51 protein-coding genes (1 of these 51 only partly in view) are annotated in these 46,672 nt (G+C 68.3%); 12 read left to right on the top strand and 39 right to left on the bottom strand.

The features are described from left to right. From mltG to fabD, 5 genes are all read right to left on the bottom strand, one after another. A partial coding sequence (gene mltG, locus CS1GBM4_RS04935) for an endolytic transglycosylase MltG (protein WP_186417555.1) occupies positions 1-1,090 on the bottom strand: 1,090 nt, incomplete at its 3' end. A gap of 246 nt (positions 1,091-1,336) precedes the next feature. Further along, entirely contained in the window at positions 1,337-2,602 is a 1,266-nt protein-coding gene (gene fabF, locus CS1GBM4_RS04930) for a beta-ketoacyl-ACP synthase II (RefSeq protein ID WP_186417554.1), read from the bottom strand. Positions 2,603-2,657: 55 nt separating this feature from the next. Continuing rightward, the gene (locus CS1GBM4_RS04925; RefSeq protein WP_043236751.1) at positions 2,658-2,891 is read right to left on the bottom strand and encodes an acyl carrier protein; all 234 of its coding nucleotides are present in this window, start codon (positions 2,889-2,891) and stop codon (positions 2,658-2,660) included. 254 nt (positions 2,892-3,145) lie between these two features. After that, on the bottom strand, positions 3,146-3,883 hold the full coding sequence (gene fabG, locus CS1GBM4_RS04920) for a 3-oxoacyl-[acyl-carrier-protein] reductase (protein ID WP_186417553.1): 738 nt from the start codon (positions 3,881-3,883) through the stop codon (positions 3,146-3,148). 140 nt (positions 3,884-4,023) lie between these two features. Next, positions 4,024-4,968 carry an ACP S-malonyltransferase gene (gene fabD / locus CS1GBM4_RS04915; protein WP_186417552.1) on the bottom strand — a complete coding sequence of 315 codons (945 nt, stop codon included), beginning with the start codon at positions 4,966-4,968 and terminating at the stop codon, positions 4,024-4,026. A gap of 344 nt (positions 4,969-5,312) precedes the next feature. Between fabD and rpsF the strand changes: the two genes are divergently transcribed. The 10 genes from rpsF (at position 5,313) to CS1GBM4_RS04865 (ending at position 15,327) form a co-directional block, all read left to right on the top strand. Further along, positions 5,313-5,756: a 30S ribosomal protein S6 gene (gene rpsF / locus CS1GBM4_RS04910; RefSeq protein WP_186417586.1), complete on the top strand. Its 444-nt coding sequence runs from the start codon at positions 5,313-5,315 to the stop codon at positions 5,754-5,756. Positions 5,757-5,758: 2 nt separating this feature from the next. Further along, entirely contained in the window at positions 5,759-6,004 is a 246-nt protein-coding gene (gene rpsR / locus CS1GBM4_RS04905; RefSeq protein WP_038367644.1) for a 30S ribosomal protein S18, read from the top strand. A 179-nt stretch (positions 6,005-6,183) separates the two neighbouring features. After that, entirely contained in the window at positions 6,184-7,128 is a 945-nt protein-coding gene (locus CS1GBM4_RS04900) for a DUF2232 domain-containing protein (protein ID WP_186417551.1), read from the top strand. Positions 7,129-7,162: 34 nt separating this feature from the next. Next, entirely contained in the window at positions 7,163-7,726 is a 564-nt protein-coding gene (gene rplI / locus CS1GBM4_RS04895; RefSeq protein ID WP_186417550.1) for a 50S ribosomal protein L9, read from the top strand. Between the two features lie 153 nt (positions 7,727-7,879). Then, positions 7,880-9,370: a replicative DNA helicase gene (locus CS1GBM4_RS04890; protein ID WP_186417549.1), complete on the top strand. Its 1,491-nt coding sequence runs from the start codon at positions 7,880-7,882 to the stop codon at positions 9,368-9,370. Next, positions 9,367-10,497: an alanine racemase gene (gene alr / locus CS1GBM4_RS04885; protein ID WP_186417548.1), complete on the top strand. Its 1,131-nt coding sequence runs from the start codon at positions 9,367-9,369 to the stop codon at positions 10,495-10,497. Before CS1GBM4_RS04890 ends, alr begins: the two co-directional genes overlap by 4 nt. Positions 10,498-10,680: 183 nt before the next feature. Further along, positions 10,681-12,075, top strand: coding sequence for a DNA repair protein RadA (gene radA, locus CS1GBM4_RS04880; RefSeq protein WP_186417547.1), 1,395 nt, complete (start codon positions 10,681-10,683; stop codon positions 12,073-12,075). A gap of 158 nt (positions 12,076-12,233) precedes the next feature. Next, complete coding sequence (locus tag CS1GBM4_RS04875) at positions 12,234-12,953, top strand: CvpA family protein (protein WP_186417546.1); 720 nt, start codon at positions 12,234-12,236, stop codon at positions 12,951-12,953. Between the two features lie 141 nt (positions 12,954-13,094). After that, complete coding sequence (gene purF / locus CS1GBM4_RS04870) at positions 13,095-14,567, top strand: amidophosphoribosyltransferase (RefSeq protein ID WP_244607051.1); 1,473 nt, start codon at positions 13,095-13,097, stop codon at positions 14,565-14,567. Positions 14,568-14,586: 19 nt separating this feature from the next. Further along, entirely contained in the window at positions 14,587-15,327 is a 741-nt protein-coding gene (locus CS1GBM4_RS04865; RefSeq protein ID WP_186417544.1) for an SDR family NAD(P)-dependent oxidoreductase, read from the top strand. A 120-nt stretch (positions 15,328-15,447) separates the two neighbouring features. Here the strand turns inward: CS1GBM4_RS04865 and CS1GBM4_RS04860 are convergent, their stop codons facing one another. From CS1GBM4_RS04860 to CS1GBM4_RS04715, 30 genes are all read right to left on the bottom strand, one after another. Beyond that, positions 15,448-15,858 carry an NUDIX hydrolase gene (locus CS1GBM4_RS04860; protein ID WP_186417543.1) on the bottom strand — a complete coding sequence of 137 codons (411 nt, stop codon included), beginning with the start codon at positions 15,856-15,858 and terminating at the stop codon, positions 15,448-15,450. Next, positions 15,858-17,249: a ribosome biogenesis GTPase Der gene (der, locus tag CS1GBM4_RS04855; protein WP_186417585.1), complete on the bottom strand. Its 1,392-nt coding sequence runs from the start codon at positions 17,247-17,249 to the stop codon at positions 15,858-15,860. Before der ends, CS1GBM4_RS04860 begins: the two co-directional genes overlap by 1 nt. A gap of 49 nt (positions 17,250-17,298) precedes the next feature. Next, positions 17,299-17,961: a tetratricopeptide repeat protein gene (locus CS1GBM4_RS04850; RefSeq protein ID WP_186417542.1), complete on the bottom strand. Its 663-nt coding sequence runs from the start codon at positions 17,959-17,961 to the stop codon at positions 17,299-17,301. 138 nt (positions 17,962-18,099) lie between these two features. After that, positions 18,100-19,194, bottom strand: a complete 1,095-nt coding sequence (gene queA, locus CS1GBM4_RS04845; protein ID WP_186417541.1) for a tRNA preQ1(34) S-adenosylmethionine ribosyltransferase-isomerase QueA — start codon at positions 19,192-19,194, stop codon at positions 18,100-18,102. Positions 19,195-19,307: 113 nt separating this feature from the next. Continuing rightward, positions 19,308-19,775: a peptidylprolyl isomerase gene (locus CS1GBM4_RS04840; RefSeq protein ID WP_186417540.1), complete on the bottom strand. Its 468-nt coding sequence runs from the start codon at positions 19,773-19,775 to the stop codon at positions 19,308-19,310. Then, positions 19,775-20,404 carry a hypothetical protein gene (locus tag CS1GBM4_RS04835; RefSeq protein WP_186417539.1) on the bottom strand — a complete coding sequence of 210 codons (630 nt, stop codon included), beginning with the start codon at positions 20,402-20,404 and terminating at the stop codon, positions 19,775-19,777. Before CS1GBM4_RS04835 ends, CS1GBM4_RS04840 begins: the two co-directional genes overlap by 1 nt. Positions 20,405-20,408: 4 nt before the next feature. Next, the gene (locus tag CS1GBM4_RS04830) at positions 20,409-20,981 is read right to left on the bottom strand and encodes a peptidylprolyl isomerase (RefSeq protein ID WP_186417538.1); all 573 of its coding nucleotides are present in this window, start codon (positions 20,979-20,981) and stop codon (positions 20,409-20,411) included. A gap of 394 nt (positions 20,982-21,375) precedes the next feature. Then, on the bottom strand, positions 21,376-21,606 hold the full coding sequence (locus CS1GBM4_RS04825) for a DUF1467 family protein (RefSeq protein ID WP_186417537.1): 231 nt from the start codon (positions 21,604-21,606) through the stop codon (positions 21,376-21,378). Next, a complete protein-coding gene (locus CS1GBM4_RS04820; RefSeq protein ID WP_186417536.1) occupies positions 21,603-22,004 on the bottom strand; it encodes a RidA family protein in 402 nt (133 codons plus the stop codon). Before CS1GBM4_RS04820 ends, CS1GBM4_RS04825 begins: the two co-directional genes overlap by 4 nt. Before the next feature lie 3 nt (positions 22,005-22,007). After that, positions 22,008-22,412 (bottom strand): methylmalonyl-CoA epimerase, encoded by a 405-nt coding sequence (gene mce, locus CS1GBM4_RS04815; protein WP_186417535.1) that lies wholly within the window; start codon positions 22,410-22,412, stop codon positions 22,008-22,010. 40 nt (positions 22,413-22,452) lie between these two features. Next, on the bottom strand, positions 22,453-24,123 hold the full coding sequence (locus tag CS1GBM4_RS04810) for a ribonuclease J (RefSeq protein ID WP_186417534.1): 1,671 nt from the start codon (positions 24,121-24,123) through the stop codon (positions 22,453-22,455). A gap of 265 nt (positions 24,124-24,388) precedes the next feature. Continuing rightward, positions 24,389-25,168, bottom strand: a complete 780-nt coding sequence (locus CS1GBM4_RS04805) for a biotin--[acetyl-CoA-carboxylase] ligase (RefSeq protein ID WP_186417533.1) — start codon at positions 25,166-25,168, stop codon at positions 24,389-24,391. 228 nt (positions 25,169-25,396) lie between these two features. Next, the gene (gene nuoN / locus CS1GBM4_RS04800; protein WP_186417532.1) at positions 25,397-26,824 is read right to left on the bottom strand and encodes an NADH-quinone oxidoreductase subunit NuoN; all 1,428 of its coding nucleotides are present in this window, start codon (positions 26,822-26,824) and stop codon (positions 25,397-25,399) included. An 11-nt stretch (positions 26,825-26,835) separates the two neighbouring features. After that, positions 26,836-28,350, bottom strand: coding sequence for an NADH-quinone oxidoreductase subunit M (locus tag CS1GBM4_RS04795; RefSeq protein WP_186417531.1), 1,515 nt, complete (start codon positions 28,348-28,350; stop codon positions 26,836-26,838). 4 nt (positions 28,351-28,354) lie between these two features. Then, complete coding sequence (nuoL, locus tag CS1GBM4_RS04790) at positions 28,355-30,382, bottom strand: NADH-quinone oxidoreductase subunit L (protein WP_186417530.1); 2,028 nt, start codon at positions 30,380-30,382, stop codon at positions 28,355-28,357. A 26-nt stretch (positions 30,383-30,408) separates the two neighbouring features. Beyond that, positions 30,409-30,717, bottom strand: coding sequence for an NADH-quinone oxidoreductase subunit NuoK (nuoK, locus tag CS1GBM4_RS04785; protein ID WP_056713315.1), 309 nt, complete (start codon positions 30,715-30,717; stop codon positions 30,409-30,411). Further along, a complete protein-coding gene (locus CS1GBM4_RS04780; protein ID WP_186417529.1) occupies positions 30,714-30,899 on the bottom strand; it encodes a hypothetical protein in 186 nt (61 codons plus the stop codon). Before CS1GBM4_RS04780 ends, nuoK begins: the two co-directional genes overlap by 4 nt. After that, complete coding sequence (locus CS1GBM4_RS04775) at positions 30,899-31,522, bottom strand: NADH-quinone oxidoreductase subunit J (RefSeq protein WP_186417528.1); 624 nt, start codon at positions 31,520-31,522, stop codon at positions 30,899-30,901. Before CS1GBM4_RS04775 ends, CS1GBM4_RS04780 begins: the two co-directional genes overlap by 1 nt. A gap of 128 nt (positions 31,523-31,650) precedes the next feature. After that, the gene (nuoI, locus tag CS1GBM4_RS04770) at positions 31,651-32,139 is read right to left on the bottom strand and encodes an NADH-quinone oxidoreductase subunit NuoI (RefSeq protein WP_186417527.1); all 489 of its coding nucleotides are present in this window, start codon (positions 32,137-32,139) and stop codon (positions 31,651-31,653) included. Between the two features lie 20 nt (positions 32,140-32,159). Further along, complete coding sequence (locus CS1GBM4_RS04765) at positions 32,160-32,399, bottom strand: hypothetical protein (RefSeq protein ID WP_186417526.1); 240 nt, start codon at positions 32,397-32,399, stop codon at positions 32,160-32,162. Beyond that, complete coding sequence (gene nuoH / locus CS1GBM4_RS04760) at positions 32,399-33,418, bottom strand: NADH-quinone oxidoreductase subunit NuoH (protein WP_186417525.1); 1,020 nt, start codon at positions 33,416-33,418, stop codon at positions 32,399-32,401. The genes CS1GBM4_RS04765 and nuoH overlap by 1 nt, the downstream gene beginning before the upstream one ends. A 6-nt stretch (positions 33,419-33,424) precedes the next feature. Further along, the gene (gene nuoG, locus CS1GBM4_RS04755) at positions 33,425-35,488 is read right to left on the bottom strand and encodes an NADH-quinone oxidoreductase subunit NuoG (protein ID WP_186417524.1); all 2,064 of its coding nucleotides are present in this window, start codon (positions 35,486-35,488) and stop codon (positions 33,425-33,427) included. Between the two features lie 4 nt (positions 35,489-35,492). Then, complete coding sequence (nuoF, locus tag CS1GBM4_RS04750; RefSeq protein ID WP_186417523.1) at positions 35,493-36,797, bottom strand: NADH-quinone oxidoreductase subunit NuoF; 1,305 nt, start codon at positions 36,795-36,797, stop codon at positions 35,493-35,495. 11 nt (positions 36,798-36,808) lie between these two features. After that, the gene (gene nuoE / locus CS1GBM4_RS04745; RefSeq protein ID WP_186417522.1) at positions 36,809-37,753 is read right to left on the bottom strand and encodes an NADH-quinone oxidoreductase subunit NuoE; all 945 of its coding nucleotides are present in this window, start codon (positions 37,751-37,753) and stop codon (positions 36,809-36,811) included. A 9-nt stretch (positions 37,754-37,762) separates the two neighbouring features. Then, positions 37,763-38,029, bottom strand: a complete 267-nt coding sequence (locus CS1GBM4_RS04740; RefSeq protein ID WP_186417521.1) for a hypothetical protein — start codon at positions 38,027-38,029, stop codon at positions 37,763-37,765. A 14-nt stretch (positions 38,030-38,043) separates the two neighbouring features. Beyond that, entirely contained in the window at positions 38,044-39,234 is a 1,191-nt protein-coding gene (locus tag CS1GBM4_RS04735) for an NADH-quinone oxidoreductase subunit D (protein ID WP_186417520.1), read from the bottom strand. A gap of 2 nt (positions 39,235-39,236) precedes the next feature. After that, complete coding sequence (locus CS1GBM4_RS04730) at positions 39,237-39,674, bottom strand: GFA family protein (RefSeq protein ID WP_186417519.1); 438 nt, start codon at positions 39,672-39,674, stop codon at positions 39,237-39,239. Positions 39,675-39,678: 4 nt separating this feature from the next. Then, a complete protein-coding gene (locus tag CS1GBM4_RS04725) occupies positions 39,679-40,284 on the bottom strand; it encodes an NADH-quinone oxidoreductase subunit C (RefSeq protein ID WP_186417518.1) in 606 nt (201 codons plus the stop codon). A 142-nt stretch (positions 40,285-40,426) separates the two neighbouring features. After that, positions 40,427-41,005, bottom strand: a complete 579-nt coding sequence (locus tag CS1GBM4_RS04720) for an NADH-quinone oxidoreductase subunit B (protein ID WP_186417584.1) — start codon at positions 41,003-41,005, stop codon at positions 40,427-40,429. 79 nt (positions 41,006-41,084) lie between these two features. Beyond that, positions 41,085-41,450 (bottom strand): NADH-quinone oxidoreductase subunit A, encoded by a 366-nt coding sequence (locus tag CS1GBM4_RS04715; RefSeq protein WP_186417583.1) that lies wholly within the window; start codon positions 41,448-41,450, stop codon positions 41,085-41,087. Between the two features lie 401 nt (positions 41,451-41,851). Between CS1GBM4_RS04715 and CS1GBM4_RS04710 the strand changes: the two genes are divergently transcribed. After that, a complete protein-coding gene (locus CS1GBM4_RS04710; RefSeq protein ID WP_186417517.1) occupies positions 41,852-42,466 on the top strand; it encodes a D-Ala-D-Ala carboxypeptidase family metallohydrolase in 615 nt (204 codons plus the stop codon). Between the two features lie 36 nt (positions 42,467-42,502). Here the strand turns inward: CS1GBM4_RS04710 and CS1GBM4_RS04705 are convergent, their stop codons facing one another. Beyond that, positions 42,503-43,816 (bottom strand): aspartate aminotransferase family protein, encoded by a 1,314-nt coding sequence (locus tag CS1GBM4_RS04705; RefSeq protein ID WP_244607050.1) that lies wholly within the window; start codon positions 43,814-43,816, stop codon positions 42,503-42,505. A 133-nt stretch (positions 43,817-43,949) separates the two neighbouring features. Here CS1GBM4_RS04705 and CS1GBM4_RS04700 point away from each other — a divergent pair, with 133 nt between their 5' ends. After that, complete coding sequence (locus tag CS1GBM4_RS04700) at positions 43,950-44,753, top strand: IclR family transcriptional regulator (protein ID WP_186417516.1); 804 nt, start codon at positions 43,950-43,952, stop codon at positions 44,751-44,753. 5 nt (positions 44,754-44,758) lie between these two features. Here CS1GBM4_RS04700 and CS1GBM4_RS04695 read toward each other — a convergent pair whose 3' ends face one another. The 3 genes in view from CS1GBM4_RS04695 to CS1GBM4_RS04685 are tightly spaced (at most 34 nt apart) and all read right to left on the bottom strand, a layout consistent with a single transcriptional unit that may run on beyond the window. Further along, positions 44,759-45,706: an ABC transporter permease gene (locus CS1GBM4_RS04695; RefSeq protein WP_186417515.1), complete on the bottom strand. Its 948-nt coding sequence runs from the start codon at positions 45,704-45,706 to the stop codon at positions 44,759-44,761. After that, a complete protein-coding gene (locus CS1GBM4_RS04690; RefSeq protein ID WP_186417514.1) occupies positions 45,703-46,581 on the bottom strand; it encodes an ABC transporter permease in 879 nt (292 codons plus the stop codon). The genes CS1GBM4_RS04695 and CS1GBM4_RS04690 overlap by 4 nt, the downstream gene beginning before the upstream one ends. A gap of 34 nt (positions 46,582-46,615) precedes the next feature. Beyond that, positions 46,616-46,672, bottom strand: the end of a protein-coding gene (locus CS1GBM4_RS04685) for an ABC transporter substrate-binding protein (RefSeq protein WP_186417513.1). Its footprint extends 1,455 nt past the window's final position; only the last 57 of its 1,512 coding nucleotides appear in the window; its start codon lies off the right edge, out of view — the gene reads right to left on this strand; it ends in the stop codon at positions 46,616-46,618.

The raw sequence follows: 46,672 nt of genomic DNA, 5'->3' as shown, positions 1-46,672 counted from the left end.
CCGCCTCGCGGCGCGCCGATTCGACCTGGCGCCAGCGCGCGACATTGCGGTTGTGCTGCTCCAGCGTCTCGGCGAAGGCATGGCCGCCGCTGCCGTCCGCGACGAAATAGAGCTCCTTCGTCCGCGAATGGTTGACCACCGCCTCGAGCGCGGCCCGGCCCGGATTGGCGATCGGCCCGGGCGGCAGCCCGTCGATCACATAGGTGTTGTAAGGCGTCGCCTGGTTGATCTCGGGGCGCGTGATCCCGCGTCCGAGCGTGCCCTTGCCGCCGACCAGCCCGTAGACGATGGTCGGGTCGGATTGCAGCTTCATCTTGCGGTTCAGGCGGTTGATGAAGACGCCGGCGACGCGCGGCCGCTCGTCGGCGCGGCCGGTCTCCTTCTCGACGATCGAGGCGAGGATCACCAGCTCCTGCGGCGTCTTGATCGGCAGGTCGGCGGGACGCTTGGCCCAGACCTCGTTGAGGATGCGGCGCTGGTCGCGCGTCATCCGATCGACGATGGCCTGGCGCGTCGAGCCGCGCTGGAACTTGTAGGTGTCCGGCAGGATCGCGCCCTCGCGCGGTATCTGGATGATCTCGCCGGCGAGGAGACCGTTCTGCTGCAGGCGGGCGATGATCTGCTCGCTGGTCAGCCCCTCGGGAATGGTGATCGAATGCTCGACCGCCTTGCCCTCGGCGATGACGTCGAGGATCTCCTTCTGGCTGGCGCGGGCCTTGAACAGGTATTCGCCGGCCTTCAGGCTGGCCGCCTTGCCGGAGGTCCAGGCCGCGACCTTGAAGGCCCAGGGGTGCTCGATCAGGCCCTCGCGTTGCAGCAGCTCGGCGATTTCCGTCACCCCGCTCTCCTTCGGGATGATCAGCACGCGATCGTTGGCGAGCGGCCCCGGCGCCTTGCTGCGGCTGTCGAGATAGGCGATGCCGCCGCCGAGCGCGCCGGCCAGCACGAGGGCGGCGGTGAACAAGCCGCTGAGCAGGGCAATGAAGGGCGAGCGCCTGCGCCTGCGCAGCTTCGGCGGCGGGGCCGGCGGCGCGACAGGCTTCAGGGCTTCGTTCGGGCTCCTCGGCGCGACGCGAGGCGGCTGGCTCATGATGCTTTCGCCTGATTTCCTGACATCACGACCGGCGGTACCGGCGTCGATCCGATCTGCTCACGACATCGTCGGCGTTCCTGCGCGACGGCGGCGACAGGCTAACGCGGTTTCCCTCCTGCTGGAAACAGCCGGACGAGACGAATTCGCGCGAGATCAACAAGCTGGGCATAGTCCCCCTGCAAAAGTGAGGTTCACTTTCGCGCACTATGCCTAGCGAAAATTGTGGCGAAAGCGCGCTTCTCCTCAGTCGGCGAAGCGGCGCATCACCAGAGAGGCGTTGGTCCCGCCGAAACCGAAGGAATTCGACAGGGCGATGTCGACCTTCCGCTGCTTGGCCTTGTGCGGCACGAGGTCGAGCTCGGTCTCGACCGACGGGTTGTCGAGATTGATCGTCGGCGGCACCATCTGGTCGCGGATCGCCAGCACCGAGAAGATCGCCTCGATCGCGCCGGCGGCGCCGAGCAGATGGCCGGTCGCCGATTTGGTCGAGGACATGGCCGGCCGGCTCGGCGCGTTGGCGAGCAGGCGCTCGACGGCGCGCAGCTCGATCTCGTCGCCGACCTGGGTCGATGTCCCGTGCGCGTTGATGTAGTCGACATCGGAGGCGCGCAGGCCGGCGCGCTTCAACGCGGCCTGCATGCAGCGATAGGCGCCGTCACCATCCTCGGATGGTGAGGTGATGTGATAGGCGTCGCCCGACATGCCGTAGCCGACGATCTCGGCGTAGATGCGTGCCCCCCGCGCCCTGGCGTGGTCGAGCTCCTCGAGCACGACGACGCCGGCGCCCTCGCCCATGACGAAGCCGTCGCGGTCCTTGTCATAGGGCCGGGAGGCCTTCTCCGGGGCATGGTTGAAGCCGGTCGACAAGGCGCGGCAGGCACAGAAGCCGGCGATGCCGATGCGGTTGATCGCCGATTCGGTGCCGCCGGCGAGCATGACCTCGGCATCGCCGAGGGCGACCATGCGGGCCGCGTCGCCGATCGCGTGCGCGCCGGTCGAGCAGGCGGTGACGACGGCGTGGTTCGGCCCCTTCAGGCCGTGCTCGATCGACACGTAGCCGGCGGCGAGGTTGCTGAGACGGCCGGGAATGAAGAAGGGCGAGAGCCGGCGCGGGCCGCGCTCCTTGAGCAGCAGCGAGGCGTCATAAATGCCGCCCAGCCCGCCGATGCCGGAACCGATCGCGACGCCGGTCGCGATCTGATCTTCGTAGCGCTCCGGCTTCCAGCCGGAATCGCGCAGCGCCTGCGTCGCCGCGGCCATGGCGAAGACGATGAAGTCGTCGACCTTGCGCTGCTCCTTCGGCTCCATCCAATCATCGGGATTGAAGGTGCCGTTCGAGCCGTCGCCGCGCGGGATGTTACAGGCGATCTGCGCCGGCAGGTCGGACACGTCGAAAGTGGTGATCGGGCCGGCCCCGCTCTCGCCGGCCAGGATGCGCGACCAGCTCGGTTCGACCCCACAGCCGAGCGGGGTCACCATGCCCAGTCCGGTGACGACGACACGTCGCATCGGTCTTCCTCGCTTCAGCCTCGGCGCGCCGAAGCGCGCCAGGGCCAATGCCTTGTCAGGCCGACTTCGACAGGAACTTGACCGCGTCGCCGACGGTCACGATCGTCTCGGCGGCGTCGTCCGGAATCTCGACGCCGAACTCCTCCTCGAACGCCATCACCAGTTCGACGGTGTCGAGGCTGTCCGCACCGAGGTCCTCGATGAAATTGGCGCCCTCGACCACCTTCTCCGGCTCAACGCCGAGATGCTCGATCACGATCTTCTTCACGCGCTCGGCGACATCGCTCATGGGTCTTTCCCTCAAACCTTGAAAACACACCGCTGAAAGCGACGCGTGGGTGAAACTGATTTCCGGCCCGGATCTTTCGCCTGGCGGCGGACCACGCCGGAGTTCATGGCTGCACAAACGCAACAACCGGGCCGGCGTCAAGTCCCCCGGATGCCGGTCGGCGCTCGGCAGGCTGGGTCATTAACACACTCATAATGGGCTGGCGAGAGCGCAGCTGACACCGTCAACCACGTGAAGGCGCCGGCCCAACCGCCTCAGATCATTGCCATTCCGCCGTTGACATGGAGCGTCTGCCCCGTGATGTAACCGGCTTCGTCGCTGGCGAGATAGGCAACGGCGGCGGCGACGTCCGCTCCCTGCCCGAGACGGCCCATCGGCACATCGGCCAGGATGCCCTCGCGCTGCTTCTCGTTCAGCACATCGGTCATCGGCGACTCGATGAAACCGGGCGCGACGACATTGACGGTGATGTTGCGGCTCGCCACCTCCGCAGCCAGCGACTTCGACATGCCGATCAGCCCCGCCTTGGAGGCGGCGTAGTTGCCCTGCCCCGGATTGCCGCTCGTGCCGACGACGGAGCCGATCGAGACGATGCGACCATGGCGGCGGCGCATCATGGTCTTCACGGCCGCGCGCGAGAGCCGGAAGGCCGCGGTGAGGTTGACCGCCAGGACGAGGTCCCAGTCCTCGTCCTTGAGACGCATGAAGAGATTGTCGCGGGTGACGCCGGCATTGTTGACGAGGATGTCGAGCCCGCCGAGCTTCGCCTCGGCCGCCGGCACCAGCGCCTCGACCGAATCGCGGTCCGACAGGTCGCATGGCGTGACCTCGACCCGCTCGCCCAGCTCCTTCGCCAGCGCCTCCAGCGCCTCGACGCGGGTGCCGGAGAGGGCCACGGTCGCGCCCTGGGCATGGAGCCGGCGCGCGATGGCGCCGCCAAGGCCGCCGGTGGCGCCGGTGACCAGCGCCTTCCTTCCCGTCAGATCGAGCATGATGCCTCCCTTGTCCGGCTGGCGCGCGGTCCATTCGACCGGGTGGGGGCGAATGAAGCCGGCACGCGCAAAATCAAAAGGCCGGGCACGTCGCCTGTCGCGCTAGCGACCCGCTCTCGCGGGACATGCCCTGCCGCCGCTCAGCCCTTCTGGGCCTTGTAGGCCGCGATGTCGTCGGGAGAGCCGATCGACGTCGCAGCGGTTCCCGCCGCAATCCGCTTGACCAGGCCGGCGAGCACCTTGCCCGAGCCGATCTCGAAGAAGCGGCCGACGCCCGCCGCGGCCATGGCCTCGACGCATTCGCGCCAGCGCACCGTACCGGTGACCTGCGCCACGAGCGAGGCCCGGATCGCGGCCGGATCGCTGAGCGGGGCCACTCCGACATTGGCCATGACGGGCACGACAGGCGCCTGCATCGCGACGTCCGCGAGCGCGGCCTGCATCGCCTCGGCCGCAGGCTGCATCAGGGCGCAATGGAACGGCGCGGATACCGGCAGCAGCATGGCGCGGCGCACCCCGCGCTCGCCGGCGAGCGCGATCGCCCGTTCCACCGCCGCCTTCGCGCCGGAGAGGACGACCTGCCCGCCGCCATTGTCGTTCGCCGCCTCGCAGACCTGGCCCTGGGCGGCATCGGCGGCGATCGCGCGGGCCTGATCGAGCTCGACGCCGAGCAGCGCCGCCATCGCGCCCTCGCCGGCCGGCACCGCCTTCTGCATGGCATCGCCCCGGATGCGCAGCAGCCGGGCGGCATCGCTGATCGAGAAGGTGCCCGCAGCCGCCAGCGCCGAATATTCGCCCAGCGAGTGCCCGGCGACGAAGGCCGCGTCGTCCTTGAGCGAGAGACCGGCCTCTGCCTCCAGCACGCGGATCGCGGCAAGGCTCACCGCCATCAGCGCCGGCTGGGTATTGGCCGTCAGGGTCAACTCCTCGGCCGGGCCGTCCCACATCAGCGTGGAGAGCTTCTGCGAGAGCGCGGCATCGACCTCGTCGAAGACGGCGCGCGCCGCCGGAAAGGCCTCGGCGAGCGCCTTGCCCATGCCGACGGTCTGCGAACCCTGCCCTGGAAAGATGAAAGCCGTCGCCATGGCGCAATGGTCCCGAGAACGATGCTTGGTCAACAAGTCCGGGCGCAGTCGCACCGTGCAGCCGGCCAAGTCAAGGCGGCGCGGCCGTGAAAATCGACTTGCGCCGGCCTTTTCCGACGATTTCGGCTTGCGCGGCGCACCATCACGCTGTAACGACCGCCTCGGTTTGTTCGGCCGGAGGCTGAACGGACGGCGAATCCATTCCCGCGAGGGAGAGGCTTCGCAGGCTCTCCCTGGAGGGCCGCCGTCCAGTGTCTCCGCCTTCGATGAAATCCTGTCGGGCCTTTTCCAGGGCTCGGAGGGCTCCGCGCCGAGCGAAACCGGTGAACGAAGAAAGGCCGATCATGGCATTGTACGAGCACGTTCTGCTCGCGCGGCAAGATGTCAGCGCGCAGCAGGTCGAGGCCCTTGTCGATCAGTTCAAGGGCATCATCGAGGCGAATGGCGGTTCCGTCCCAAAGGTCGAGTACTGGGGCGTGAAGTCGCTGGGCTACCGCATCAAGAAGAACCGCAAGGCGCATTACTCGCTGCTGAACATCGACGCTCCCGCGGCCGCCGTGGCCGAGATGGAGCGCCAGATGCGCATCAACGAGGATGTGCTGCGCTTCATGACCATCCGCGTCGAGGAGCTCGAGGAAGGTCAGTCGGTCATGCTGCAGAAGCGCGACCGCGACGAGCGCAGCGACCGCTTCGACCGTGGTCCGGGCGGCGACCGCTTCGACCGCGGGCCGCGTCGCGAGCGCCCGCGTCGTGAAGACGACGCTACCGAAGCCGCCGTGGAGGCCTGAGCATGTCGACTGCATCCGCCGGCGCCCGTCGCCCCTTCTTCCGCCGCCGCAAGTCCTGCCCGTTCTCGGGCGAGGGCGCGCCGAAGATCGACTACAAGGATGTGCGCCTGCTCTCGCGCTACATCTCCGAGCGCGGCAAGATCGTGCCGTCGCGCATCACGGCCGTCTCGGCCAAGAAGCAGCGCGAGCTCGCCCAGGCGATCAAGCGCGCCCGCTTCCTCGGCCTGCTGCCCTACGTCATCCGCTGAGCGGATGAGGATATTCCGGCGGCCTCCGGCCGCCGGAACTTCGATCTGAAGTCAGCCTACGGCGTCGGCTCTTTCAAGCGCGATGCTGCGAGTCGCCAGGCGGTGAAACCCCGTCTGGTATGTTGAGGCCCCAAGCCTCTCACCCTGCCCTTTTCGAGCAGCGGGACAGCAGGACGGATATGCTCCCCATCGTCGGCATCGGCGCCGGGCTGGTCTCAGCCCTTCTGTTCACAGTGGTGATCACCGGATCGCCGCTGGCGCTGCTGTTGTCCTATGTCGCCCCGCTGCCGGTCTTCATCGCGGCGCTCGGCTGGAACCACCGGGCCGGGCTGGTCGCGGTCGCGGCGGGCACGCTCGCCGTCGCGGTCGTGCTCAAGCTGGCGCTCGGGCTCGCCTTCGCGATCGGCGCGGCCCTGCCGGCCTGGTGGATCGCCTATCTCGCCCTGCTCGCCCGCGACGACGGGCAGGGCGGCAGCGAATGGTATCCGCTCGGTCGCCTGCTGGTCTGGATCGCCGCGGTCGCGACGCTGGTGACGGTCGGCGGCGGGCTCGCCATCTCGACCGATTTCGAAACCTATCGGGCCGTGATGACGCGCGGGCTCCAGTTCGTGCTCACCAGCCGCGAAGGCGTCGGCCCTATGGTGCATCTCCCTGCGGGCGTCGACGCCGGCGAACTCGCCGCCCGCCTCGCGGCGCTGGTCCCGGTCGCGGCCGGAGCCTCCTTCGTGCCGATGATCGTCGCCAATCTCTGGCTGGCGGGCAAGGCGGTGCAGGTCTCCGGCCGCCTGCCACGGCCCTGGCCCTTCATCCCCGCGACGCGCCTGCCGGCCAAGGCGGTCGCCGGTCTCCTCGGCGGCGTCCTGCTGAGCTTCGCCGGCGGCTTCGTCGGCCTCGCCGGCGCCGCCCTGAGCGGGGCGCTGATCGCGGCCTTCGGCCTCGCCGGGCTCGCCGCGGTCCACGATCTCAGCCGCGGCAAGCCCTGGCGGCCGCCGACGCTGTTCGCCGTCTATCTCGCGCTGGTGATCATGCTGATCACAGTCTTCCCGTTCCTCGCGCTGCTCGGCATCGCCGACGCGCTGATCGATCTTCGCCGGCCCAGGCCGCCGGCGTCGCCTGCTGCCTGACCTACGCCCATCCAGACCTCAAAGGAGAAGACCCATGGAAGTGATCCTGCTCGAACGCGTCGCCAAGCTCGGCCAGATGGGCGAGACCGTGCGCGTGCGCGACGGCTATGCCCGCAATTTCCTGCTCGCCCGCGGCAAGGCCCTGCGCGCGACCGAGGAGAACAAGAAGCGCTTCGAGACCCAGCGCGCCCAGCTGGAGGCCCGCAATCTCGAGCTCAAGCGCGAGGCCGATTCGGTCGCCGAGAGCCTCGACGGACAGTCGGTGGTGATCCTGCGCCAGTCTGGCGAGTCCGGCGTGCTCTACGGCTCGGTCTCCACCCGCGACATCGCCGAGGCGCTGAGTGCCGAGGGCTTCTCGGTCGACCGCAACCAGGTCACGCTCAACACCCCGATCAAGACGCTCGGCCTGCACTCCGTCCCGGTCGTGCTGCACCCGGAAGTCTCGGTCTCGATCACCGTCAACGTCGCCCGCTCCGCCGAGGAAGCCGAGCGCCAGGCCGCCGGCGAGAACGTCACGGCCCGCGAAGAGCTCGATCTCGACGATCTCGGCCTCGAGGTCGGTGCGGCGCTGGCCGAGGCCGGCGACGACGAGCGCTGAGCGCTTCCAGCGGCTCGCAGGAGTCAACGGGCGCCGTGGCAACACGGCGCCCTTTTTTCATGTTCTGTGGACAGCGGGGCCGACTCGGTGCTATTGGATATGTTCTTATTTTGTTCGGGTTCATGACTCGCCGGCATTGACCTATCCAGAGCCATGTCCAGCGCCACCGCCCTCGTCGCCCGCCTCGAGACCAATCGCGAGGCGAACTTCCGCGTCCAGCCGCACAATATCGAGGCGGAGCAGGCACTCTTGGGCGCCATCCTGGTCAACAACGACGCCTTCTACCGGGTCTCGGACTTCCTTTTGCCCGAGCACTTCTTCGAGGAGCTGCACCGGCGGATCTTCGAGTTGATGAGCAGCATGATCCGGGCCGGCAAGATCGCGACGCCGATCACGCTCAAGACCTTCATCGGCGAGATCGACCTCGGCGGCATCACCGCGCCGCAATATCTCGCCCGGCTCGCGGCCGAGGCGACGACCGTCATCAACGCCGCCGATTACGGGCGGACGATCTACGACCTCGCGATTCGGCGCCAGCTGATCGGCGTCGGCGAGGAACTGGTCAACGTCGCCTATGACGCGCCGGTCGAGATGGCGCCGCGCGAGCAGATCGAGGATGCCGAGCGCAAGCTCTACGCGCTCGCCGAGAAGGGCCGCTACGAGGGTGGCTTCCAGAAATTCGACGGAGCGCTCCGGCTCGCCATCGACATGGCGGCGAGCGCCTTCCAGCGCGCCGGCGGCCTCTCCGGCATCTCGTCGGGGCTGCGCGATCTCGACCAGCGCATGGGCGGCCTGCAGCGCTCGGATCTGATCGTGCTCGCCGGCCGCCCCGCCATGGGCAAGACCTCGCTCGCCACCAACATCGCCTTCAACATGGCCAAGGCCTGGCGCGGCGAACGCCAGGAGGACGGCTCGATCAAGACGGTCGACGGCGCCATCGTCGGCTTCTTCTCCCTCGAAATGTCGGCCGACCAGCTCGCCACCCGTATCGTCGCCGAGCAATCGGGCATCTCCTCCTACAAGATCAGGCAGGGCCGCATCACCGAGGCCGATTTCGCCAGGCTGACCGACGTCGCGGCGCAGATCGAGAAATTGCCGCTTTATATCGACCAGACCGGCGGCATCTCGATCGCCCAGCTCGTCGCCCGTGCCCGCCGGCTGCAGCGCCAGAAGGGGCTCGACGTCCTGTTCATCGACTACCTCCAGCTTCTCTCCGGCTCGTCCAAGAAGGGCGAGAACCGCGTGCAGGAGCTGACCGAGATCACCACCAGCCTGAAGGCGCTGGCCAAGGAGCTCAACGTTCCGATCATCGCGCTCTCGCAGCTGTCGCGCCAGGTCGAGAGCCGCGACGACAAGCGCCCGCAGCTCTCGGACCTGCGTGAATCCGGTTCGATCGAGCAGGACGCCGACGTGGTGATGTTCGTCTATCGCGAAGAATATTATCTCAAGGGCAAGGAGCCCCGGCCGGGCACCGAGGAGCACAACAAGTGGGTGATGGAGATGGAGGCCGCCCATGGGCTGGCCGAGCTCATCATCGGCAAGCAGCGCCATGGCCCGACCGGAACCGTCAACCTGCAGTTCGACGCGGAGGTGACCCGCTTCTCCGACCGCGCCGACGAAACCCATCTGCCGGATCGCCTGTGACCAGCTTCGACACACCCGAGAATGCGGGCCACGGCGCCCTGCTGACCATCGACCTCGACGCTCTCGTGGCCAACTGGCGCATGCTCAGGCAGCGCGCCGGTACGGAAGCGTCGGCGGTGGTCAAGGCGAATGCCTACGGCATCGGCATCGAGCCGGCCGTGACGGCCCTGGCGAAGGCCGGCTGCAAGACCTTCTTCGTCGCACATCTCTCGGAAGCCGTGCGCGCCCGCGCCGTCGCGCCCGAAGCGGCGATCTACGTGCTCAACGGCCTGTTCCCCGAGAGCTGCGCGGCGTTTGCCGAGCACGAGCTCTCACCGGTGCTGGGCTCGCATGCCGAGCTGCTCGAATGGGCCGGATTCCGGCAGAGCGGCGCCAGGGTCCGCCCGGCGGCGCTGCACGTCGACACGGCGATGAACCGGCTCGGGCTCTGGCCGGGCGAAGGCCTCGACCTGGCGCGCGAGAAGAGCGGGGTGATCGCTGCGGCCGGCATCGGACTGGTGATGAGCCATTTCGCCGCCTCGGAGGTGGCCGACGATCCCGCCAATGCCAGGCAGGTCGCGGCCTTCGCCGAGATCGCCGCGGCGTTCCCCGGCGTGCCGGCCTCGCTGCTGAACTCCTCCGGGCATTTCCTGCCCGGCTGCCCGTCCTACCAGCTCACCCGGCCGGGCTATGCGCTCTATGGCGGCAACCCGACGCCCGGAAAGCCCAATCCGATGCGGCCCGTGGTCGGGCTCGAGGCCCGGGTCATCCAGCTGCGCGAGGTCGAAGCGGGGACACAGGTCGGCTACAACGGCACCTGGACGGCGAAGAGCCGGCGCAGGCTCGCCACCATCTGCCTCGGCTATGCCGACGGCTACCCGCGCAATGCGAGCTGGACCGACCGCTCTCCGGGCGGCTCGGCGCTGGTCGGCGGCGTGCGCTGCCCCTTCGTCGGCACGGTCTCGATGGACCTGATCATCGTCGACGTCTCGGACGCGCCGGCCGATGCCGCCATGCGCGGCGCGCCGGTGACGCTGATCGGCGGCGAGCTCGACCTGGAAGCGGTCGGCGCCGGCGCCAGGACGATCGGCTACGAGATCCTGACCAGCCTCGGCCGCCGCCATGTGCGGCGCTATCTCGGGCTGTAGCGCCTTGTTTGAATTCCCCGCCGTCATTCCGGGGCGCGGCAAAGCCGCGAGCCCGGACCCCATGGACACGGGTTTCGGAAACAAGGCTCGGCCCGTTCCGGCCTTTCCAGCCGGCCCTGCGTTCATGGGTTCCGGGCACTTCGCTACGCGAAGCCCCGGAGAGACGCGGAGGTTCGTCGGGTAATGGCCAAGCGCGGCCCGACCTATGTCTGCCAGGCTTGCGGCGCGGTCTATCATCGCTGGCAGGGCAAGTGCGATTCCTGCGGCACCTGGTCGTCGCTCTCGGAGGAGGCGCAGGCCGCGCCGGTTCCCGGCGGTGGCCGGGCGCCGTCCGGTGGGCGGGCGCGCGGCCGCATCTTCGCGCTGGAGAGCCTGAAGGGCGAAACCCAGGACGCGCCACGCATCGTCTCGGGGATCGGCGAGCTCGACCGCGTCACCGGCGGCGGCTTCGTGCCGGGCTCGGTCATCCTGATCGGCGGCGATCCCGGCATCGGCAAGTCGACGCTGCTGATGCAGGCCTGCGCCGCCATGGCGATGGGCGGCCGGCGCGTCGTCTATGTCTCCGGCGAGGAATCGACCAGCCAGGTCCGCCTGCGCGCCCAGCGCATGGGGCTCGCCGAAGCGCCTGTCGACCTCGCCGCCGAGACCAATATCGAAGACATCATCGCCACCCTTGGGCAGGGCCAGCGCCCTGCCCTCGTGGTGATCGACTCGATCCAGACCATGTGGTCCTCCGAGGTCGAGAGCGCGCCGGGCACGGTGACGCAGGTGCGCGGCTCCGCCCAGGCGCTGATCCGCTACGCCAAGACCTCGGGCGCCTGCCTGATCCTGGTCGGGCACGTCACCAAGGACGGCCAGATCGCCGGGCCGCGCGTGGTCGAGCACATGGTCGACGCGGTGCTCTCCTTCGAGGGCGAAGGCACGCACGCCTTCCGCATCCTGCGCGGCCAGAAGAACCGCTTCGGCGCGACCGACGAGATCGGCGTGTTCGAGATGACCGGCTCCGGCCTGTCCGAGGTCGGCAACCCCTCCGCCCTCTTCCTGGCCGGACGCGACCAGGATGCGCCGGGCGCCGCCGTGCTCGCCGGCATCGAGGGCACACGGCCGGTGCTGGTCGAGATCCAGGCGCTGGTGGCGCCGAGCGCGCTCGGCACGCCGCGGCGCGCCGTGGTCGGCTGGGAAAACAGCCGCCTCGCCATGGTTCTGGCGGTGCTGGAGACGCATGGCGGCCTGAAGCTCGGCCAGCACGACGTCTATCTCAACGTCGCCGGTGGGCTGCGCGTCGGGGAGCCGGCGGCGGATCTCGCCGTCGCCGCCGCGCTCGTCTCCTCGCTGACCGGCGCGATCCTGCCCTCGGGCGCGGTCTATTTCGGCGAGATCGCGTTGTCGGGCGCGATCCGACCGGTCTCGGTCTCCGCCGCGCGGCTGCGCGAGGCCGCCAAGCTCGGTTTCGAGAGCGCCGTCCTGCCGTCGGCGGGAGCCGATATCGGCGACGGCAACGGCCTGAGGCTGCGGCGGCTCGGCCATGTCGGCGAGCTCGTGGCCGAGATCGCCGCGACGGCCCCGAGGAAGCGCTGAAGGCCGAGATGGCGGCTGCGGATCGCTCCGCACGATCGCAGCGCAAAATGAGCCGACTGCATGGGTGACGCGCGGCACGCGAGCAGCTATAGCAAAATCCGCCCGGCCCACCCATTTGTCGCGTGCCGGCCCCGATTTTGCAGCGAAGCGGCCCTGACATGCCTGTGACCATTCTCGATCTCGTCGTCATCGGCGTGGTGTTGATCTCGGCTTTGCTGGCGGCCGTGCGCGGGCTGACGCGCGAAGTGCTGGCGATCGCCTCCTGGGCGGCCGCCGCCGTCGTCGCCTGGATCTTCCATCCGCAGCTCCTGCCGCTGGCGCAGCAGCACATCCCGAACAAGACCGTGGCGCTGGTCGCGGTGATCGCGGTGCTGTTCCTCGGCACGCTGATCATCGTCTCGCTGATCACGGCGCGGATCTCGGATTTCGTGCTCGATTCGCGCATCGGCGCACTCGACCGCACCCTCGGCTTCGTCTTCGGCGCCGCGCGCGGCCTGCTCCTGGCAGTCGTCGGCTACCTGTTCTTCATGACGCTGATGGGCGACAAGAACCTGCCGACATGGGCAAAGGACGCCCGCGCCAAGCCGCTGCTCGAGGAGACCGGGCGCAGCCTGCTGACCATGCTGCCGCAGGATCTGAATTCCGACTTCTTCAAGAAGCTGATTCCGTCGAAGGGCGGCACCGAACCCACGGAGGCGCCGTCCGAGGAGCCGCGCAGCCCCGGCGCCACCCCGCCGGCCGGCGGCACCGCCCCGGCCGACCCGCAGCGCCGCACCCAGGCGCCCGCCCCCGACCGGCAGGCGCTGCAGCGCGTGATCGATTCGAGCGCCCCGGCCACCACCGGTGCGACGACGGCCCCGGCGCAACGCCGGCCCTGATTGGAGCCGGGGCATGTCCAGCAAGAACGGATCCCGGTCTTGCGATGAGGACATGCTCCAACACGCAATTTGGCGCGACGCCTCGTCGTCCGGCCGCCCCGGCCCAACGAACGACGCACCGAAGCCGCGATGGAGCCAGCGATGAGCCAGACCCACGATGCCGACGCCGTGTTCGACCCGAACGCCGACCGGCTGCGCGAGGAATGCGGCGTCTTCGGCATCTTCGGCCATGACGACGCCGCGGCGCTGACCGCGCTCGGCCTGCACGCGCTGCAGCATCGCGGCCAGGAGGCGACCGGCATCGTCTCTTTCGACGGCCAGCGCTTCCATTCCGAGCGCCGCCTCGGCCTGGTCGGCGACGCCTTCTCCGATGCGGGCGTGATCGAGAAGCTCCAGGGCAAGCAGGCGATCGGCCATGTCCGCTACTCGACCACCGGCGAGACCATCCTGCGCAATGTCCAGCCGCTGTTCTCCGAACTGCACGGCGGCGGCTTCGCGGTGGCGCATAACGGCAACCTGACCAATGGGCTGACGCTGCGGCGCAACCTCGTCCGCGACGGCGCGATCTACCAGTCCACCTCCGACACCGAGGTGCTGCTGCACCTGGTCGCGCGCAGCCGCAAGAGCCAGTTCATCGAGCGCTTCATCGACGCGCTGCGCCAGATCGAGGGCGCCTACGCCTTCGTCGGCATCACCAACAAGAAGCTGGTCGGCGCGCGCGATCCGCTCGGCATCCGGCCGCTGGTGCTCGGCGACCTCAATGGCTGCCCGATCCTGACTTCCGAGACCTGCGCGCTCGACATCATCGGCGCCAAGTTCGTCCGCGAGATCGAGAACGGCGAGGTCGTCGTCATCTCCGAGCAGGGCATCGAGAGCCACAAGCCGTTCCCGCCGGTGCCGGAGCGGCCCTGCATCTTCGAGTACATCTATTTCGCCCGGCCGGATTCGATCGTGAAGGGCCGCAGCATCTACGAGCGGCGCAAGGCGATGGGCGCGCAGCTCGCGGCCGAGTCGCCGGCCGACGCCGACGTGATCGTGCCCGTGCCGGATTCCGGCGTGCCGGCCGCGCTCGGCTTCGCCCAGGCGAGCGGCATCCCGTTCGAGCTCGGCATCATCCGCAACCATTATGTCGGCAGAACCTTCATCGAGCCGACGCAGAAGGTGCGCGAGCTCGGCGTCCGCCTGAAGCATTCGGCCAATCGCAGCGTCGTCGAGGGCAAGCGCATCGTCCTGGTCGACGACTCGATCGTGCGCGGCACGACCTCGCTGAAGATCGTCAAGATGATGCGCGAGGCCGGCGCGCGCGAGGTGCATTTCCGCATCTCCTCGCCGCCGATCACCCACCCCGATTATTACGGCATCGACACGCCGGACCAGCAGAAGCTGCTGGCCGCGACGCATTCGCTCGAGGAGATGCGCCAGTTCGTCGGCGCCGATTCCCTCGCCTTCATCTCGGTCGACGGGCTCTACAAGGCGATGGGGCACGAACGGCGCGATTCCGCCCGGCCGCAGTTCACCGATCATTGCTTCACCGGCGACTATCCGACCTCGCTGACCGACGTGGTCGGCGAGAGCGCCAAGCAGCAGATGTCGCTGCTGGCCGAAGCCGGCTGAGCGTTTCGACGGGATTTCGATGACCAAGCCTCTGGAAGGGCGCATCGCGCTCGTCACCGGCGCTTCGCGCGGCATTGGCCGTGCCGCGGCGCTCGCCTTCGCCGACGCCGGCGCCCATGTGGTCGCGCTCGCGCGCACCAGCGGCGCGCTGGAGGAGCTCGACGACGAGGTCCGGGCGCGCGGCGGCAGCGCGACGCTGGTACCGGTCGATCTCGCCGATGCCGAAGCGATCGAGCGGCTGGGGCCGGCCCTGCTGGAGCGCTGGGGCCGGCTCGACATTCTGCTCGCCAATGCCGGCATCCTCGGCCCGCTGGCGCCGCTGACCCATGTCAGCCCGAAGGAATGGGCCCAGGTCTTCGACATCAATGTCAGCGCCAACTGGCGGCTGCTGAAGTCGGTCGAACAGGCGCTCAAGGCCTCCGATGCCGGAAGGGCGATCTTCCTCTCCTCCGGGGCGGCGCATAAATGCCTCGCCTATTGGGGCCCGTATTCGGTCTCCAAGGCGGCGCTCGAGGCGATGGCGCGCAGCTACGCCAACGAGACGCAGTCGACCAATCTGCGGGTCATGCTGGTCAATCCGGGGCCGCTGCGGACGCGCATGCGGGCCGAGGCGATGCCGGGCGAGGACCCGGCGACCCTGAGGACGCCGGAGGAGCTGGCGCCGCATCTGGTGGCGATCGCCTCGCCGGACTGGACTGAGACCGGCAAGATCTTCGACTTCCCGCAGGGCAAGGTGCTGGCGCCGCAGATGCCGGCGTAGCGGAAGCCGTCAGTCTCGGCGAAGCGAAGCGCAGAGCCGAGAATCCCAGGACCGGAAGGCGCGGATTGGAGCCTCATACGGGCAGAGATGCTCGGGGCGAGCCCGAGCATGACGCGCCCCTCACGGGGGCGCAGCATAGTCCCGCACCACGGCGATCAGATCCGGCACGGTGAGGTTCGGCAGGGCGGCCATCTCGTCGAGCGAGAACCAGGCGATCCGGACGTGCTCGTCGGAGAGATTCTCCGGCTCGCCGCCGTCCCAGTCCGGGACGACATAGATGTGGTGCAGCGCCGCGCCGTTGCGCTCGGGGAAGCGCTCCTGCGCCGACAGCATCAACCGGTAGGCCAGCGGCGTCAGGCCGACCTCCTCGCGGCATTCGCGGATGAGCGCGGCATCCAGCGCCTCGCCCATCTCGACCCGGCCGCCGATCGCGTCCCAATGGTCGGCCCAGGCGCGCTTCCAGGAGGCGCGCAGGCCGAGCAGCACCCGCCCGTCGGCGCGCAGGAAGAGCGCGCTGACGGTCTCGAGCATCAGCTCTTGTCCTTGTCGTAGGGGTTGCGGCCGCCGCGCGTATGCAGGCGGATCGGCGTGCCCGGCAATTCGAACGCCTCGCGGAGATTGTTGCCGAGATAGCGCAGATAGGACACCGGCAGGTGCTCGAGCTGGTTGCCGAACAGGGCGAAGGTCGGCGGCCGCGCCTTGGGCTGCGTCATGTAGCGGATCTTGATCCGGCGGCCCGCCACGGCCGGCGGCGGATGGGCCGAGAGCACGCCTTCGAGCCAGCGGTTGATCTTCGCCGTCGAGACGCGGCGATTCCAGACCTCATAGGCCCTGAACACCGCCTGCATCAGCCGGTCGATGCCCTCGCCGGCGAGGCCCGAGAGCGGCACGATCTCGACACCGCGGACCTGCGCCAGCAGGTGGTGAGCCTTCTCCTTGAGCTCGGCGAGCAGACCCTGCTTGTCGGCGACGAGATCCCATTTGTTCAGGCCGATGACCACGGCGCGGCCCTCGCGCTCGGTCAGGTCGACCAGGGTCAGATCCTGCTTCTCGAAGGGGATGGTCGAATCGAGCAGGACGACGACGACCTCGGCGAAGCGGATGGCGCGCAGCGAATCCGCCACAGCCAGCTTCTCGAGCTTCTCGTCGATGCGCGCGCGTTTCCTCATGCCGGCGGTGTCGAACAGCTTGACCGGCCGGCCGCGCCATTCCCATTCGACCGAGATGGTGTCGCGCGTGATACCGGCCTCGGGGCCAGTCAGCAGGCGCTCCTCGCCGATCATCCGGTTGACCAGCGTCGATTTGCCGGCGTTCGGGCGGCCGATGATGGTGACGCGCAGCGGCCGGCTGGGGTCGGCCTCCTCCTCGGAAGAGGCCTCGGCGGGGGCATCCTCCCAAGCCTCCTCCTCGTCCTCCTCCGGCTCGTCGGCGACATAGGGCGCGAGCGCCTCGAGCAGGTCGGCCGTGCCCTCGCCGTGCTCGGCCGAGAACGGCACGGGATCGCCGAGGCCGAGCGAATAGGCCTCGAAGGCGCCGTCGCGGCCCTTGTTCCCCTCGGCCTTGTTGGCGAGCAGGATGACGGGCTTGCCGGAGCGGCGGACCAGCTCGGCGAAACTGTGGTCCATCGGCGTCAAGCCGAGGCGGGCGTCGATCATGAACAGCACGACGTCGGCCTGCTCGATCGCCGTCTCGGTCTGCGCCCGCATGCGCGCCGCCAGCGAATCCCTGTCGGCCTCCTCGAGCCCGGCGGTGTCGATCACGGTGAAGCGCAGGTGGCCGAGGCTGGCCTCGCCCTCACGCCGGTCGCGGGTCACGCCCGGCTGGTCGTCGACGAGCGCGAGCTTCTTGCCGACGAGGCGGTTGAACAGGGTCGACTTGCCGACATTGGGTCGGCCGACGATGGCGATGGTTGCAGTCATGATCCGTCCAGTCCTGCCGGGCGCAGCCGCCGGCAGCAACCGGCACCCGGATTCAGTTCTTGATCGTCACCGGCCCGCCGCGGACCAGCGTCAGATAGAGCTCGACGCGCTGGCGCAGCACCTGCGGCGTCTGCGGATCGGCGACGATGGCGTCGAACCAGCGTCCCGCATCCTCGAAGAGATTATGCTTCAGCGCGGAAATGCCGAGGAATTCGCGCGCTGAATGACGCCAGAGCCCGGTCGGCGTCGCCAGCGGCTCCAGTTCCTTGCGCAGCTCGGCATAAGGCACGAGGTCGACGCGCAGCAGCCCGGACCGCAGCCGGGCGAGGTCGCGATAATACGGATCGAGCGAAGCGTCGCCGGCGAGCGCGTCGAAGGCCGTCGCGCCGGCAGCCGCATCGCGCTTGCCGACCTCGGCCGCGAGCCGGAAGCGCGACAGCTGGCGATAGCCCGCCGGTGCGTTGGCTGCGAGCTCGGTCAGCGTCGCCTCGGCCGCGCTGGCATCGCCGTCGCGCGAGGCGCGCAGCGCCGCCTCGAACTTCGCGCCGACGGCCTCGGCCTTCTTGCGCTCCTGCTGCTGCCAGACCTGCCAGCCGGCGACGCCGGCGACGACCAGCACGGCGATGGCGATGAAGACATTGCCATACTTCTTCCAGACGGCGGCCGCCTTGTCGCGGCGAACCTCCTCATCGATCTCGCGGAAAATATCGGACATGACGCCTCGGACTGCTCTTCGCCAGCCGGGTAGCACCTTTGCCGGCGGAATGCGAGCCGGAACGCACTCGCCAGGGGCGCAGTCACATGCTTGCGGCCAGCCGGCTCGCATGCAGGCGAGTTGCCCGGGCTCTGACGCTCAGGCCGGAGCGTCCGCCCGGAACAGCAGGCTGGCGTCGCCATAGGAGTAGAAGCGATAGCCCCCGGCGATGGCGTGGGCATAGGCGCGCTTCATCAGGTCGAGCCCGCTGAAGGCGCTGACCAGCATGAACAGCGTCGAGCGCGGCAGGTGGAAATTGGTCATCAGCAGGTCGACGACGCGGAAGCGATAGCCCGGCGTGATGAAGATCGCGGTGTCGCCGCTGAACGGCCTGACGATGCCGTCCTCTCCGGTCGCGCTTTCGACGAGGCGCAGCGAGGTCGTGCCGACCGCGACGATGCGGCCGCCGGCCGCGTGCACGGCGTTCAGCGCGTCGGCCGTCGCGGCGCCGACAGTGCCCCATTCGGCATGCATGCGATGCTCGTCGGTATCGTCGGCCTTCACCGGCAGGAAGGTGCCGGCGCCGACATGCAGCGTGACGAAATGGCTGGAGACGCCGCGCGCCTTCAGCGCCGCGAACAGCTCCGGCGTGAAGTGCAGACCCGCGGTCGGCGCGGCGACGGCGCCTTCCTCGCGCGCATAGGTCGTCTGGTAGTCGCGCGCATCGGCCTGGTCGGTCGCGCGCTTTCCGGCGATATAGGGCGGGAGCGGCAATTCGCCGAGCCGCGCGATCGCCTCGTCGAGATAGGGGCCGGTCAGCGAGAAGCGCAGGCCGACGTCGCCGCCCTCCCCCTTGTCCTCGACCTCGGCCCGGAGCCGCGCGAGCTCGCAGGCATTGCCGGCGCCGTCGCTGTCGAAGACGAGCGTCTCGCCGACATTGAGTTTCTTGGCCGGACGGGCGAAGGCGCGCCAGCGGTCGTCCGCCTCGCGCTTGTGCAGCATGATCTCGATGCGGGCCGAAGCCTCGCCGCGATGGCGGCGTCCCCAGAGGCGGGACGGGATGACGCGGGTGTCGTTGAGCACCAAGGCATCGCCGGGCCGGAGGAGATCGACCAGATCACGGACGCCGCGATCCTCGAACGGCTCGGCCGTGCCGGGGCGCACGACGAGCAGCCTCGCCGCGTCGCGCGGGCTCACCGGCCGCAGCGCGATGCGGTCCTCGGGCAGGTCGAAATCGAAAAGGCCGACATCCATGGAGCGTTCCCGTCATTGCGAGCGCAGCGAAGCATCCAGGCGTCGCAGAGCTCTGCCACTCCCGGATTGCTTCGCCGCTACGCTCCGCGCAATGACGAAGGCGCGGGCACGCCTCAGGCGTCCGCCATCACCTTCATCGAGACGATGGAGTCGGGATCGCGCACCGGCTCGCCGCGCTTGATCCTGTCGACGTTCTCCATGCCTTCCACGACCTGGCCCCAGACCGTGTACTGCTTGTCGAGGAAGCGGGCATCGTCGAAGACGATGAAGAACTGGCTGTTGGCCGAATTCGGGTTCTGGGCGCGGGCCATCGAGCAGATGCCGCGGACATGCGGCTCGGCGTTGAACTCCTGGGCGAGGTCCGGGTAGCTCGAGCCGCCGGTGCCGGTGCCGTGCGGGCAGCCGACCTGCGCCATGAAGCCGTCGATGACGCGGTGAAAGACGATGCCGTCATAGAAGCCCTCGCGGGCGAGCAGCTTGATGCGCTCGACATGCTTCGGGGCGAGGTCCGGCCGCAGCTTGATCACCACACGGCCCTTGGTGGTCTCCATGACGAGGGTGTTCTCGGGGTCGAGCGACATCAGACTGATCTTTCGTTGGTCGGCACGCGGCCGAAGAAGCGGATGGTGATCGGGCGGCCTGCGATACTCCCTCCGAGCCCCGGCGACAACCTCATCGGCGTGCAATCGCGCACGGCGCGCATCAGCGAGTCGGTGAAGCGCTCGCGCAGACCGGGCGGGGCGCGCCGCATCTCCCAGGTCACGCGCGGCTGGCCGAACAAGGTGCCGTCGCGGCGCAGGCTGAAGCGGACGGTGGCGCTCGCGCTCGCTCCCGCCTCGAGCGCGGGCGGGTGCCAGCAGCGCCGCAGCGCCGGCCCGATCTGGTCGAGCCGGTCCATGGTCTCCTCGCCGAGGCCGATCGTCTCGGGAGTGACGGTGCCGTTGACGCCGCGGTCGACACCGGGCGTCGGCGACGGCACGACCGGGCGGCGCGTGCCCTCGCCGAAGGGGCCGCCGATGCCCGGCATGTAGCGCTGGCCCGATTGCGGCGGCAGCACCGGGTTCTGCGAGCCCGAAGGCGGCGGCAGGACGGGGTTCTGCGAGCCGGACGGGGGCGGCAGCCCGAGATCGCGCGTCTCCTGCGCCGGCGCCGTGCCGCCGGCGCAGGCCAGCAGCAGGACAGCGAGCGCAGGCACGCGCGAGCGGCGCATGGGCTTACTTGGCGTCCGCGAGCAGGCGCATGCGGATGATCTTGTCGGGATTGCTGACAGAGCCGTTGTTGGCGCTGCTGCCCTTCTTGATCTTGCGCACCACGTCCATGCCGGAGACGACCTCGCCGAACAGGGTGTACTGGCCGGTCAGCGAACCGCAGCCCTCATAGCAGATGAAGAATTGCGAGTTGGCCGAGTTCGGGCTCTGCGAGCGCGCCATGCCGACCGAACCGACCTTGTACGGCGTCGGCGTGAACTCGGCCGGGATGTTGGGCAGGTCGGAGCCGCCGGTGCCGTCGCCCCGCGGATCGCCGGTCTGAGCCATGAAGCCGTCGATGACGCGGTGGAAGACGATGCCGTCGTAGAAGCCGCGCTTAGTCAGCGCCTTGATCTGCTCGACATGCTTGGGGGCGAGATCGGGCCGCAGGCGGATGGTGACCCGGCCGTCCTTGGTCTCGAGCACCACGGTGTTCTGCGGATCGAGATTGGCCGGCGCTGGCGCCTGGGCATGGGCCTGGGACTGGGCCAGGCCGAAAGAGGCGGAAAGCGCGAGGGCGGCGAGCGTGGTGCGAAGCATCGGAAACCTCTCCTGACCGCCGGAACGGCCCGGCGCGTCTGAGAGGCAGCGAGTAGCGGCATCCTATGACTGGAACAAGGCGCGCAGCGGTATGCGGCGAACAATGTTGCAGCGCACAAGAGCAAACTCGCATAATTTTGCAAAAAGTTCGGGCGCGGCCTGCCTAAACGGGTGACAACACTGTTGCGATCCGCTACTCAATTCGGCGCTGGGCTCGCCCGACCGTTTTCCGGGCGCCGCGGACCAGGTCTTGGGAGGAACAAACAGCCGTCCGGTATATGAGTGCGCACGAACAACGGCGCGCCGATACTGCGGTAAAAAACAGACTTTCAAAGGCAGGGCGAAAGCCTTGCCTTTTGTTTTTGCCTATACGCTGGGTTGCAGCGGAGGGCGTTCAGATCTCGAGCTGCGTCCAGGCAAACCAGACGATGCCGAAGACGATCCCGGCCAGGATCGTGGTCGCGATCGCCTTCTTGACCAGACCAGGCAGAACCGGCGCTCCGGGCTCGGTACCCTTCTCGACCTCGCCGCTCTCGGCCTGGCTGCGGACGCCGAAGGGCAGCACGGCGAACAGCACGGTCCACCAGATCACGAAATAGACCGCGAGGCCGCCGCCGATCGTCATGATGCACGGTCCTCGCCGGCCAGGGCGATGCAGGAGAACGCGACCTTCGCCTCCGTCGGCACGCCGAAACGCGCCGTGTGCCTCGCCGGCAGGCCCAGCGGAAAATGCTTCACATATTCGGCATTGCAGGCGGCGTAGTCGGCCGGGTCGCTGATCAGCATCGTCACCTGCACGACCCGGTCGAGGCTGCTGCCGGCGTCAGCCAGGATGCCGGCGACATGCGTCAGCGCCTGCCGCACCTGCTCGGCCGGTGTCCCGCCCCGTACGATCCCTTTGGCCGGATCATGCGGCGCAGACTGGCCGGAGACGAAGACGAGGCCGCCTGCCCGGGTGGCGAGGCTGAAGGGGCGCGGCGAGCCGGCCTCCGGTTCGCCGAAGAACGCGATCTCGGACGTCATGGCTCAGGCCTGCTCCAGCTCGACGAGGGTGCCGCAGAAGTCCTTGGGATGCAGGAAGAGCACCGGCTTGCCATGCGCGCCGATGCGCGGCTCGCCCGAACCGAGCACACGCGCGCCCTGCGCCTTCAGCCGGTCGCGGGCGGCGAGGATGTCGTCGACCTCGTAGCAGATATGGTGGATGCCGCCGTCGGCATTCCGCTCCAGGAACTTGCCGATCGGCGAATCCGCCCCGAGCGGCTCCAGCAGCTCGACCTTGGTGTTCGGCAGTTCGACGAAGACCACGGTGACGCCGTGCTCCGGCTGCGGCAGCGGCTGCGAGACGCGGGCGCCGAGCGTGTCGCGATAGAGAGCCGTCGAAGCCGCGAGATCCTTCACGGCGATGGCGACATGGTTGAGGCGTCCGATCATTCGAGAGCTCCGTTCAGGCTCGGCGGGCGACTGGCCGATCCTACACCGCGATCACCAGCGCGTTCACCAGCGGCTTCTTGCCCCACTCCTCGTTGACCGCGGCACGCACGCCGCGCTCGAGCGCGTTGCGGACGGCCTCCGGATCGCGGCGCTTGGCCTTGGGCATGCCTTCGATCAGATCCTCGACCGCATCGGCGACGATATCGTCGAAGGGGGTTCCGTCCCTGGCGGCGAGCGGCAGGCCGATCAAGGCGACCTCGGGATCGCCGGCGAGCTCGCCTTTCTCGTCGAGGGCGACCGCGACCGAGATCACTCCGACGAAGGAGAGCCGGCGGCGCTCGGGAATGGTGCGGTCGAGCGCGCCGACCAGCAGCTCGCCATCCTGGTAGAGCCGGCCGTGCCGGACCTCGGTGAGCTTGCGGGCGCCGTCCTCGGCGATCGCAACGACGTCGCCGTTGCCGGCGCGCAGCACGTGCTTGACGCCGAGGCTGCGGGCGAAGCTGGCATGCTCGGTCAAATGCTGGTCCTCGCCATGGGCGGGGATCGCGATCTTCGGCTTCAGCCAGCCATAGAGCCGCGCCAATTCCTCGCGCCGGGGATGGCCGGAGACGTGCACCAGATGCGTACGGTCGGTGATGACCTCGATATTGTCGCGCGCCAGCCGATTCAGGATCGCGCCGACCGCCTTCTCGTTGCCGGGGATGGTGCGCGAGGAGAAGATCACCCGGTCCCCCGCGGCCAGCGCGATCTCCGGATGGTCGTCCGCGGCGATGCGCGACAGGGCGGCGCGGGGCTCGCCCTGGCTGCCGGTCAGGAGCGCGACCACCTTGTCGCGCGGCAGGTAGCCATAGGTCTCGACCGAGCGGAAGGCGGGGATGCCGTCGAGATAGCCGCATTCGCGGGCGACATCGATGACGCGATCCATGGCGCGGCCGACGACGACCACCTCGCGCTGATTGGCCATGGCAGCTTCGGCCACCGCGCGAAGGCGCGCGACGTTCGAGGCGAAGGTGGTGACGGCGACGCGGTTCGGCGCGGTGTGCACGAGCTCGCTGAGCTTGGCGGCGACATCGGCCTCGCTCGGGCTGATGCCGTCGCGCAGGACGTTGGTGGAGTCGCAGACCAGTGCGAGGACGCCCTCGTCGCCGAGCTCGCGCAGGCGCTTCTCGTCGGTCGGCAGGCCGACCTGCGGCGTCGGGTCGATCTTCCAGTCGCCGCTGTGGACGACGAGTCCGGCCGGGGTGCGGATCGCGAGCGCATTCGATTCCGGGATCGAATGGGCCACCGGGACGAATTCGATGTCGAAGGGGCCGAGCGCGAAGCGTCCGCCCTGGGCGACGATGTTCATCTCGACCTTGGGCGCGCCCGGCTCCGACAGGCGCCGCGTCGCCAGCAGTCCGGCGGCGAAGCGCGTGCACCAGACCGGCACGCGCAGCGAGGGCCAGAGCGCGGCAAGCGCCCCGATATGGTCCTCATGGGCGTGGGTGATGACGATGCCGAGCAGGTTGGCCCGGTCCTCGATGATGTAGGTCAGGTCGGGCAGGACGATATCGACGCCCGGCACCTCCGGCCCGGCGAAGGAGAGCCCGCAATCGACCAGGATCCATTTGCGCTTCTTCTCCGGCCCGAAGCCGTAGAGCGCGGCGTTCATGCCGATCTCGCCGAGGCCACCGAGCGGAACGAAGACGAGCTGGTCGCTGGAACGGGTCACGTGGCAGTCCTATCTCAATGCGGGCAGTTCGGCCGGCTCCACCGTCATTCCGGGGCGGCGCGAAGCGACGAGCCCGGAACCCATGAACACCGTGCCTTCAAGGCAGGCGGCCACCGGCGAGCGATACCGAACGCCATCGTGTTCATGGGTTCCGGGCTCGACCCTGCGGGCCGCCCCGGAATGACGAGGGGATCCGCCGGAACGTTTCGGCTCTAGCATGCCCTTGCCGTTGTCTCCATAGCGGCAGGAGCGGCGGAGGCACTGATCAGCCTGCCGGTGCAACGGAGCTGGGCGTCGAGCCGAAATAGAGATCGCCGGCGTCGATCAGGCGCGCGCCTGCTTCCGTGCCAAGCTCAAGCCGCCCGGAGGCGTCGAGGCCGAGGAAGCGGCCGGAGACCGGCCCTTCCGGCAGGCGCATGGTGATGGTCTGGCCGAGATAGGCGGCGCGATCGAGCCAGGCCGCGCGGGTCGGGCCGAAGCCCCCCGGCAGCGACCATGCGCCGAAGCGCCGATGCCAGCTGTCCGACAGGGCTTCCAGCAGGCGTTCGACGCTCGCCTCGGCCGCATGCGCCGCGAGATGCGTCGCGGGATAGGGCGTTCCTTCCGGCGAGGAGGCGACGTTGACCCCGAAACCGATGACGACGCTGAAGTGCCCTGCCCGGCTCTCGCCTTCGAGCAGCAGGCCCGCGGCCTTGGCGCCGCCGATCAGCAGGTCGTTCGGCCATTTCAGGGCGAGCGCCGGCGCGGACAATTCCGTGACCGCCGCGGCCGCGTCATGCAAGGCGAGCCCCGCGACGAAGCCGAGCTGCGGCGCGAGCGCCGGCTCGCAGGGCGCAGCGAGGAGCAGGCTGGCGTAGAGATTGCCCGGCGGCGAGCCCCATTGCCGGCCATGCCGGCCCCGGCCGGCGTTCTGGCTCCTCGCGACGATCCAGAGCCGCCCCGGATCGCCCTCGGCCAGCGCCCGCCGCGCCTCCTCCATCGTCGAGGCGACCGCGTCGCGGACGATCAGGCGGTAGCCGGCGGCGCGTGCGGATTCGCTCAGCATGGCTCGGCTGTCATGCCGGGATGCCGCGGAGCGGCGAGTCCGGAACCCATGAACACGACGCTCGTCCAGACCGTCATGCTTGCCCCTGTGGCGAGCATCCAGGTCTCGAACACCGCATGCGCCGGAAGAAGACGTGGATGGTCGGGACAAGCCCGACCATGACGGAAAGCAGGTGTTCATGGATTCCGGGCCCGGCCCCATGGGCCGTCCCGGAATGGCGGGGGAGCATCAGAACAGCGACTTCGCCGCCGCGGCGGCGGAATCGAACAGCGGCGCCGGCACGAAGGACAACACCAGCACGAACAGCGCCGAGATCAGCAGGACGGTGCGTACGCCGGCATCGCCCTTGTCGAAGGCGGGCCTGGCGTCGTCGAAATAGATCACCTTGACGACGCGCAGGTAATAATAGGCGCCGACGACGCTGGTGACCACGCCGACCACGGCGAGCACATAGAGCTTGGCCTCGATCGCGGCGAGGAAGACGTACCATTTCGCCCAGAAGCCGGCGAGCGGCGGGATGCCGGCGAGCGAGAACATCATCATCGACATCGCGAAGGCCATCCAGCCATTGGTGCGGGACAGGCCGGCGAGCTCGCCGATCTCCTCGACCGGCTTGCCGTCGCGGTTCATCATCAGAACGCAGGCGAAGGCGGCGAGCGTGGTGGCGAGATAGATCGCCATATAGGTCATCACGCCCTGGATGCCGGCAGGCGTGCCGGCGGCGAGGCCGACCAGCGCGTAACCCATGTTGGCGATCGAGGAATAGGCGAGCAGTCGCTTGATGTTGCTCTGGCCGATCGCGGCGAAGGCGCCGAGCGCCATGGAGGCGATCGACATGAAGACGACGATCTGCTGCCAGTCGTGCAGGGCCCCGGGGAAGGCGCCGACGAAGACGCGCACGGTCATCGCCATCGCCGCCATCTTGGGCGCCGAGGCGAAGAAGGCGGCGACCGGGGTCGGGGCGCCTTCATAGACGTCCGGCGTCCACATGTGGAACGGCACGGCCGAGATCTTGAAGGCGACGCCGGCGGCGACGAAGACGAGGCCGATGATCAGGCCGATGCCGGTATGGCCGCCCTTCACCGCCTCGGCGATGCCGGCATAGCTCACCGTGCCGGTGAAGCCGTAGACCAGCGAGCTGCCGTAGAGCAGCATGCCCGAGGAGAGCGCGCCGAGGACGAAGTATTTCAGGCCCGCCTCGGTCGAGCGCGGATTGTCACGGTCGAAGGCGGCGACGACATAGAGCGCGAGCGACTGCAATTCCAAGCCAACGTAAAGACCGATCAGGTCATTGGCAGAGATCATCATCATCATGCCGACGGTGGCGAGAATGACGAGGATCGGGAACTCGAAGCGCATGGCGCCGTCGCGGCGCAGGAAATCCGCCGAAAGCACGATGGCGGCCGCGGCACCGACCAGCGTCAGCACCTTCATGAAGCGGGCGAAGCCGTCGGCGACGAAGGCGCCGTTGAAGGTCACGACCTTGCCTTCGCCGCGCAGGACGAGCACCAGCGCCAGCGCCAGCAGCGCGAGCGCCGCGACCTCGAGCGTGCGCGTCGCGCGGTCGCCCTGAAGTGCGCCATAGAGCACCATGGCGATGGCGCCGAGCGCCAGGACGATTTCGGGAAGCGCGGGGCCGAGTGCAGGCAAGGTCATCGCGGGCAGCCTTATTGCGCGACCAGCATCGCCGTCTTCGCGGCGGTGATGGCGGCCTGATAGTTCTTGATGAGGGCTTCGGTCGGCGCCGCGAAGGCGTCGAGGATCGTGCCGGGGGCGATGCCGTACCAGATCGTCAGCAGGACGAGCGGCGCGAAGATCGCGATCTCGCGGGCGTTGAGGTCGGTGATGGTCTTGAGCTCGGGCTTGGTGAGCTCGCCGAAGACGACGCGGCGATAGAGCCAGAGCGCATAGCCCGCCGAGAGGATGACGCCGGTCGTCGCCAGGAAGGACACCCAGGGATTGGCCTTGAAGGCGCCCATCAGCGTCAGGAACTCGCCGACGAAGCCGGCGGTGCCCGGCAGGCCGACATTGGCCATGGTGAAGATCATGAACACCACCGCATAGAGCGGCATGCGGTTCACCAGCCCGCCATAGGCGGCGATCTCGCGGGTGTGCATGCGGTCGTAGATCACGCCGACACAGAGGAAGAGCGCGCCCGAAACCAGGCCGTGGCTGACCATCTGGAACATCGCGCCCTGGATGCCCTGCGGCGTCAGGGTGAACAGGCCCATGGTGACGAAGCCCATATGCGCCACCGAGGAGTAGGCGATCAGCTTCTTGATGTCCTCCTGCATCAGCGCCACCAGCGAGGTGTAGATGATGGCGATGACGGAGAGCGCGAAGACCAGCGGCGCGAACATCGCCGAGGCGTCAGGGAACATCGGGATCGAGAAGCGGATGAAGCCGTAGCCGCCCATCTTCAGCAGGATCGCGGCCAGGATGACCGAACCCGCCGTCGGCGCCTCGACATGCGCGTCGGGCAGCCAGGTGTGGACCGGCCACATCGGCATCTTCACCGCGAAGGAGGCGAAGAAGGCGAGCCAGAGCCAGGGCTGCATCCGGACCGGGAACTTGTGGGTCAGCAGTGTCGGGATGTCGGTGGTGCCGGCGTTCCAGTACATCGCCATGATGGCGAGCAGCATCAGCACCGAGCCGAGCAGCGTGTAGAGGAAGAACTTGTAGCTGGCGTAGACCCGGCGCTTGCCGCCCCAGATGCCGATGATCAGGAACATCGGGATCAGGCCCGCTTCGAAGAGCAGGTAGAACAGCACGAGGTCGAGCGCGACGAAGACGCCGATCATCAGCGTCTCGAGGATCAGGAACGCGACCATGTATTCGCGCACCCGCTTCTCGACCGAGGTCCAGGACGCCAGGATGCAGAACGGCATCAGGAAGGCGGTGAGGACCACGAAGGGGAAGGAGAAGCCGTCGACGCCGAGCTTGAACCTGATGGCGTCGGAGACCCAGGCATGGGTCTCGACCATCTGGAAGCCGGGATTGGCCGGGTCGAACAGGCTCCAGGCATAGAGCGCGAGGAAGAAGTTCGCGGTCGTGAAGAACATCGCCGCCCAGCGGGCGTTCGAGCCGACCGCGGCCTCGTCGCCGCGCTGCACCAGGATGAAGGCGGCGCCGACCAGCGGCAGGACCAGGAGACCGGTGAGGATACCGAAACCGAAGGACATCATCTCACCCGCGGGCCATGAGGTACCAGGTCACCAGCCCGGCAACGCCGATCAGCATGGCGAAGGCATAGTGGTAGACGTAGCCGGTCTGCAGCCGCACGACCCGGTTGGTCACGTCGACGACGCGGGCCGAGACCCCGTCGGGGCCGAGGCCATCGATGACGAGGCCGTCGCCCTTCTTCCAGAGGAAGCGGCCGAGCCATTTGGCCGGGCGCACGAACAGGAAGTCGTAGATCTCGTCGAAATACCACTTGTTGAGCAGGAAGCCGTAGAGCACCGGGTTGGCTGCGGCGAGCTTGCCGGGCACCTCCGGGCGCAGCACGTACATGTAGAGCGCCAGCAGGAAGCCGATCAGCATCGCGACGAAGGGCGACCAGACCACCCATTTCGGCACGTCGTGCATGGCGTGCAGGATGTGGTTGTCCTTGCCGGTGAACAGCGCCGCCTTCCAGAAGTGCTCGTAGTCGTGGCCGATGAAGGCCTCCTTGAAGGCGTAGCCGGCCGCGAGCGCGCCGAGCGACAGCACGGCGAGCGGGATCAGCATGACGAGCGGGCTCTCATGCGGCTGGTGGTCGTGGTGGTCATGAGCGTGATCGTCGTGGCCATGCGCGGCATGGGCGTGATCATCGGCGCCGTGACCGTGCGCATGGGCGTCGTGACCATGGCCGTGGCCGGCCCAGCGCGGCGCGCCCTCGAAGGTCATGAAATAGAGCCGCCAGGAGTAGAACGAGGTCATCAGGGCGGCGACGACCAGGAGCACGAAGGCATAGGAGCTGGCGAAGCCGCCATGCGCGGTCGAGGCATAGGCGCTCTCGATGATCGCGTCCTTCGAGAAGTAGCCGGCGAAGAGCGGGAAGCCTGTCAGCGCCAGCGTGCCGATCGTCATGGCCGCAGCGGTGAACGGAATGTACTTCCTGAGGCCGCCCATGTTCCGCATGTCCTGCTCGTGATGCATCGCATGGATGACCGAGCCGGCGCCCAGGAACAGCAGCGCCTTGAAGAAGGCGTGGGTGAACAGGTGGAAGATGCCGGCCGAATAGGCGCCGACGCCGAGCGCGACGAACATGTAGCCGAGCTGCGAGCAGGTCGAATAGGCGATGACGCGCTTGATGTCGTTCTGCACCAGGCCAACGGTCGCGGCGAAGAAGGCGGTGGTGGCGCCGATGACGACGACGACGGTCAGCGCGACCGGGGCGTATTCGAAGATCGGCGACAGGCGCGCCACCATGAAGACGCCGGCGGTGACCATGGTCGCGGCATGGATCAGCGCCGAGACCGGGGTCGGGCCCTCCATCGCGTCCGGCAGCCAGGTGTGCAGCAGGAACTGCGCCGACTTGCCCATGGCGCCCATGAACAGCAAGAGGCAGGTCAGGGTCAGCGCGTTCCACTCATAGCCGAGGAAGCGGAAGGTCTGCGAGGTCATCTCGCCGACCTTCGGGAAGATCGCGTCGAAGGTGACGGCGCCGAACAGCACGAAGATCAGGAAGATGCCGAGCAGGAAGCCGAAATCGCCGACGCGGTTGACGACGAAGGCCTTGATCGCGGCGGCGTTGGCCGAAGGCTTCTGGTACCAGAAGCCGATCAGCAGATAGGAGGCGAGGCCGACGCCCTCCCAGCCGAAGAACATCTGGACGAGGTTGTCAGCCGTCACCAGCATCAGCATGGCGAAGGTGAACAGCGAGAGATAGGCGAAGAAGCGCGGCCGCGACGGATCCTCGTGCATGTAGCCGATCGAATAGACGTGCACGAGCGAGGAGACGGTGTTGACGACCACCAGCATGACCGCGGTCAGCGTGTCGATGCGAAAGGCCCAGTCGACGCGCAGATCGGCCGAGGCGAGCCAGGTCGCGACCTGGACGCGGGTGGTGCCGGGACCGAAGCCGACCTGGAACAGGGCGATCCAGGACAGGACGCCCGAGATCAGCAGCAGCGTGGTGGTGACGATCTCCGAGGCGCGGGCGCCGATCAGCCGGCCGAAGAGGCCGGCGATGAGGAAGCCGATCAGGGGGAGGAAGACGATCGCTTGATACATGGCAGGTTACGGGCGCGTTTCCGCGCTCAGCCTTTCATCATGTTGATGTCTTCCACCGCGATCGTGCCGCGGTTGCGGAAGTAGACGACGAGGATGGCGAGCCCGATCGCGGCCTCGGCGGCAGCGACGGTCAGCACCAGCAGCGCGAAGACCTGGCCGACGATGTCGTTCAGGAAGCTCGAGAAGGCGACGAAGTTGAGGTTGACCGAGAGCAGGATCAGCTCGACCGACATCAGGATGACGATGACGTTCTTGCGGTTGATGAAGATGCCGAGCACGCCGAGCGTGAACAGGATCGCGGCGACCGCGAGGTAGTGGCCCAGGCCGATCATCAATTCTGCCTCCGCCGCGCAAATCCGCGGTTCTTCGTCATGAGAATGCCGCGGTGATCCTTCAGCCAGGCGAAGGCGAGCATTCCGGCGATCGCGGTCACGATTCCGATAAACGAGCCGATGGCCCATTCAGGCAGGATCGCCCATTGCTGCAGGAGATTTGGCGTGTGCGATGAATTCATCATCACGCCATCTCCTCGGGAACGCCGGCGCGCGAAGGCACCGTCTTCACATCCATCGCCGCCGCCTTGGTGCGGGCGTTCTGGGCCGGAATGTTCTGGCGCTTGACGCCGGGACGGTCGCGCAGGGTCAGCACGATCGCGCCGATCATCGCGACCAGCAGGACCAGGCCGGCCGCCTGGAAGTAGTAGATGTACTTGGTGTACAGCACCTGGCCGAGCGCGGCGGTGTTGGTGACGTTCGCCGGAATCGCCGCGACCGGCGCGCGCACGATCTGCGGGTCGATCACCCAGGCGCCGACGACGAGCAGCAGCTCGACCGCGAAGATCAGGCCGATCAGGCCGCCGATCGGCAGATATTGCAGGAAGCCCTGGCGCAGCTCGGCGAAGTCGACGTCGAGCATCATCACCACGAAGAGGAAGAGCACCGCGACGGCGCCGACATAGACGACCACCAGCAGCATCGCCAGGAACTCGGCCCCGAGCAGCAGGAACAGGCCCGCCGCGTTGACGAAGGCGAGGATCAGGAACAACACGGAATGCACCGGGTTGCGCGCCGAAATCACCATCAGCGCCGAGGCGATGGTGACGCCCGAGAAGAGATAGAAGAAAGCCGCTGCGGCATTCATCTTCGCCAGCCTTTCCGCCCTTGCGGGCGGCCCTCGTTTCGTCAAACGGCGGGTCGACTCCCGCCGCAGTTCGGAGCGTCTATAGTCAGGCCCGCCTAGCGCGACAACCGCGCGACGGACCGCAATCCTCAGCGATAGGGCGCATCCATCGCGATGTTGCGCGCGATCTCGCGCTCCCAGCGGGCGCCGTTGTCGAGCAGCTTGTCCTTGTCGTAGAACAGCTCCTCGCGCGTCTCCGTGGCGAACTCGAAATTCGGGCCCTCGACGATGGCGTCGACCGGGCAGGCCTCCTGGCAGAAGCCGCAATAGATGCACTTCGTCATGTCGATGTCGTAGCGCGTGGTGCGGCGCGTGCCGTCATTGCGGCGCGGGCCGGCCTCGATCGTGATCGCCTGCGCCGGGCAGATCGCCTCGCAGAGCTTGCAGGCGATACAGCGCTCCTCGCCGTTCGGATAGCGGCGCAGCGCATGCTCACCGCGGAAGCGCGGCGAGAGCTGCCCCTTCTCGAAGGGATAGTTCAGCGTCGCCTTCGGCTTGAAGAAATAGCGCATCGACAGGACGAAAGCGCCGACGAACTCCTTGAGGAGCAGTCCCTTGGCGGCTTGCGCGAGTGACATCTTCCCGTCCTTCTCTCGTCTCAGCCAAACACTGTCCGGCCGACCAGGTAACCGACGATGGGCAGCCCGCCCACCGAAACCACCAGCACCGCCGCCTTCAGGAGGCGGATGCGCCGTTCGTAGTCATCCTTCTCGGCCTGCGTCCGCGAAGTGTCGGTGCGGCGCAACGCACCGAACACGACGCCCGTGACGAGCCGATACTCGATCAGGCCGACGACGAAGCCGATCAGGGCTCCGATCAGGCCGGCCTGCCCCGCCATCAGGGCGCGGGGCCCCAGCCGGTGATCTGCAGCACCGCGGCCACCACGACGACCGAGACCAGCGAGAGCGGCAGGAAGACCTTCCAGCCCAGCCGCATCAGCTGGTCGTAGCGGTAGCGCGGCACGAAGGCCTTCACCATCGCGAACATGAAGAAGACCAGGCAGACCTTGAGCGCGAACCAGAACACGCCCGGCAGCCAGGTGAAGGGCGCGATCGGGAACGGCGGCAGCCAGCCGCCGAGGAACAGGATCGTGGTCAGCGAGCACATGGTCATGATCGCCACGTATTCGCCGAGCATGAACAGCAGATACGGGGTCGAGGAGTACTCGACCATGAAGCCGGCGACGAGCTCCGATTCCGCCTCCGGCAGGTCGAAGGGCGGCCGGTTCGTCTCGGCCAGCGCCGAGATGAAGAAGACCACGAACATCGGGAAGAGCGGCAGCCAGTACCAGCCGAACAGGCCCGCCTTCGAGTTCTGCGCCTCGACGATCGCCGAGAGGTTGAGCGAGCCGACGCAGAGCAGCACGGTGATGATCACGAAGCCGATCGAGACCTCGTAGGAGACCATCTGCGCCGCCGAGCGCAGGGCGCCGAGGAACGGGTATTTCGAGTTCGAGGCCCAGCCGCCCATGATGACGCCGTAGACGCCGAGCGAGGAGATCGCGAAGATGTAGAGGATGCCGACATTGATGTCGGCGATCGCCCAGCCTTCGGCCACCGGGATCACCGCCCAGGCCGCCAGGGCGAGCACGCAGGAGACCAGCGGCGCCAGCAGGAACACGCCCTTGTTGGAGCCCGACGGGACGATCGGCTCCTTGAAGACGAATTTCAGCAGGTCGGCGAAGCTCTGGAACAGGCCGAAGGGGCCGACCACGTTCGGGCCGCGGCGCAGCTGCACCGCCGCCCAGACCTTGCGGTCGGCGAGCAGGATATAGGCGATGAAGACCAGGAGGCAGACCAGCAGCAGCAGGCTCTTGCCGGCGATGATCGCGAGGTCGAGGACGAGGTCCCAGTTCATCTGAGGCTACTCCGCCGCCTGGCGCATGCGGCCGGAAGCCAGCGCCGAGCATTCCGCCATCACCGCCGAAGCGCGGGCGATCGGGTTCGTGGTGTAGAAGTCGCTGACGGCCGGGACGAAGCCGGCCTTGTCGGTGGCGCCGCCCTGGCCGGCCAGCCGCGCCAGCCCGGCGCGGTCGCCTTCCGCCACCGTGTCGACGGCGGCGAAATGGGGATGCGCGGCGTAGAGCTCGCGCCGCAGCGCCGACAGCGAGTCGAAGGGCAGCGGCTTGCCGAGCGACGCGGAGAGCGCCCGCAGGATCGCCCAGTCCTCCTTGGCCTCGCCGGGCGGGAAGGTGGCGCGGGCCGCCATCTGCACCCGCCCCTCGGTGTTGACATAGGTACCGGACTTCTCGGTGTAGGCGGCGCCCGGCAGGATCACATCGGCGCGATGCGCGCCGCGATCGCCATGGCTGCCCTGATAGATCACGAAGGCGCCGGCCGGCACCTCGATCTCGTCGGCACCGAGCAGGAAGAGCACGTCGAGCGCCCCGGCCGCCGTCATGCCGGCGACGTCGAGGCCGCCCTGCCCCGGCACGAAGCCGAGATCGAGGGCGCCGACGCGGGCGGCCGCCGTATGCAGCACGCCGAAGCCGTTCCAGCCGTCCTTGACCGCGCCGAGGACCTCGGCGGCCTTGGCCGCGAGCGAGAGCACGGCGGCGCCGTCGGCGCGGGCGAGAGCACCCTGCCCGACCAGCACCATCGGCCGCTCGCCGGCGACGCCCGCACGCCTGACCAGATCGGCCAGCGTCTCCGGCCCGGCGCCGAGATGGTCGTAGGCGTAGGTCAGGTCGACCTTCTCGCCGATCAGCGAGACCTTGAAGTCGCCGCGCAGCCAGCGCTTGCGGACGCGGGCATTGACGATCGGCGCCTCGCGGCGCGGGTTCGAGCCGATGATCAGCAGCGAGGTCGCATCCTCGATGCCGGCGATGCCGCTGTTGAGGATGTAGCTGGCGCGGCCGAAGCCCGGATCGAGCTTCGCCCCGTCCTGGCGGCAATCGAGATTGCTCGAGCCGAGGCCGGCGATGAGCGCCTTGAGCGCATAGATCTCCTCGACCGCTGCGAGGTCGCCGGCGATGGCGCCGATGCGCTCCGGCTTGGCGGCCTTGAGCCTGGAGGCGACCAGCGCGAGCGCCTCGCTCCAGCTCGCCGGGCGCAACGCGCCGTTCTCGCGGATATAGGGCCGGTCGAGCCGCTGAGTCTTGAGCCCGTCGGCGATGTGGCGGGGCTTGTCGGAGATCCACTCCTCGTTCACCGCCTCGTTGACGCGCGGCAGCACGCGCATCACCTCGCGGCCACGCAAGTCGACCCGGATCGCCGAGCCGACCGCGTCCATCACGTCGATGGATTCGGTCTTGGTCAGCTCCCAGGGGCGGGCCTTGTTCTGGTAGGGCTTGGAGGTCAGGGCTCCGACCGGGCAGAGGTCGACGACATTGCCCTGCAGCTCCGAGCTCATCGCCTGCTCGAGATAGGTGGTGATCTCCATGTCCTCGCCGCGGCCGATCGCGCCGAGATCGGTGGCGCCGGCGACCTCGGTGGTGAAGCGGACGCAGCGCGTGCACTGGATGCAGCGGTTCATCGAGGTCCGGACCAGCGGGCCGACATATTTGTCCTCGACGGCGCGCTTGTTCTCGGCGAAGCGCGAGGTGTCGACGCCATAGGCCATGGCCTGGTCCTGCAGGTCGCACTCGCCGCCCTGGTCGCAGATCGGGCAGTCGAGCGGGTGGTTGATGAGCAGGAACTCCATCACCCCTTCGCGCGCCTTCTTGACCATGGGCGACTTGGTCAGCACGACCGGCGGCTCGCCGTTCGGGCCGGGACGCAGGTCGCGCACGCCGATGGCGCAGGACGCCTGCGGCTTCGGCGGGCCACCCTTCACCTCGACCAGGCACATGCGGCAATTGCCGGCGATCGAGAGCCGCTCGTGGAAGCAGAAGCGCGGCATCTCGGCGCCCGCCGCCTCGCAGGCCTGGAGCACGGTGTACTCCGGCGGAACGTCGACCTCGATGCCGTCGATGAGGAGTTTGGTCATGGTTTCACTCCGCCGCCATGAGCCGGACCGGCTCGCTGTGCGGGTTGGCGGCATAGTCGTCGATGCGCTGCTCGATCTCGTGGCGGAAATGGTTGATCAGGCCCTGGATCGGCCAGGCGGCAGCATCGCCCAGCGCGCAGATGGTGTGGCCCTCGATCTGCTTGGACACGTCGAGCAGCATGTCGATCTCGCGCTTCTGGGCGCGGCCTTCGGCCATGCGGCTGACGACGCGCCACATCCAGCCCGTGCCCTCGCGGCAGGGCGTGCACTGGCCGCAGCTCTCATGCTTGTAGAAATAGCTGATGCGAGCGATGGCGCGGACGATGTCGGTCGACTTGTCCATGACGATCACCGCCGCCGTGCCGAGGCCGGACTTCAGCTTGGAGAGCGAGTCGAAATCCATCGGCGTGTCGATGATCTGCTCGGCCGGCACCATGCGCACCGAGGAGCCGCCGGGGATGACCGCCTTGAGATTGTCCCAGCCGCCGCGGATGCCGCCGCAATGGCGGTCGATCAGCTCGCGGAAGGTCAGCCCCATCGCCTCCTCGACATTGCAGGGCTTGTTCACATGGCCCGAGATGCAGAACAGCTTGGTGCCGACATTGTTGGGCGTGCCGATCGAGGAGAACCAGCTGGCGCCGCGGCGCAGGATGGTCGGCGCGACCGCGATCGACTCGACGTTGTTGACGGTTGTGGGGCAGCCATAGAGGCCGACATTGGCCGGGAAAGGCGGCTTCAGCCGCGGCATGCCCTTCTTGCCCTCGAGGCTCTCCAGCAGCGCCGTCTCTTCGCCGCAGATATAGGCGCCGGCCCCGTGATGCACATAGAGATCAAAGGGATAGCCGTGCTTGTTGTTCTTGCCGATGAGGTTCGCCTCATAGGCCTCGTCGACGGCGCGCTGCAGCGCCTCGCGCTCGCGGACATATTCGCCGCGGATGTAGATATAGGCCGCGTTGGCGCCCATGGCGAAAGAGGCGATCAGGCAGCCCTCGACCAGCGTATGCGGGTCGTTGCGCATGATCTCGCGGTCCTTGCAGGTGCCCGGCTCCGACTCGTCGGCGTTGACGACGAGATAGTGCGGGCGCCCGTCGCTCTGCTTGGGCATGAACGACCATTTCAGCCCGGTCGGGAAGCCGGCGCCGCCGCGCCCGCGCAGGCCCGACTTCTTCATCTCGTCGATGATCCAGTCGCGCCCCTGCTCGAGCAGGAACTTGGTGCCGTCCCAGGCGCCGCGCTGCATGGCGGCCTTCAGCCCGGCGTCGTGCAGGCCGTAGAGATTGGTGAAGATGCGGTCGCGATCAGCGAGCATGGCTCTCTACCTCACTCTTCCGACTTGGGCTTGGCGGCCCGCTTGCGTGCCGGCGCCTTGGCGGGCGTATCCTTGATCGCCTTGCCCGTCGCGGAGGGCGTGTCCTGCGCGGCGTTGGCCGGCTGCTTCGGCGCGGACGGCTTCGGCCGGCCGGGCGCGGCCGCCTCGGGCGCCGGCGTGGTCTTGACGTCGGTCGGGCCGGCCTTGCTCGCGGCGGCGGCCGCCTCGGCTTCCGCCTTGGCCTTGGCCTCGGCCGCGGCCTTCTCGCTGGCGATCTTGATCGCGGCTTCCTCGCGCTGCGTCGTGATGCGCGCCTGCCAGTCGCCGGCGCCGATCATCGAGCCGTCATAGAGCGCGGCGTCCTTCAGCGTCTCGCCGCCGCCGAGCGGCTCCGAGCAGGAGCGGTCGACCTGAGGGCCGGGCTTGACCGGGCGCCCCTCGCGCAGGTCGCCGAGCAGCTTGCGGAAGTTCTCGGGGGTCAGGTCTTCGTAATAGTCGAAATTGATCTGCGCCATCGGCGCGTTGCAGCAAGCGCCGAGGCACTCGACCTCGAGCCAGGACAACTTGCCGTCGGCGGTGACCGTCGATTGCGGGCCGATCACCTCCTCGCAGACCTTCTTCAGCGCCTCGGCGCCGCGCAGCGCGCAAGGCGTCGTGCCGCAGAGCTGGACGAAATGCTCGCCCACCGGCTGCAGGTTGAACATGGTGTAGAAGGTCGCGACCTCCAGCACCCGCATCGGCGCCATGCCGAGCTTCTTCGCCACCGCCTCGATCGCGGCGCGCGGCAGCCAGCCGTGATGCTGCTCCTGCGCCTTCCACAAAAGCGGGATCACGGCCGAAGCCTGGCGGCCTTCGGGGTATTTGGCGATCTGCTGGTCGGCCCAGTTCTCGTTCGCCGCAGTGAAGGCGAAGGAGGCCGGCTGAACATGATCGGGTGCGAGGCGGCGGACAGACATTCGGTGCTCTCAACCCTGGCAATAGCTTCGATAATGGGCGGCGGCGCGCGGTAACGCCGGCGCGCAGCGCCCATAGTTCGGATCCTGGCCGCCGCAGCTGCAGCTGTAGACCGGGTCCGTGCAACGGCGCACATAGATCCAGGAACACCAGCTCACATAGCCGGGTTGATCCTTGGCGACGTAGCGGTACCCGGCACCTTCGAGCTGCTGATAGGTCGGCCGCGACTGCGCCGACGCGCCGCAAGCGGCGATCGTGCATCCGAGCAGACCGATCAAGGCAGCGGCCAACCTCACCGATCGACCTCCCCGAAGACGATGTCGAGGGAGCCGAGGATCGCGGAGACGTCGGCGAGCATGTGCTTGCGGCACATGAAATCCATGGCCTGGAGATGGGCGAAGCCCGGCGCCTTGATCTTGCAGCGATAGGGCTTGTTGGTGCCGTCGGAGACGAGATAGACGCCGAACTCGCCCTTCGGCGCCTCGACGGCGGCATAGACCTCGCCCTCGGGCACGCGGTAGCCCTCGGTGTAGAGCTTGAAATGGTGGATCAGCGCTTCCATGGAGCGCTTCATCTCGCCGCGCTTGGGCGGCACCATCTTGCCGTCGAGCGAGGAGACCGGGCCGCCGCCATCGGCCGAAAGCAGCTTCTCGCAGCACTGCTTCATGATGCGCACGGACTGGCGCATCTCCTCCATGCGGATGCAGTAGCGGTCGTAGCAGTCGCCGTTCTTGCCGACGGGGATGTCGAATTCCATCTCCTCGTAGCATTCATAGGGCTGCGATTTGCGCAGGTCCCAGGGCGCGCCGGAGCCGCGCACCATCACGCCCGAGAAGCCCCATTTCCAGCAGGTCTCGAGGTCGACGACGCCGATGTCGACATTGCGCTGCTTGAAGATGCGGTTGTCGGTGAGCAGCCCCTCGAGGTCGTCGCAGACCTGGAGGAAGGGGTCGCACCATTCGGCGATGTCGTGGATCAGCGAGGTCGGCAGGTCCTGATGGACGCCGCCCGGGCGGACATAGGCCGCGTGCATGCGCGCGCCGCTCGCCCGCTCGTAGAAGATCATCAGCTTCTCGCGCTCCTCGAAGCCCCAGAGCGGCGGGGGGAGCGCGCCGACGTCCATGGCCTGCGTGGTGACGTTGAGGAGATGTGAGAGGATGCGGCCGATCTCGGAATAGAGCACGCGGATGAGCTGGCCGCGGCGCGGCACGGTCACGCCCATCAGCTTCTCGACCGCGAGGGCGTAGGCGTGCTCCTGGTTCATCGGCGCGACATAGTCGAGCCGGTCGAAATAGGGCACGGCCTGGAGATAGGTCTTAGCCTCGATCAGCTTCTCGGTGCCGCGATGCAGCAGGCCGATATGCGGGTCGACACGCTCGACGACCTCGCCGTCGAGCTCCAGCACCAGGCGCAGAACGCCGTGCGCCGCCGGGTGCTGCGGGCCGAAATTGATCGAGAAGTTGCGGATGTTGTGCTCGGTCATCCTCACCCCTCCTGCTGCTGCGCTTCGAAGGCAGCGATGACTTCCGCGCCGGTCTTGCGAGAGCGCTCGCCGGCGAATTCGTACAGCGACGGCTTCTCGTCGATGAAGATCTCCTCGGCGAAGCTCACCGCGGGCAGATCGTCGATGCTCTGAAAGGCGACGGCGACGTGGCCGCTCTCATCGCCCCGGAGGCGCCAGAACAGGCTCGTGCCGCACTCCCTGCAGAACAGGCGCTCGGCCCATTCGGACGAGGCGTAGCGGCCGAGCGCGTTGTCGTTCTCGAGCTCGAGGCCGTTGCAAGGCACCGACATGAGCACGCCGCCGCTCCAGCGCCGGCACATGCCGCAATGGCAGACGTCCATTTCCAGCTTTTCGGGAACGGCCGTGAAGCGCACCGCGCCGCACAGACACTGCCCCGATACCCTCGCGGCCTCGCCCATCGCCTCAGCCCGCCTTGGCCTTCTCGTCGCCCGGCAGGACGTAGTCCGTCCCTTCCCAGGGCGAGAGGAAGTCGAAATTGCGGAACTCCTGGTTCAGCTTCACCGGCTCGTAGACGACGCGCTTCTGCTCGTCGTCGTAGCGGACCTCGACGAAGCCGGTCAGCGGGAAGTCCTTGCGCAGCGGATAGCCCTCGAAGCCGTAATCGGTGAGGATGCGGCGCAGGTCGGGATGGTTCGAGAACAGGATGCCGTAGAAGTCGTAGGCCTCGCGCTCGTACCAGTTCGCCGCCGGGAAGACCTCGATCACCGAGGGGACCGGCGTCGCCTCGTCGGTCTGCACCTTGACGCGGATACGCTGGTTGTGGCGCGGCGAGAGCAGGTGGTACACGATCTCGAAACGCTTCTCGCGCTGCGGGTAGTCGGCGCCGGCGATGTCGGTGAAATTGACGAAGCGGAAGCGCGGATCGTCGTAGAGGGTCCTGAGGACCCGCACGATCTCGGTAGCCTGCGCCGACACCGTGAGTTCGCCATAGGCGACGACGATATCGGTCACCGCGCCGGGCAGCGCCGCCTTGATCTCTTCGCCCAATGTCACGAGCGCTTCGCTCATCGCATCACCTTCTGCCCGTTCCGCGTCATGGTCGGCTTGACCCGACCACCTCATGCAGGACGGGGCTCAAATCCCGTCTTCCTCGCCTCGCGCCTCTCCGTCAGGAGATGCCCGGGCCGAGCCCGGGCATGACGCGCTCGTGTTACCGCTCGATCGTCCCGGTCCGCCGGATCTTCTTCTGTAGCAGCAGGACGCCGTAGAGCAGCGCTTCCGCGGTCGGCGGGCAGCCCGGCACATAGACGTCGATCGGCACGATGCGGTCGCAGCCGCGCACCACCGAATAGCTGTAATGGTAGTAGCCGCCGCCATTGGCGCAGGAGCCCATCGAGATGACGTAGCGCGGCTCCGGCATCTGGTCGTAGACCTTGCGCAGCGCCGGGGCCATCTTGTTGGTCAGCGTGCCGGCGACGATCATCACGTCGGACTGGCGCGGCGAGGCGCGCGGGGCGAAGCCGAAACGCTCGACGTCGTAGCGCGGCATGGAGAGCTGCATCATCTCGACCGCGCAGCAAGCGAGGCCGAAGGTCATCCACATCAGGGAGCCGGTGCGGGCCCAGTTGATCAGGTCGTCGCTCGCCGTGACCAGGAAGCCCTTGTCGGCCAGCTCGTTGTTGATCTCGACGAAATAGGGGTCGCGCGTGCCGACGGGCTTGCCGTCGGGGCCGAGCAGGCCCCTGGGCGCGGGCGCGACGAGCGGGTCACCGCGATCGATCGCTGTCATGGCCATCAGTTCGAACCTTTGGGTTTCGTCGAATGTAAGAACGGCGACGTGATGATGTCAGCCCCTGCACGACAGATGGTCAGTCCCACTCGAGCGCGCCCTTGCGCCACTCGTAGACGAAGCCGACCGTCAGCACGCCGAGGAAAACCATCATCGACCAGAAGCCGAACCAGCCGAGGCCGCCGAACGCCACCGCCCAGGGAAAGAGGAAGGCGACCTCGAGATCGAAGATGATGAAGAGGATGGCGACGAGGTAGAAGCGAACGTCGAACTTCATGCGCGCGTCGTCGAAGGCGTTGAAGCCGCATTCATAGGCCGAGAGCTTTTCGGCGTCGGGCTTCGAATAGGCGACGGCGAACGGGGCGATCAGCAGCGCGAGCCCGATCACGACGGACAGCCCGATGAAGATCACCAGAGGCAGGTAGTCCGACAGCAGGGACTGCACAGGAAGGGCTTGCATCTGTCACCCCGCTTCAACCCGGCGCCGAGGCGGCGCCCTCAATCTCGCCGTTCGATTAGACCCTGCTTTAGAATCACGCAAGGGTTCGCCGCGACGCACAACGCGGCTGTCGCCATGTCTTTGCCGCATATGGCCGCGCCGCTCTTCAAACCGACGTGATTCCCGGCCGCTCCGGCGCCGTTTTCCGCAAACGGCCACGGCCGGCGCCGAATGGTTGTCGCGACGCGCCGAGGCGTGGCAGAGGTGGACGCAACGTCAGTTTCGGCGCCGGCTCGATTCGTCGGCAAGCGCTGCCGATGCGTCAGGAGAACCGGTGCGGGCATGCCGAGGCCAGGAACCGACCGCGACATAAACACCGCGCCCCCCTCGCCGGCGTCCCGCCTGTCATGAGCGCGCTGCGCGGAACCGTGCTGGCGGGCGCCTGCGCCGCGCTCGCGATGCTCGGGGCGGCGGCTCGGGCGCAGCAGATGATGCTCGCGCCGCTCCCGCCCGAACGCCCCTTCGATCTCGACCTGCAGACGAAGCCGGGCGTGCCCGCGATCGTCGTGGTCCCCCAGCCGCCGGTCGAAGCCAGCCTGACGACGACGCCTTCGCCCACCCTCGCCCAGCCCGATGACGACGAGGGACCGGAATGGCCGCAGCGCACGCCCGGCCAGGCCGGCGAGGAACCCGCCTTCGATCCGGACGAGAAGCCCGACAAGCCTGGAATCTCGACCGATCCCGGCACGTCGATCGCCTGTCTGCCGCCGGTCCTGAAGGACATCCTCGGCAGGATTTCCGACAAGTACGGGGCGGTGAAGGTCACCTCGACCTGGCGGCCACCCTGGCGCGCGCGGCGCGGTTCCTATCACAAGCGCTGCGAGGCGATGGATTTCCGGGTGCCCGGCATCAGGCCGCGCACCGTCCTGGAATGGGCGCGCGCCCTGCCCGAGGTCGGTGGCCACAAGGTCTACTGGAACGGGCTGATCCACATCGACACCGGTCCGCGCCGCCCCTGGTGACGGGCGGTCCCGCGGCCGCTATCCGGGCGGCGCCCCTCAGATCTCGCTCGCCGCGCCCCTGACCGCCTCGAGCGTGGCGTCGACGACCGGCCCGTCATGCTCCGAGGACACGAACCAGGCGCCACGCTCCAGCACGCGCACGCCACGCCTGAGCAGCGCATGGGCGAAGCGGCCATAGGCCGCCTTGTCCGAGCGGGCGACGTCGCGATAGTTCCGTGCCGGCGCATCGAGCCCGAAGGCGACATGGAACATCAGCGGGAAGCCGGCGACCTGCGCCTTGATCCCCGCTTCGGCCAGGATCGTCCGGATACCGTCCTGCAGGCGCCGGCCGTGGATGGAACTGCGTTCGTAGTGCTCCGGCGTCAGCAGCGCCTGCGTCGCGACCATCGCCGCCATCGCGATCGGCTGGGCGTTGAAGGTGCCACCGTGCAGCACGCCGTCGGCGAACAGGTCGACTAGATCGGCCCTGCCCGCGATCGCCGCGACCGGGAAGCCGTTGGCGATGGCCTTGGCCATGATGGTGAGATCGGGCGTGACGCCGAACAGTTCCTGCGCGCCGCCGCGGGCGAGGCGGAAGCCGGTGATGACCTCGTCGAAGATCAGGAGCGCGCCATGCCTGCGGCAGGCGGCGAGCGCGCCTTCGAGATAGCCGGGAGCCGGCGCGATGGCGCCCTGGTTGCACATGGCCGGCTCCATCAGCACCGCCGCGACGTCGCCGCGGGCGAGGCGCGCTTCCAGCGCCGCGAGATCGTTCCAGCCGAGGATGGCGAGCCCCTCGCCCGCCGCCGGGTCCTGCCCCCTGCTGCCGATCACCGGCGTCGGCGCGTCTTCCGGTCCCGCGGCGTTCAGGCCGGGCGCGGTCGACCAGAGGATGTTGTCGAACCAGCCGTGATAATGCCCCTCGAACTTGACGATGGTGCGCCGGCCGGTGGCGGCGCGGGCGAGGCGCATCGCCGCCTGCGCCACCTCCGAGCCCGAGGAGCCGAAGCGCAGGCGTTCGGCTGACGGAACGCGCTCGCAGATCAGCTTGGCCGCCTCGTACTCGATCGGCGCCTGCCCGGCGAAGAGGATGCCCTTCTCCGCCTGCGTCCTGACCGCCTCCAGCACTGGTGCCGGGTTGTGACCGAGCACGGTCGCCCCCATGCCGCAGTAATAGTCGATGATCCGGTTGCCATCGACGTCGATCAGATGGGCGCCGTCGCCGCGCTCGAAGACCAACGGGCCCGGAGCCATGCCGAGCCGGAAATTGCTGTTCACGCCGCCGGCGATGAAGCGCGCGTTCTCGGCGATCCGCCGCGCCGATTCCTCGAAGCGCAGTGTCGCCCCCTGATGGATGCCGTCCGCTGTCACGCGCGCGCCCTCCGCTGCCGTCGGAACGACCAGACCAGACCGCCTGAACCGTGTAAAGGAACAGAGGTTTCGCCTTGCGGAATTTGCTCGCACTGGCTATGCGATCTCTTCCCACCGGACGAGCGGAGCGGCCATGCCGAAGACAGCTGCGAGGGCCCACGACAATCCCTACGTCGTGCAGCCGGTGATGAAGGCGCTGAAGGTGCTGGAGCTCGTCGCCCGCCAGGGGCACGAGATCGCGCTCACCGCGGTGAGCAAGGAGTTGCGGATCCCGAAGACGACGACCTTCCGCTACCTGCAGACCCTGACCGCCGCCGGCTTCCTCGACCACAACCGCGCCACGGACCGCTACAATCTCGGCCCGCAGCTGCGCGCCATCGCCCGCGCCGATGCCAGCGTCAGCAAGATCCGCGAGCTCGCGCGCCCGGCGATGATCGAGCTGATGCACGAGTTCAACGAGACGGTGAACCTCGCCGTGAAGGGCAACGGCACGATCGTCTACATCGACCTGATCGAGGCCAACCGTTCGCTCCGGATGCAGGCGCGCATCGGCGAGAGCCATCCGATGCACTCGACCGCCCTCGGCAAGGCGATTCTCGCCTTCCTGCCCGAGGCCGAGCGCCGCCGCCAGCTCGACCTGCCGCTGACCGAGCGCACCGGCCGCACGCTGATCGAGCGCGAGGAGATCGAGCGCCAGCTGCGGCAGGTGGCGCGGACAGGCTACGCCACGGAGATGGGCGAGAACGAGGACGGCGCCATGTGCGTCGGCGTGCCGGTGCTCGACGAGGACGGCTATCCGGTCGCCGCGCTGTCGATCTCGGCGCCGCTGATGCGGATGCCGCATTCGCTGGCGGCCAAGGCCGGCATGCGGCTGCGCGAGGTCGCGGCCGGCATCTCGGCCCGGCTCGGCTCGCACCCGGCGGGCGCGACGCGCTGAGGCGCTCATCGGTATTCGATCCGCGGGTCGATCCAGGCGTAGAGCATGTCGACTGCCAGGTTGATCAGCATATAGGCGATCAGGATCACGAGGATGCAGCCCTGGATCAGCGGGTAGTCGCGGGTGGTGATCGCCTGGATCAGCAGGCGGCCGAGGCCCGGATAGGTGAAGACCGCCTCCGTCACCACCGCCCCGCCGATGAAGTTCGCCATCATCAGCCCGACGATGGTGACGAAGGGCAGAAGCGCGTTGCGCATGATGTGCAGGCCGACGATGCGCCTTTCCGGCACGCCCTTGGCACGTGCGGTGCGAACATAATCCGCTCGCGCCTCGCCGATCAGCGACGCCCGCAGGAAGCGCCCGAGCACCCCCGAGACATAGACGCCGAGCGTGAGGGCCGGCAGAGCGAGGCTGCGCAGGGCCTCGAGCGGCGCGGCCCAGAGCGGGACATAGCGCGAAGCCGACGGCAGCAGGCGCAGTTCGACGGCGAAGAGCAGGATCAGGAGGATGCCGAGCCAGAAGGTCGGGACGCCGAGGGCCAGCGCGCTCCAGCCGCTCAGCACCCGGTCGAGCCAGGATCGCGGCCTGACCGCGCTGGCGACCGCGACGGGGATGCCGATGGCGAGCGCGATGAGAATGGCGCAGAGGGCAAGCTGGAGCGTCGCCGGCAGCCGCTCGCCGATCAGATGCGCGACCGGCTGGCGGCTGTGCAGCGACAGGCCGAAATCGCCCGTGGCGGCCCGGCCGAGCCAGTCGACATATTGCACCAGCATCGGCCGGTCGAAGCCGAGGCGCCGGCTCACCTCGGCGATCTCCTCGGGGGACGCGTTCTCGCCGACGATGACCGCCACCGGCCCGCCCGGCACGGCGTAGACCATCGCGAAGATCGCGAAGGAGGCGATCAGCAGCACGGGCAGCATCTGGGCGAGGCGGCGCAGGGCATAGGCCGTCATCGCCGGCCTCCCGCCGCCTCGGCCGGCATGCCCGCCTCGTCATGGTCGAGCAGCGCCGTCAGCGCCCGGCCGATCGTGTCGAGAGACAGGATCGTCAGCGTCAGCACGAGGCCGGGCAGCACCGCATAGGTCGGCGCCTCGTAGAGATAGGACTTGCCGGTGCGCAGCATCTCGCCCCAGCTCGGCGTCGGCGGCGGCACGCCGACGCCGAGGAAGGCGAGCGCCGCCTCGAGCAGGATGGCGATCGAGGCGAGCACGATCGCCTGAACCACCAGCGGGCTCAGGATGTTGGGCAGGATGGTGCGGAACATCAGGTAGCCCGGCCCGCCGCCGAAGCTGCGCACCGCCGTGACGAAATCGAGCTGGCGCAGCGCCATCACCTGCGCTCTCGCGATACGGGCGAAGCCCGGTATGCCGGCGACGCCGACCGCGATCAGCGCCGCGGCCTGGCTGCGGCCGAGAACCGCGATCAGCGTCATCGCGAAGAGGACGTTCGGCAGAGCGAGGAGCACGTCGACGCAGCGCATCAGCAGCGAGTCGCGCCAATCGCCATAAAAGCCGGCGACCAGCCCGACCGGAATGCCGATCAGCCCTGCGATGAGGACGGCGCCGCAGGCGGTGACCAGCGATGTGCGGGCGCCGTAGACGACGCGCGCCAGGATATCGCGGCCGAGCTCGTCGGTGCCGAACCAGCTCTCGGCCGAGGGCGGCTTCAGGGAGTCCGCGATGCTCTGGGCCAGCGGGTCGAGCGGCAGGACGCCGGCGAATGTCGCGGCCGACGCGACCAGAGCGAGGAAGGCGAGGCCGAGGGCCGGCCCGCGCCGGCCGGCGAGCCGGCGCAGCAGTTTCCCCAGGGACCTCAGCGCCTCGCTCATCGCGCGGCGAGCCGGCACGGGCCGTCGCAGCCCCTCATTTGAACCCGATCGTGCGGGCGACGAAGAGGTTGTCGATGTCGAGCGTGATGCC

The organism is Allobosea sp. CS1GBMeth4 (genome assembly GCF_900185715.1).
Lineage (GTDB): Bacteria > Pseudomonadota > Alphaproteobacteria > Rhizobiales > Beijerinckiaceae > Allobosea.
The sequence above is the reverse complement of the archived record's forward strand: the minus strand, read 5'-3'. Positions and strand labels throughout refer to the sequence as shown.

Bases quoted from the DNA above. Each gene is read 5' to 3' on its own strand.
- fabF (WP_186417554.1), bottom strand. From the start codon at position 2,602: ATGCGACGTGTCGTCGTCACCGGACTGGGCATGGTGACCCCGCTCGGC.
- CS1GBM4_RS04925 (WP_043236751.1), bottom strand. From the start codon at position 2,891: ATGAGCGATGTCGCCGAGCGCGTGAAGAAGATCGTGATCGAGCATCTC.
- fabG (WP_186417553.1), bottom strand. From the start codon at position 3,883: ATGCTCGATCTGACGGGAAGGAAGGCGCTGGTCACCGGCGCCACCGGC.
- fabD (WP_186417552.1), bottom strand. From the start codon at position 4,968: ATGGCGACGGCTTTCATCTTTCCAGGGCAGGGTTCGCAGACCGTCGGC.
- rpsF (WP_186417586.1), top strand. From the start codon at position 5,313: ATGGCATTGTACGAGCACGTTCTGCTCGCGCGGCAAGATGTCAGCGCG.
- rpsR (WP_038367644.1), top strand. From the start codon at position 5,759: ATGTCGACTGCATCCGCCGGCGCCCGTCGCCCCTTCTTCCGCCGCCGC.
- CS1GBM4_RS04900 (WP_186417551.1), top strand. From the start codon at position 6,184: ATGCTCCCCATCGTCGGCATCGGCGCCGGGCTGGTCTCAGCCCTTCTG.
- rplI (WP_186417550.1), top strand. From the start codon at position 7,163: ATGGAAGTGATCCTGCTCGAACGCGTCGCCAAGCTCGGCCAGATGGGC.
- CS1GBM4_RS04890 (WP_186417549.1), top strand. From the start codon at position 7,880: ATGTCCAGCGCCACCGCCCTCGTCGCCCGCCTCGAGACCAATCGCGAG.
- radA (WP_186417547.1), top strand. From the start codon at position 10,681: ATGGCCAAGCGCGGCCCGACCTATGTCTGCCAGGCTTGCGGCGCGGTC.
- CS1GBM4_RS04875 (WP_186417546.1), top strand. From the start codon at position 12,234: ATGCCTGTGACCATTCTCGATCTCGTCGTCATCGGCGTGGTGTTGATC.
- purF (WP_244607051.1), top strand. From the start codon at position 13,095: ATGAGCCAGACCCACGATGCCGACGCCGTGTTCGACCCGAACGCCGAC.
- CS1GBM4_RS04865 (WP_186417544.1), top strand. From the start codon at position 14,587: ATGACCAAGCCTCTGGAAGGGCGCATCGCGCTCGTCACCGGCGCTTCG.
- CS1GBM4_RS04860 (WP_186417543.1), bottom strand. From the start codon at position 15,858: ATGCTCGAGACCGTCAGCGCGCTCTTCCTGCGCGCCGACGGGCGGGTG.
- CS1GBM4_RS04850 (WP_186417542.1), bottom strand. From the start codon at position 17,961: ATGTCCGATATTTTCCGCGAGATCGATGAGGAGGTTCGCCGCGACAAG.
- queA (WP_186417541.1), bottom strand. From the start codon at position 19,194: ATGGATGTCGGCCTTTTCGATTTCGACCTGCCCGAGGACCGCATCGCG.
- CS1GBM4_RS04840 (WP_186417540.1), bottom strand. From the start codon at position 19,775: ATGTCGCTCGACCCCGAGAACACCCTCGTCATGGAGACCACCAAGGGC.
- CS1GBM4_RS04835 (WP_186417539.1), bottom strand. From the start codon at position 20,404: ATGCGCCGCTCGCGCGTGCCTGCGCTCGCTGTCCTGCTGCTGGCCTGC.
- CS1GBM4_RS04830 (WP_186417538.1), bottom strand. From the start codon at position 20,981: ATGCTTCGCACCACGCTCGCCGCCCTCGCGCTTTCCGCCTCTTTCGGC.
- CS1GBM4_RS04825 (WP_186417537.1), bottom strand. From the start codon at position 21,606: ATGACGATCGGCGGCGGCCTCGCGGTCTATTTCGTGATCTGGTGGACC.
- CS1GBM4_RS04820 (WP_186417536.1), bottom strand. From the start codon at position 22,004: ATGACGTCCGAGATCGCGTTCTTCGGCGAACCGGAGGCCGGCTCGCCG.
- mce (WP_186417535.1), bottom strand. From the start codon at position 22,412: ATGATCGGACGCCTCAACCATGTCGCCATCGCCGTGAAGGATCTCGCG.
- CS1GBM4_RS04805 (WP_186417533.1), bottom strand. From the start codon at position 25,168: ATGCTGAGCGAATCCGCACGCGCCGCCGGCTACCGCCTGATCGTCCGC.
- nuoN (WP_186417532.1), bottom strand. From the start codon at position 26,824: ATGACCTTGCCTGCACTCGGCCCCGCGCTTCCCGAAATCGTCCTGGCG.
- CS1GBM4_RS04795 (WP_186417531.1), bottom strand. From the start codon at position 28,350: ATGTCCTTCGGTTTCGGTATCCTCACCGGTCTCCTGGTCCTGCCGCTG.
- nuoL (WP_186417530.1), bottom strand. From the start codon at position 30,382: ATGTATCAAGCGATCGTCTTCCTCCCCCTGATCGGCTTCCTCATCGCC.
- CS1GBM4_RS04780 (WP_186417529.1), bottom strand. From the start codon at position 30,899: ATGATGAATTCATCGCACACGCCAAATCTCCTGCAGCAATGGGCGATC.
- CS1GBM4_RS04775 (WP_186417528.1), bottom strand. From the start codon at position 31,522: ATGAATGCCGCAGCGGCTTTCTTCTATCTCTTCTCGGGCGTCACCATC.
- nuoI (WP_186417527.1), bottom strand. From the start codon at position 32,139: ATGTCACTCGCGCAAGCCGCCAAGGGACTGCTCCTCAAGGAGTTCGTC.
- CS1GBM4_RS04765 (WP_186417526.1), bottom strand. From the start codon at position 32,399: ATGGCGGGGCAGGCCGGCCTGATCGGAGCCCTGATCGGCTTCGTCGTC.
- nuoH (WP_186417525.1), bottom strand. From the start codon at position 33,418: ATGAACTGGGACCTCGTCCTCGACCTCGCGATCATCGCCGGCAAGAGC.
- nuoG (WP_186417524.1), bottom strand. From the start codon at position 35,488: ATGACCAAACTCCTCATCGACGGCATCGAGGTCGACGTTCCGCCGGAG.
- nuoF (WP_186417523.1), bottom strand. From the start codon at position 36,797: ATGCTCGCTGATCGCGACCGCATCTTCACCAATCTCTACGGCCTGCAC.
- nuoE (WP_186417522.1), bottom strand. From the start codon at position 37,753: ATGTCTGTCCGCCGCCTCGCACCCGATCATGTTCAGCCGGCCTCCTTC.
- CS1GBM4_RS04735 (WP_186417520.1), bottom strand. From the start codon at position 39,234: ATGACCGAGCACAACATCCGCAACTTCTCGATCAATTTCGGCCCGCAG.
- CS1GBM4_RS04730 (WP_186417519.1), bottom strand. From the start codon at position 39,674: ATGGGCGAGGCCGCGAGGGTATCGGGGCAGTGTCTGTGCGGCGCGGTG.
- CS1GBM4_RS04725 (WP_186417518.1), bottom strand. From the start codon at position 40,284: ATGAGCGAAGCGCTCGTGACATTGGGCGAAGAGATCAAGGCGGCGCTG.
- CS1GBM4_RS04720 (WP_186417584.1), bottom strand. From the start codon at position 41,005: ATGACAGCGATCGATCGCGGTGACCCGCTCGTCGCGCCCGCGCCCAGG.
- CS1GBM4_RS04710 (WP_186417517.1), top strand. From the start codon at position 41,852: ATGAGCGCGCTGCGCGGAACCGTGCTGGCGGGCGCCTGCGCCGCGCTC.
- CS1GBM4_RS04700 (WP_186417516.1), top strand. From the start codon at position 43,950: ATGCCGAAGACAGCTGCGAGGGCCCACGACAATCCCTACGTCGTGCAG.
- CS1GBM4_RS04695 (WP_186417515.1), bottom strand. From the start codon at position 45,706: ATGACGGCCTATGCCCTGCGCCGCCTCGCCCAGATGCTGCCCGTGCTG.
- CS1GBM4_RS04690 (WP_186417514.1), bottom strand. From the start codon at position 46,581: ATGAGCGAGGCGCTGAGGTCCCTGGGGAAACTGCTGCGCCGGCTCGCC.